Source organism: Streptomyces corchorusii (assembly GCF_001514055.1).
Taxonomy (GTDB): domain Bacteria; phylum Actinomycetota; class Actinomycetes; order Streptomycetales; family Streptomycetaceae; genus Streptomyces; species Streptomyces olivaceoviridis.
The window spans coordinates 38,207-93,023 of sequence record NZ_KQ948365.1 but is presented as its reverse complement, the minus strand read 5'-3'; the positions used below and the strand labels follow the sequence as shown (position 1 = coordinate 93,023).

At 69.8% G+C, this 54,817-nt stretch carries 55 protein-coding genes and 9 pseudogenes; 36 read left to right on the top strand and 28 right to left on the bottom strand.

All coding sequences use genetic code 11. The annotated features are described in order from the left end of the window. Positions 1–213 precede the first annotated feature (213 nt). The gene (locus AQJ11_RS33140) at positions 214–555 is read left to right on the top strand and encodes a cyclic-phosphate processing receiver domain-containing protein (protein WP_059265642.1); all 342 of its coding nucleotides are present in this window, start codon (positions 214–216) and stop codon (positions 553–555) included. On the opposite strand, the pseudogene AQJ11_RS52820 reads toward AQJ11_RS33140, so the two are convergent. Next, a pseudogene (locus AQJ11_RS52820) lies at positions 516–781 on the bottom strand (hypothetical protein); the annotation flags it as partial. The gene AQJ11_RS33140 and the pseudogene AQJ11_RS52820 overlap by 40 nt on opposite strands. A gap of 184 nt (positions 782–965) precedes the next feature. Here AQJ11_RS52820 and AQJ11_RS48570 point away from each other — a divergent pair. Further along, positions 966–1,091 (top strand): annotated as a pseudogene (locus AQJ11_RS48570) (IS5/IS1182 family transposase); the annotation flags it as partial. 63 nt (positions 1,092–1,154) lie between these two features. Here the strand turns inward: AQJ11_RS48570 and AQJ11_RS33135 are convergent. Continuing rightward, complete coding sequence (locus AQJ11_RS33135; protein WP_059265641.1) at positions 1,155–1,664, bottom strand: SUKH-4 family immunity protein; 510 nt, start codon at positions 1,662–1,664, stop codon at positions 1,155–1,157. A gap of 94 nt (positions 1,665–1,758) precedes the next feature. Beyond that, on the bottom strand, positions 1,759–2,043 hold the full coding sequence (locus tag AQJ11_RS51515) for a helicase associated domain-containing protein (protein WP_244218455.1): 285 nt from the start codon (positions 2,041–2,043) through the stop codon (positions 1,759–1,761). A 495-nt stretch (positions 2,044–2,538) separates the two neighbouring features. On the opposite strand from AQJ11_RS51515, the gene AQJ11_RS33125 reads away from it, so the two are divergent. Both AQJ11_RS33125 and AQJ11_RS33115 read left to right on the top strand, forming a co-directional pair. Next, on the top strand, positions 2,539–3,177 hold the full coding sequence (locus AQJ11_RS33125) for a hypothetical protein (protein WP_059265640.1): 639 nt from the start codon (positions 2,539–2,541) through the stop codon (positions 3,175–3,177). Between the two features lie 473 nt (positions 3,178–3,650). Next, entirely contained in the window at positions 3,651–4,070 is a 420-nt protein-coding gene (locus AQJ11_RS33115) for a hypothetical protein (protein ID WP_059265638.1), read from the top strand. 276 nt (positions 4,071–4,346) lie between these two features. On the opposite strand, the gene AQJ11_RS33110 is transcribed toward AQJ11_RS33115, so the two are convergent. Both AQJ11_RS33110 and AQJ11_RS33105 read right to left on the bottom strand, forming a co-directional pair. Next, entirely contained in the window at positions 4,347–5,414 is a 1,068-nt protein-coding gene (locus AQJ11_RS33110) for an NAD-dependent epimerase/dehydratase family protein (RefSeq protein ID WP_059265637.1), read from the bottom strand. 13 nt (positions 5,415–5,427) lie between these two features. Then, positions 5,428–5,880, bottom strand: a complete 453-nt coding sequence (locus AQJ11_RS33105) for a MerR family transcriptional regulator (protein ID WP_059265636.1) — start codon at positions 5,878–5,880, stop codon at positions 5,428–5,430. Between the two features lie 188 nt (positions 5,881–6,068). On the opposite strand from AQJ11_RS33105, the pseudogene AQJ11_RS33100 reads away from it, so the two are divergent. Together AQJ11_RS33100 and AQJ11_RS51510 are read left to right on the top strand one after the other, a co-directional pair. Next, a pseudogene (locus AQJ11_RS33100) lies at positions 6,069–6,344 on the top strand (LytR/AlgR family response regulator transcription factor); the annotation flags it as partial. Between the two features lie 52 nt (positions 6,345–6,396). Further along, positions 6,397–6,558: pseudogene (locus AQJ11_RS51510) on the top strand (arsenite S-adenosylmethyltransferase); the annotation flags it as partial. A gap of 173 nt (positions 6,559–6,731) precedes the next feature. On the opposite strand, the gene AQJ11_RS49405 reads toward AQJ11_RS51510, so the two are convergent. Continuing rightward, positions 6,732–6,947 (bottom strand): hypothetical protein, encoded by a 216-nt coding sequence (locus tag AQJ11_RS49405; protein ID WP_159061721.1) that lies wholly within the window; start codon positions 6,945–6,947, stop codon positions 6,732–6,734. 372 nt (positions 6,948–7,319) lie between these two features. Between AQJ11_RS49405 and AQJ11_RS33090 the strand changes: the two genes are divergently transcribed. Both AQJ11_RS33090 and AQJ11_RS33085 read left to right on the top strand, forming a co-directional pair. Continuing rightward, positions 7,320–7,883 carry a GNAT family N-acetyltransferase gene (locus tag AQJ11_RS33090; protein WP_059265634.1) on the top strand — a complete coding sequence of 188 codons (564 nt, stop codon included), beginning with the start codon at positions 7,320–7,322 and terminating at the stop codon, positions 7,881–7,883. 373 nt (positions 7,884–8,256) lie between these two features. Then, positions 8,257–8,772 carry a GNAT family N-acetyltransferase gene (locus AQJ11_RS33085; RefSeq protein WP_059265724.1) on the top strand — a complete coding sequence of 172 codons (516 nt, stop codon included), beginning with the start codon at positions 8,257–8,259 and terminating at the stop codon, positions 8,770–8,772. On the opposite strand, the gene AQJ11_RS33080 is transcribed toward AQJ11_RS33085, so the two are convergent. Both AQJ11_RS33080 and AQJ11_RS33075 read right to left on the bottom strand, forming a co-directional pair. Then, positions 8,741–8,992 carry a hypothetical protein gene (locus AQJ11_RS33080; protein WP_059265633.1) on the bottom strand — a complete coding sequence of 84 codons (252 nt, stop codon included), beginning with the start codon at positions 8,990–8,992 and terminating at the stop codon, positions 8,741–8,743. The two genes, AQJ11_RS33085 and AQJ11_RS33080, sit on opposite strands and share 32 nt — an antisense overlap. A gap of 279 nt (positions 8,993–9,271) precedes the next feature. Then, a pseudogene (locus AQJ11_RS33075) lies at positions 9,272–10,295 on the bottom strand (IS110 family RNA-guided transposase); the annotation flags it as partial. A 292-nt stretch (positions 10,296–10,587) separates the two neighbouring features. Here AQJ11_RS33075 and AQJ11_RS52175 point away from each other — a divergent pair. Together AQJ11_RS52175 and AQJ11_RS49400 are read left to right on the top strand one after the other, a co-directional pair. Further along, positions 10,588–10,719, top strand: a complete 132-nt coding sequence (locus tag AQJ11_RS52175; RefSeq protein WP_279616959.1) for a hypothetical protein — start codon at positions 10,588–10,590, stop codon at positions 10,717–10,719. A 56-nt stretch (positions 10,720–10,775) separates the two neighbouring features. Beyond that, complete coding sequence (locus AQJ11_RS49400; RefSeq protein WP_159061720.1) at positions 10,776–11,075, top strand: hypothetical protein; 300 nt, start codon at positions 10,776–10,778, stop codon at positions 11,073–11,075. Between the two features lie 426 nt (positions 11,076–11,501). Here AQJ11_RS49400 and AQJ11_RS33065 read toward each other — a convergent pair whose 3' ends face one another. Both AQJ11_RS33065 and AQJ11_RS33060 read right to left on the bottom strand, forming a co-directional pair. Beyond that, positions 11,502–11,948: an ATP-binding protein gene (locus tag AQJ11_RS33065; protein WP_159061719.1), complete on the bottom strand. Its 447-nt coding sequence runs from the start codon at positions 11,946–11,948 to the stop codon at positions 11,502–11,504. After that, positions 11,945–12,868 (bottom strand): EamA family transporter, encoded by a 924-nt coding sequence (locus tag AQJ11_RS33060; protein ID WP_059265631.1) that lies wholly within the window; start codon positions 12,866–12,868, stop codon positions 11,945–11,947. The genes AQJ11_RS33065 and AQJ11_RS33060 overlap by 4 nt, the downstream gene beginning before the upstream one ends. Positions 12,869–12,937: 69 nt before the next feature. Here AQJ11_RS33060 and AQJ11_RS33055 point away from each other — a divergent pair, with 69 nt between their 5' ends. The 6 genes from AQJ11_RS33055 (at position 12,938) to AQJ11_RS46750 (ending at position 19,710) form a co-directional block, all read left to right on the top strand. Next, complete coding sequence (locus tag AQJ11_RS33055; RefSeq protein ID WP_059265630.1) at positions 12,938–13,819, top strand: LysR family transcriptional regulator; 882 nt, start codon at positions 12,938–12,940, stop codon at positions 13,817–13,819. A 472-nt stretch (positions 13,820–14,291) separates the two neighbouring features. Continuing rightward, positions 14,292–14,678 carry a hypothetical protein gene (locus AQJ11_RS49395; protein WP_059265629.1) on the top strand — a complete coding sequence of 129 codons (387 nt, stop codon included), beginning with the start codon at positions 14,292–14,294 and terminating at the stop codon, positions 14,676–14,678. A 115-nt stretch (positions 14,679–14,793) separates the two neighbouring features. Beyond that, positions 14,794–15,279, top strand: coding sequence for a site-specific integrase (locus tag AQJ11_RS49390; RefSeq protein ID WP_059265628.1), 486 nt, complete (start codon positions 14,794–14,796; stop codon positions 15,277–15,279). Between the two features lie 363 nt (positions 15,280–15,642). Beyond that, complete coding sequence (locus tag AQJ11_RS33040; protein ID WP_059265627.1) at positions 15,643–16,065, top strand: effector-associated constant component EACC1; 423 nt, start codon at positions 15,643–15,645, stop codon at positions 16,063–16,065. A 2-nt stretch (positions 16,066–16,067) separates the two neighbouring features. Continuing rightward, positions 16,068–18,911 carry a caspase, EACC1-associated type gene (locus AQJ11_RS33035; protein ID WP_059265626.1) on the top strand — a complete coding sequence of 948 codons (2,844 nt, stop codon included), beginning with the start codon at positions 16,068–16,070 and terminating at the stop codon, positions 18,909–18,911. Positions 18,912–19,167: 256 nt separating this feature from the next. Next, the gene (locus AQJ11_RS46750) at positions 19,168–19,710 is read left to right on the top strand and encodes an SUKH-4 family immunity protein (RefSeq protein WP_079082504.1); all 543 of its coding nucleotides are present in this window, start codon (positions 19,168–19,170) and stop codon (positions 19,708–19,710) included. 403 nt (positions 19,711–20,113) lie between these two features. Here the strand turns inward: AQJ11_RS46750 and AQJ11_RS33025 are convergent, their stop codons facing one another. The 3 genes from AQJ11_RS33025 to AQJ11_RS33015 form a co-directional block, all read right to left on the bottom strand. Continuing rightward, the gene (locus AQJ11_RS33025) at positions 20,114–21,025 is read right to left on the bottom strand and encodes a phosphatase PAP2 family protein (RefSeq protein ID WP_059265625.1); all 912 of its coding nucleotides are present in this window, start codon (positions 21,023–21,025) and stop codon (positions 20,114–20,116) included. Positions 21,026–21,119: 94 nt separating this feature from the next. Then, the gene (locus AQJ11_RS33020) at positions 21,120–22,076 is read right to left on the bottom strand and encodes a hypothetical protein (protein ID WP_059265624.1); all 957 of its coding nucleotides are present in this window, start codon (positions 22,074–22,076) and stop codon (positions 21,120–21,122) included. Further along, the gene (locus AQJ11_RS33015; protein ID WP_058084342.1) at positions 22,073–22,414 is read right to left on the bottom strand and encodes a PadR family transcriptional regulator; all 342 of its coding nucleotides are present in this window, start codon (positions 22,412–22,414) and stop codon (positions 22,073–22,075) included. Before AQJ11_RS33015 ends, AQJ11_RS33020 begins: the two co-directional genes overlap by 4 nt. 438 nt (positions 22,415–22,852) lie before the next feature. Here AQJ11_RS33015 and AQJ11_RS33010 point away from each other — a divergent pair, with 438 nt between their 5' ends. After that, the gene (locus tag AQJ11_RS33010; protein WP_014670069.1) at positions 22,853–23,056 is read left to right on the top strand and encodes a cold-shock protein; all 204 of its coding nucleotides are present in this window, start codon (positions 22,853–22,855) and stop codon (positions 23,054–23,056) included. A 182-nt stretch (positions 23,057–23,238) separates the two neighbouring features. On the opposite strand, the pseudogene AQJ11_RS52815 reads toward AQJ11_RS33010, so the two are convergent. After that, a pseudogene (locus AQJ11_RS52815) lies at positions 23,239–24,123 on the bottom strand (transposase); the annotation flags it as partial. A gap of 80 nt (positions 24,124–24,203) precedes the next feature. Further along, positions 24,204–24,746 (bottom strand): MOSC domain-containing protein, encoded by a 543-nt coding sequence (locus AQJ11_RS33000; protein ID WP_079082503.1) that lies wholly within the window; start codon positions 24,744–24,746, stop codon positions 24,204–24,206. Between the two features lie 130 nt (positions 24,747–24,876). Here AQJ11_RS33000 and tap point away from each other — a divergent pair. The 3 genes and pseudogenes from tap (at position 24,877) to tpg (ending at position 27,796) form a co-directional block, all read left to right on the top strand. Beyond that, positions 24,877–27,004: pseudogene (gene tap / locus AQJ11_RS32995) on the top strand (telomere-associated protein Tap). A gap of 4 nt (positions 27,005–27,008) precedes the next feature. Next, on the top strand, positions 27,009–27,233 hold the full coding sequence (locus AQJ11_RS32990; protein WP_059265622.1) for a hypothetical protein: 225 nt from the start codon (positions 27,009–27,011) through the stop codon (positions 27,231–27,233). Between the two features lie 14 nt (positions 27,234–27,247). Beyond that, positions 27,248–27,796 carry a telomere-protecting terminal protein Tpg gene (gene tpg, locus AQJ11_RS32985; RefSeq protein WP_059265621.1) on the top strand — a complete coding sequence of 183 codons (549 nt, stop codon included), beginning with the start codon at positions 27,248–27,250 and terminating at the stop codon, positions 27,794–27,796. A gap of 153 nt (positions 27,797–27,949) precedes the next feature. Here the strand turns inward: tpg and AQJ11_RS32980 are convergent, their stop codons facing one another. Then, complete coding sequence (locus tag AQJ11_RS32980) at positions 27,950–28,603, bottom strand: AP2 domain-containing protein (protein ID WP_159061718.1); 654 nt, start codon at positions 28,601–28,603, stop codon at positions 27,950–27,952. A gap of 213 nt (positions 28,604–28,816) precedes the next feature. On the opposite strand from AQJ11_RS32980, the gene AQJ11_RS32975 reads away from it, so the two are divergent. From AQJ11_RS32975 to AQJ11_RS51505, 3 genes are all read left to right on the top strand, one after another. Then, entirely contained in the window at positions 28,817–29,164 is a 348-nt protein-coding gene (locus AQJ11_RS32975) for a hypothetical protein (protein ID WP_059265619.1), read from the top strand. Between the two features lie 111 nt (positions 29,165–29,275). Further along, positions 29,276–29,581 (top strand): DUF6247 family protein, encoded by a 306-nt coding sequence (locus AQJ11_RS32970; RefSeq protein ID WP_059265618.1) that lies wholly within the window; start codon positions 29,276–29,278, stop codon positions 29,579–29,581. Beyond that, positions 29,578–29,736, top strand: a complete 159-nt coding sequence (locus AQJ11_RS51505) for a type II toxin-antitoxin system RelE family toxin (RefSeq protein WP_244218454.1) — start codon at positions 29,578–29,580, stop codon at positions 29,734–29,736. The genes AQJ11_RS32970 and AQJ11_RS51505 overlap by 4 nt, the downstream gene beginning before the upstream one ends. Before the next feature lie 44 nt (positions 29,737–29,780). Here the strand turns inward: AQJ11_RS51505 and AQJ11_RS51500 are convergent, their stop codons facing one another. Together AQJ11_RS51500 and AQJ11_RS32955 are read right to left on the bottom strand one after the other, a co-directional pair. After that, the gene (locus AQJ11_RS51500; RefSeq protein ID WP_059265617.1) at positions 29,781–30,440 is read right to left on the bottom strand and encodes a hypothetical protein; all 660 of its coding nucleotides are present in this window, start codon (positions 30,438–30,440) and stop codon (positions 29,781–29,783) included. Between the two features lie 82 nt (positions 30,441–30,522). Further along, a complete protein-coding gene (locus tag AQJ11_RS32955) occupies positions 30,523–31,023 on the bottom strand; it encodes a hypothetical protein (RefSeq protein ID WP_159061717.1) in 501 nt (166 codons plus the stop codon). A 67-nt stretch (positions 31,024–31,090) separates the two neighbouring features. Between AQJ11_RS32955 and AQJ11_RS51495 the strand changes: the two genes are divergently transcribed. Beyond that, positions 31,091–31,576, top strand: coding sequence for a site-specific integrase (locus AQJ11_RS51495; protein WP_244218453.1), 486 nt, complete (start codon positions 31,091–31,093; stop codon positions 31,574–31,576). A 231-nt stretch (positions 31,577–31,807) separates the two neighbouring features. Further along, positions 31,808–31,975, top strand: coding sequence for a PP2C family serine/threonine-protein phosphatase (locus tag AQJ11_RS49385; protein ID WP_159061716.1), 168 nt, complete (start codon positions 31,808–31,810; stop codon positions 31,973–31,975). A 39-nt stretch (positions 31,976–32,014) separates the two neighbouring features. Here the strand turns inward: AQJ11_RS49385 and AQJ11_RS32945 are convergent, their stop codons facing one another. The 4 genes and pseudogenes from AQJ11_RS32945 to AQJ11_RS48555 form a co-directional block, all read right to left on the bottom strand. Beyond that, the gene (locus tag AQJ11_RS32945) at positions 32,015–32,926 is read right to left on the bottom strand and encodes a DUF6879 family protein (RefSeq protein WP_159061715.1); all 912 of its coding nucleotides are present in this window, start codon (positions 32,924–32,926) and stop codon (positions 32,015–32,017) included. A gap of 814 nt (positions 32,927–33,740) precedes the next feature. Then, on the bottom strand, positions 33,741–34,688 hold the full coding sequence (locus AQJ11_RS32940; protein ID WP_079082502.1) for a DNA methyltransferase: 948 nt from the start codon (positions 34,686–34,688) through the stop codon (positions 33,741–33,743). After that, a complete protein-coding gene (locus AQJ11_RS32935; protein WP_059265613.1) occupies positions 34,619–35,359 on the bottom strand; it encodes a hypothetical protein in 741 nt (246 codons plus the stop codon). Before AQJ11_RS32935 ends, AQJ11_RS32940 begins: the two co-directional genes overlap by 70 nt. Positions 35,360–35,622: 263 nt before the next feature. Continuing rightward, positions 35,623–36,099: pseudogene (locus AQJ11_RS48555) on the bottom strand (transposase); the annotation flags it as partial. A 144-nt stretch (positions 36,100–36,243) separates the two neighbouring features. Here AQJ11_RS48555 and AQJ11_RS32925 point away from each other — a divergent pair. The 3 genes from AQJ11_RS32925 (at position 36,244) to AQJ11_RS32915 (ending at position 40,961) form a co-directional block, all read left to right on the top strand. Then, complete coding sequence (locus AQJ11_RS32925) at positions 36,244–37,188, top strand: UTP--glucose-1-phosphate uridylyltransferase (RefSeq protein WP_059265612.1); 945 nt, start codon at positions 36,244–36,246, stop codon at positions 37,186–37,188. 666 nt (positions 37,189–37,854) lie between these two features. Then, positions 37,855–39,273, top strand: a complete 1,419-nt coding sequence (locus tag AQJ11_RS32920; RefSeq protein ID WP_079082500.1) for an APC family permease — start codon at positions 37,855–37,857, stop codon at positions 39,271–39,273. Positions 39,274–39,323: 50 nt separating this feature from the next. Next, positions 39,324–40,961, top strand: coding sequence for an amidohydrolase (locus tag AQJ11_RS32915; RefSeq protein WP_059265610.1), 1,638 nt, complete (start codon positions 39,324–39,326; stop codon positions 40,959–40,961). Positions 40,962–41,000: 39 nt separating this feature from the next. Here the strand turns inward: AQJ11_RS32915 and AQJ11_RS32910 are convergent, their stop codons facing one another. The 3 genes and pseudogenes from AQJ11_RS32910 to AQJ11_RS32900 form a co-directional block, all read right to left on the bottom strand. Then, positions 41,001–41,705 carry a TetR/AcrR family transcriptional regulator gene (locus AQJ11_RS32910; RefSeq protein ID WP_059265609.1) on the bottom strand — a complete coding sequence of 235 codons (705 nt, stop codon included), beginning with the start codon at positions 41,703–41,705 and terminating at the stop codon, positions 41,001–41,003. A 491-nt stretch (positions 41,706–42,196) separates the two neighbouring features. Continuing rightward, a pseudogene (locus AQJ11_RS32905) lies at positions 42,197–42,517 on the bottom strand (beta barrel domain-containing protein); the annotation flags it as partial. 75 nt (positions 42,518–42,592) lie between these two features. Further along, entirely contained in the window at positions 42,593–42,964 is a 372-nt protein-coding gene (locus AQJ11_RS32900; RefSeq protein ID WP_059265607.1) for a hypothetical protein, read from the bottom strand. On the opposite strand from AQJ11_RS32900, the gene AQJ11_RS32895 reads away from it, so the two are divergent. Together AQJ11_RS32895 and AQJ11_RS46725 are read left to right on the top strand one after the other, a co-directional pair. Further along, a complete protein-coding gene (locus AQJ11_RS32895) occupies positions 42,963–43,223 on the top strand; it encodes a hypothetical protein (protein ID WP_059265606.1) in 261 nt (86 codons plus the stop codon). The genes AQJ11_RS32900 and AQJ11_RS32895 overlap by 2 nt on opposite strands. A gap of 53 nt (positions 43,224–43,276) precedes the next feature. Further along, positions 43,277–44,208 (top strand): IS5 family transposase gene (locus AQJ11_RS46725; protein ID WP_398781196.1). Its coding sequence is split into 2 segments (ribosomal slippage): positions 43,277–43,613 and positions 43,613–44,208, totalling 933 coding nucleotides; the frame shifts between segments, so codons are not numbered across the junction. A gap of 15 nt (positions 44,209–44,223) precedes the next feature. On the opposite strand, the gene AQJ11_RS32885 is transcribed toward AQJ11_RS46725, so the two are convergent. Continuing rightward, complete coding sequence (locus AQJ11_RS32885; RefSeq protein ID WP_059265604.1) at positions 44,224–45,597, bottom strand: erythromycin esterase family protein; 1,374 nt, start codon at positions 45,595–45,597, stop codon at positions 44,224–44,226. Between the two features lie 1,058 nt (positions 45,598–46,655). Between AQJ11_RS32885 and AQJ11_RS32880 the strand changes: the two genes are divergently transcribed. The 5 genes from AQJ11_RS32880 (at position 46,656) to AQJ11_RS32865 (ending at position 52,434) form a co-directional block, all read left to right on the top strand. Beyond that, positions 46,656–47,513: an ABC transporter ATP-binding protein gene (locus AQJ11_RS32880; protein WP_079082499.1), complete on the top strand. Its 858-nt coding sequence runs from the start codon at positions 46,656–46,658 to the stop codon at positions 47,511–47,513. After that, on the top strand, positions 47,510–50,035 hold the full coding sequence (locus tag AQJ11_RS32875) for an ABC transporter permease (RefSeq protein ID WP_059265603.1): 2,526 nt from the start codon (positions 47,510–47,512) through the stop codon (positions 50,033–50,035). The genes AQJ11_RS32880 and AQJ11_RS32875 overlap by 4 nt, the downstream gene beginning before the upstream one ends. 364 nt (positions 50,036–50,399) lie before the next feature. Continuing rightward, positions 50,400–51,254, top strand: coding sequence for an ISL3 family transposase (locus AQJ11_RS50490; protein ID WP_341846303.1), 855 nt, complete (start codon positions 50,400–50,402; stop codon positions 51,252–51,254). Between the two features lie 23 nt (positions 51,255–51,277). Then, positions 51,278–51,859 (top strand): transposase, encoded by a 582-nt coding sequence (locus AQJ11_RS50485; RefSeq protein WP_208616672.1) that lies wholly within the window; start codon positions 51,278–51,280, stop codon positions 51,857–51,859. Positions 51,860–51,921: 62 nt separating this feature from the next. Further along, positions 51,922–52,434: a hypothetical protein gene (locus AQJ11_RS32865; RefSeq protein WP_059265602.1), complete on the top strand. Its 513-nt coding sequence runs from the start codon at positions 51,922–51,924 to the stop codon at positions 52,432–52,434. Positions 52,435–52,851: 417 nt separating this feature from the next. Here the strand turns inward: AQJ11_RS32865 and AQJ11_RS50480 are convergent, their stop codons facing one another. Then, positions 52,852–53,403 (bottom strand): hypothetical protein, encoded by a 552-nt coding sequence (locus AQJ11_RS50480; protein ID WP_244218452.1) that lies wholly within the window; start codon positions 53,401–53,403, stop codon positions 52,852–52,854. A gap of 580 nt (positions 53,404–53,983) precedes the next feature. Here AQJ11_RS50480 and AQJ11_RS32850 point away from each other — a divergent pair. Further along, complete coding sequence (locus AQJ11_RS32850; protein ID WP_159061714.1) at positions 53,984–54,403, top strand: hypothetical protein; 420 nt, start codon at positions 53,984–53,986, stop codon at positions 54,401–54,403. 181 nt (positions 54,404–54,584) lie between these two features. On the opposite strand, the gene AQJ11_RS32845 is transcribed toward AQJ11_RS32850, so the two are convergent. Beyond that, the coding region (locus AQJ11_RS32845) for a phosphotransferase-like protein (protein WP_244218451.1) at positions 54,585–54,817 on the bottom strand (233 nt) is incomplete at its 5' end.

Below are 54,817 nucleotides of genomic sequence, written 5' to 3'. Positions count from 1 at the left end.
CCGTCTGGCGAGAGGGGGACGGCCCAGGTCATGGGCCCGGGAAGGCGCACACGGCAATCGCAAGAGCGGCTGTTTCGCCAGATGACCGCCCCGCCCTGCGCCCGCCCCCTGCTCGCCGCTGCGCTCACCTTCCGCCGCCGCACCCCGCACAGGACTGGCACACCGCCGCCCGCTGCCGACACCTGCCCGCCGCCCTGCGGGCATGATGGTCGAGTGCAGCAGCCCTCTCCCGAACCAACACCGATCATCCTCGCCATTGACGACCTCAGAGCGCTGCCCCAAGCGACACGGCTCGCCCGCACGAGCCGTGAAGGAGTCCAACTCCTCCAAGAGCACCGGGAAATCTTCATCGACGAGCTCTGGCTCGACCACGACCTCGGCGGGGGTGACAGCATCATGCCGGTGGTGACCCTCCTGGAGGAGGCCGCCTTTCATGGAAACCCGTTCCAGATCGGCACTGTCTACGTGCACAGCGCCAACCCCATCGGGGCCGAGACTGTTGTGCGCTGTCTTTCTCATTGGAAGTACCGCGTTAAAAGAGCCGTCGCCCAATGAGTAGCTAGCCAGTTGAGCGCCTGAGATGTTCCACAGCCGGGCGCGGTCGGGTCGAAGCCGTGCTCGGCCAGCCAGCGAATCGCCAGCAGACTTCGCAACGACCACCACGCGCGGATCAGCCGAGGTCGACTCGGCGTCGTGGTCGGCAACGACGTCGCCAGTGCTCCTCGTGTCCGAGCGTCAAGGCGGCGAGGTTGAGCAGGGCGTCACCCTGGCACGCATCGGCCCCCAGCCCTGCCAGCCGTCTGCCCTGTGCTGCGGTCTCCGGCAGCCCGTCACCGGCGCCCCTCAGCGCGCGGCCGTGCCGACTTGTCAGCCGATTTGGCCCGGCCGGTGCCTCAGGATGCCGGTGCGCTCGCCGGTCGCGGCACCCGCCACCCGGCGCGGGCCCGGGTGCCCGCCGCACCGGGATCCGCCGCTCAGTGATCACGGCGTCGGAGCCGCCTTGGATAGCCCCGTTCACCGAGTTGAGCCCGCGCGCCTTAGGGAAGCTGGTGACCGTGCTGCAGCGCGAGGGCGCGGACGCGGTTCGCAGACGGCTGCACCACTGACCAGAGCCTGAGCCTGGACGGCTGATCGGCGCCGGGGCTGGTCCGGGATCACGCTTCCCAGTCCGCATAGTCTCCGATCGCCACGTCGTCGCAGAAGGTCTCCCAGAACCCATCGCCTGCGTGGGCAGTGGCGTCGATGCCGGAGATGAGCTCGCGCAGCTCTGCCGCCACCTCCTCGAACCCCTCCTCGTCGTCCTCCGCGTAGAACGGGAAGCGTGCGATCACAGCCGCAACGCATCGGTTGAAGGAGTCGAGGTCAATGTTGACGTGATTCACCCTCGATGAATCGATATGGGGTATATGCACTATGTGGCCACTGGCCACATCGATGGCGATGCGTCCGAACGGGCCACTCGTCGCGATAGCGACCACCCCCCGTTCACCGATCCCTCCGAAGTACGCCGGCTCGCTCAGCGGCCGGTACTCGTACCCAATCAACCCGCACGGGATGCCGGTCGTCCTGAGGTCGACAGCGATTTCGGTGGGCACCTCGGATGGCAGCTCGATGGCGATCAAGACGAACTCGGGCTTCGGCAACGGCGGCAGGGGATGGCTCACGGGAGGATCCTCTCTCGATGGACTGCCTGGGAGCACCAAACGGTGCAGCTGCCGCCGACGAGGGAATCGCAGAACGCGGCCGCGTCCGGTCCGGCTACCAGCGCATGCCGAGCTGGTCCAGGTCGGCGCGTCGTTCGGGGGTGAGTTTGTCGGCGCGGCGGCGGGTGTTGTCCAGGAACGTCCCGAGTTTGATGTCGACCGCTTCGCCGTCGACGTCCAGGCGCTCGATGTGCTTGCGGCCCGGTCGTAGGTGTCCTTCGCGGGCGTGGTACTGCCGGGCCGCGCGCAGGTTCAGCGCCCACTTGCCGTCTGCGGTGAACCTGACCGGGCGCTCCGCGACGCCGACGGGCTCCGGTCCGAGTGTGCTGCCGAGGGCCACTGCTGGGCGGGGGTGAGCTTGTCCCACCCGTGCCGCTGCGCGGCGACCCATGCCCCGAGGTCTTCGCCCTGGACGACGAGTTCACCGGCCACCTCGGGCAGGGTGCCCCCGACGTGGGTGTGGGTGTGAGTGAGGGTGAAGCGGCGCTGCCAGGCCACGTCCCACCTCAGGATGCACCCATCCCGGGTCGATGGCCTCCAATGCCGCCAGCCGGCTCTCCAGCAGCTCGTCGGCACCTCCGGGAACGGGTTCGCCGGCGGCGCGTCGCTCGGCGTTCTCCAGTGGCCTGCGGGTCTCCGCACGCCTGTTCTTGGCCCACACTCGATCGGGTAGCTGTCTTCCCCCACCGCGTTCACGGGGGGGAAGGCGGGAAGTGCGCGTGTGCGGCGGCCCACGACCGGGCGACCGTGAGGCTATGTGACTTCGTGCATTGCCTGGCAGGTGTCCCGGTGACGGGACGGCCTGTCAGATGGTTTCAGCGGTAAGGAGTAAGTAGTGAGAGTCGAGATGGACCTGCGGGCATCGGACGCGGGTGTCTCCGGACTTGCGGTCGAGTGGTTCGAAACGGCCGCTGAGGGGCTTTTCTCTCCCCTCCTTCGTAGCCTGCGGAACGGTCCCGAATTGTGCATTCCGAAGAAGGGTGAGGGTGTTCTGGGGTCCCCTGGGGGTATCTGGGCCTCGCTGACCGAGCAGGACCCGCTACAGGGTAGGGTCCGGGTCCGGAAGGCCTGGTCCGAAGGGAATTGGAGCGACTTCCTCGCGAGAGTGGCCGAGCAGCCTGCGGACAGTGAATTCTGGATTCTGGAACTGAGTGAACAGGGGCGCCGATACGGGGCCAGTCAGGCCAAGGTTTCTGTTCAGTCTGTCAGCGCGGACGGTGAATGGCATCGGCTGCGGGTGGAATATGGGACTGGAGAGCCTGGCGCGCACTCGCGTCATAGGATCATTTCGTCACTGGATGTGAATTCCGCAGTCGAGCATCTCAGGCGTTTTGCGCTAAGGGTTCCGATCACTTTCGGCTGTGTCACTGATGACGACGGTCACGGTGGGGAAACGATGCTGGAGGACCGGCTGGGGCTGAGCCCGCTGAAGGGGATCCAGGAGAGCCAGGATGTGCTTCGCGGATATCCCTGAGTGACCGTGTGCTCCGCCCGCATCGCCGATCGCCTCGGCGGCGTCGCTCGACTGCGCGAGTCCGGTGCCTTCAAGGAGGTAGAGGAACTACCCACGGGAAGCGTGTGGTGGAGAGCTACGGATCGCCTTGACGACTACACGGGGGAGGCGCTGCGCAGCGTCTTCAGGGTCGTCGCGCCAGCGCTTCCTCCGGGGCGGCCACGCCCGTATGTCGGCCGCGAGATCGGCCGTCTCGTCTACGAGGACCCGGTGGTTGACACAGGCTGAGGGACAATGAGGCTGTGTTTCCGGGTCGGTGTGACAACGACGGTGCACGGCGCCCCCCTTGTCCGGGAGGTCGCCGTCGTGCCGTGGCGTCCACAAGTTCCGCCCGCGGATCTTGGCGGACGCTGAGAACCTCATCGTCGCCGGACTCACCCGCACCCGGCGCCTGGTGGTGGTGCGCCCACGAGTAGCGCACTGTTTCCCTGGACATGTTCTACAGGATGTGGGCGCAGCTGGTGCCCGGCCACTTCGGCCTGGTGCTGGCAGGCCAGAGCGGCAAGATGGAGAGGGTCCTGGACCGCCCGGCACTGGCGAGCCTGAAGTCTGGCCATGACCGACGCTCCGGCGAGTCCGAAGACCGTGCGCAGAACCGGGACGTCCAGGAGCTTGCCGACTCCCGCGAGGCCCAAGCCGGCGTAGAGCACCTCGATGGAGGCGGCGCGAGGCCGATGGCAAAACCGGACAGGAACCCGTTCGCGCAGCAGCTCGCCATTCCGTTTCCCGCCGATGTTGACGAGCGAGTCGACGCTGGCCAGCTCGCGACGGCGCCGTCGTCCAGCTCGGCCTCCAGCTGCGCCGTCGCGGCCGGCCGGGGCGCCGGGGCGATCGCCCCTCTGCCGGAATGGTGAGAGGCACCGAGAACTGCCTGTGACGTGCACACATGCCGCTGGTGGCAATCCGCTGCGATCAGTAGCCGGAAAGCCCTTCGGTGCTCGTCGAGAGGGGCGAGGCTGGCGATCTTCCCCAGTTGCTGGTCGACCCTGCCGCGAAATGTGATCAGCAGCGCTGACGTGTGCGTCGGGCCCAGTCCGAGGTGTTCACGAGAAGGGCTGACGTGCTGCGTTTCGAGGGTTCGAAATGATCGCTGTCCGTCGAGGAGATGGGACGGCCCGGATTACGGCAGCTCAGCCGGCGTCGGCCGGGGTAAGGCCCAGCCGGATCTGGCTGTCCGCGGTCGCCACGATCGTCTCCACGATGTCCCTGGGCTCCCAGCCCAGCACCGAACGGGCCTTCTCGTTGCTGATGACGGGGATCCGGCCGCCCAGGGCCGCGGCGTCGCGCAGGGCCGGTTCCGTCTTCGCAGCCTCGCGCACCTGCTCGATGGTGAGCTCCGCGGAGGGCAGCAGACCGGCCGCCGCGGGGAAGTGCTCACGCAGCACCCGCGCCATGCCGAAGAGACTGATCGACGGTCCGCCGACGGCGATGAAACGCTCCCCCGCCGCCTTCGGGTGCAGCATGGCGCGCAGGTGCAGGTCCACGACGTCCCGTACGTCGACGACACCGAAGTACATGATCGGCACGACGGGCATCCGTCCGGTCAGCATGTTCCTGACCAGACCGACGGAGCCGGAGGGCCGGTCGCCCAGTTGGGGGCCGAAGATGCCGGTGGGGTTGACGACCGTCAGCTCGATGTCTCCGTGGGCGTTTGCGTAGTCCCAGGCCGCGCGCTCGGCGAGCACCTTCGACTTGTGGTAGGCGGGCAGGCCCTCGGTGTCCGGGTCGGTCCAGTCCGCCTCCGAGTAGTGGTTGTCGGGCTTCACCGTGTATCCGACCGCGGCGTAGGACGACGTCATCACCACGCGGGGGATGCCGGCCTGCCGGGCTGCGGCGAGGACCCGCAGCGCACCGTCACGGGCCGGGAGGACGACGTCGTCCTCCGTCTTCGGCGGAGTGACGGGGAAGGGCGACGCGTGGTGCAGCACGTGACCGACACCGTCCATGGCCTCCGCCCAGCCGCCGTCGGCGCCGAGGTCGGCGACGGCGAACTCCAGCCGGTCCGCCGGATCAACCCCGGCCCGCCGGAGCGCGACCAGCACCTGTGCCTCCTGTCCGGGCTCCCGGATCGTCACCCGGGTCTGATACCCGTCGCCCACCAGTCGGGCGATCGAGTGACTGCCGACGAGACCGGTACCACCGGTCACGAGTACCCTCTCGCGTTGCGAGGCGGAGGTGACGGCCTTCTGTGTGTTCATCCTGCTCGGTCCTTCAGTCGTTGAATTGGTCCATCACGCGCGTGACGTCTTCGATCGCCCGCTTCTCGGCGGCGGCGTCCCCACGGACCCGGGCGTCCCAGAGGTCCGCCTTGCCGCGCAGGTACGCCAGGCGGAGCTGGAGCCGCTCGATGTCCGCGGCCAGCTTCTCCGCCTGTGCGGCGAACAGGTCCCGCTGCTCGGCCGCCGCGGAGTCGCCCCGGGCGAGCAGATCCAGATAGCGGCGCATTCCACTGACCGTCATCCCCGCCGACCGCAGGCAGGCCAGCGCCTCGACACGGTCCGCGGTCGCCGGGTCGTAGCGGCGATGACCGCTGGACTCGTCGCGCGCGACCCTGCCCAGCAGGCCGATCTTCTCGTAGTAGCGGAGTGTGGGCTCGGTGAAACCCGATCGCCGGGCCATCTCCTGGATGGTCAGGCCCGCGGCTCGGTCTGTGCTTCCTGCCATGCGGTCAAGCCTCCGGCACTTCAAGCGCTTGAAGTCAAACCGGAGCGTGGCGATGCGGCGCGCGTCACCCGGAAAGGAGGCAGGACGGTGGTGCGTCCCGTTGAACCCGTCGGTCTGCCTCCCCGTGCTCCTGCACGGGGACACCGCACGCTCACGGCCCCCGTCCGTCCGCTTCCTGGGGAGTCGCCATGCTCGGGGTCCTGGCCGTCGACGACGAGGAACCGGCGCTCGCCGAACTGCTGTTCCTGGTGCGGGCCGATCCCCGGGTGCGGTCGGCGGAGGGGGTCCTCGAAGCGGCCGAGGCGCTGCGGCGGCTGGGCCGTCGAGGGGCGGACGGCGCGGCCGGCGTCGACGCGGTGTTCCTGGACGTCCGCATGGCGGGGCTCAGCGGTCTGGACCTCGCCCGGCTGCTCGCCGGTCGCGCCGAGCCGCCCCGCGTCGTCTTCGTCTCCGCGCACGCGGAGCACGGGGAGTACGCCCTCCGGGCGCCCGGCACCGCCCACTGCCTCACCGCCAGACGACACGCTCACCGCCGAACAGCGGGCGGAGCGCGGTGACTACGTCGGCTGCATCGCCGGCGCGCTCTCCTTCGCCGAATACCGCACGGGCCTCGAAAGGACAGAATTCACCGACATCGCGATCACCGCGACCCATCCGGTCGCCGACGGCATGCACTCCGATGAACGGGGCGACGGAGGCGGGCGCGATCCCGGCGAAGGTGCCGGTGAAGACACGGCCGATGGTCACCGGACGGCGGATGCGGCCGCCTTCGGCGAGGGCACCACGCACGTCCCCGCACTCGTCGGTGAGGCGCGATCCGGGGACCGTTGTGTGGGCAGAAGGAGGGAGGGTCAGCCCGGGCCGGTGCGCTGGGCGATGACAACCGTGACACGGCATCGAGGAGGACGAGAGAGGCCGGAACCGTTGCCGCGTGGCTCAACAAACCCCACGGCGGCGCCGCGCTCCTGCGTGACCTGGCCGCCGACAGCACGTGGAATCTGCTGGATCGCTGCCTGCAGGACGACAGCCTCCCCCTCGACGTCCGCGCGGCCGGCTGCCTCGGCCATCGCCCGCGGCAGCACCCTTCCCGGGCCGTCCTGGCTGTTTCCTGGCCAACTCGCCGACCACGGGTAGTCGAACTCGATCAGGTGAGTGATGTACGGGCGGCTTGTGTCCGCAGAGGCCGTGTGCGGGTGACGCCGTGTAGTGATTGAGCAGGCGCGTCGGCGCGAGCGGTTTCGTGACGCAGTCCGGTGCGCGTGGTGCATTCCAAGACCAATGACGTGGTGCAGATCACCTCTTCGTTCGCCCTCGGGCGCCCGGTGGCACGTCTTCTGCGGTTCGGTTCCTCTTGTCGGCGTTCCGCTGACCGCGCGACCGCACGGATTACAGCTCATGGGATGAGAGATGATCAGGTAAACCGTTCGGGGAGGACCTTGATGAACGTCACCTTGCAGGTGGACGCGACGCCGTCTGCCTCCGCGCTCTTCCTGCGCCCTTGGGATGATGGCGACGTTGAGCCGCTGGTCGAGGCATATCGCGATCCCACGTTGCGTCGTTGGACGAGGCTTCCGGTAGAGAGCATCGAGGATGCAGCGGAGTGGCTGGAGATGCAGAGACGCGGCTGGGAGACCGGAGAGCGGTTGAGTTTCGCCGTGTATGAAGATCACTCCGGCACTGGCAAGGGCCGACTGGTTGGGAACGTGGTTATGAAGCGGACCGGTCCCAGCCAGGAATCCGCAGAGGTCGGCTATTGGACAGCAGCCCACGCCCGAGGCCGGGGGGTGGCCCCTCGTGCTCTCGAAGCGCTCACCAGTTGGGCCTTCGATGTCTTTATGGTCGAAGGTCTGGAGCGTCTCAATCTGCTCCATCAGATGGACAATCTCGCGTCGTGCCGGGTTGCGGAGAAGGCCGGATACGGGTTTCACCAGGTCCTTCCGGCTCGGCCGCCTTTCCCCAGGGACGGCCACTTGCATATACGGAGGGCCGACACTCCGGCCTGATGCCGGGGAGCCGATGCCTGCCCGCGTCGTCGGCTGCATGATCCGATCACGGTGGTGCGGGCGCCAGGGAGTCGAGTCACGGATGCCGTCTCAGCGGCTGTGGCCCGAAGGTGGACGATCTCTTCGTGTTGGGCGGTGAGCCGGGCCAGGGCCTGGCTGCGAAAGTCCGTGAGCTCCTCGGTCGTCTGCTCCGTCTCGGAGCGGCGGCCGCGTCGTCTTCACCGGCTACTGATGCGGGCGGTCACCGAGCAGACGACGGCGAGGCTGGTACTGCTGGCGGTCGTGCTCACGATCGATCAGGCCGGTTGGGCGGGCGGCCGGGCGTACGCAGAAATCATTTGCGGTGCCGCGGCTCGGGGCCCAGACTATGCCGGTGCTGATCCGACGCGAAAGGCCTGCCGATGTCCCCGCCGTACGAACCGTCACCGCGGCGGCCTTCGCCAAGCCGGAGACTCCGGTTCCGGTGGAGGTAACCCTCCTCGACGAGCTGCGCACCTGCGACGGCTGGCTGCCGGAACTGTCGCTCGTGGCACTCAACGACAAGGACGAGGTAGTAGGCCACGTGGTTTGCACCCAGGGTCATGTCGGCACTGCCCCCGCCCTGGGCCTCGGCCCGCTCAGCGTGCACCCCGACCACCAGCGCCGCGGCGTCGGCCTCGCCCTTGTCCACACCGTGCTCGGCGCAGCGGATGCCCTGGGCCAGCCCCTCGTCGCCCTCCTCGGCAGCCCCGAGTACTACGGCCGCTACGGTTTCCGCACCAGCATGGACTACGGCATCACCGCACCGGACCCTTCATGGGGCGAGTACTTCCAGGTCCGCACCCTGACCGCCCACGACCCCGCGCTGCGGGGCGTCTTCAAATACGCGGAGCCGTTCGAGCGGGTCTGACATCGGTGCAGGGGTCAGCTTTCGAGTTCCGTCGGACGATCTCGGCTGCGTAGGCGCCCCAGTCTCCGGCGGCGGCTCTCTGCCATTTGACGGCGACGGTGATGTCGATGCCGAGGGTGCGGGCGAGGACCGCGGCGGGCAGCTCGATGGCGAGCTGGAACAGCGCGGTCGAGCGGGGCTCGGCGAGCCGGATGCCGAGTTTGCGGAGCTGTTCGCCCATGGCCCAGGCACCGAAGCCGCCAGCGTCGTCGGCCCGAGGCCGTCCTGGACGACCTGCTGTGGGGCCGCGGCCGGATCGTGGCCGCCCTGCGCGAGGACCTGCCTGGGGGCGCGGGGAACACCATCCGCCACACCATGAGACGCACCGCGTACGGGGACCATCCCCGCACGCGCGGGGAGCACGGGGAGGCCGTGGATGGTGATGGTGAGGCGGGGGGCGCCTCTATGTCTTTCGTCAAGGTGCCCCTGGCGGGTTTGGGGTGGTTGGGGCTTGCTGGGGTTATGCGGCGAGTTCGACGTCGTCGGGTGTGCGGGGTTCGTAGAGGGTGCCGTCGCGGAGCATGGCGAACAGGACGCTGGTGCGGTGGCGGGCGAGGCGCAGAAGGGCCTGGGTGTGGGTCTTGCCGCGGGCTCGGCACTTGTCGTAGTAGGTGCGGGAGGTGGCATCGTGCAGGGCGGCGAACGCGGAGAGGAACATCGCGCGTTTGAGCTGCCAATTTCCGCTTCGGGGTGCGTGTTCGCCGTGGATCGAGGTCCCGGACGACTTGGTCGCCGGTGCGAGGCCGGCGTAGGAGGCGAGGTGGGCGGCGCTCGGGAACGAACTGCCGTCGCCGACGGTGACCAGGAGGACTGCGGCGGTCCTGACGCCGAGCCGGGCAGCGACGTCAGGACCGGGGAAAGAGGGTGGGCCTCCAGCAGTTCGTTGATCTGTGTTTCCAGGGCCCGGCGTTGTTCGTGTACGGCCGCGAGCGAGCGGGCCAGGGAGGGGACCACGATGTCGAGGGTGCCGGTGCCAGGGACGACGATGGTCTGTTCGTCGAGCGCCTCGAAGACGTCGTCGATGAGCCGGGCGGCCATGCGCGGGGCCTTCGGCCGGATCAGTTCGACGAGTCTGCGGCGGCCTGCCTTGCGTAGGGCGGCCGGAGAGCCGTGGCGTTCGAGCAGCCAGGTGACGGCCTGGTGGTCGAGGCGGGGCCCGAGGACGCGTTCCAGGCTGGGGTGGAACTGGGTGAGCAGGCCGCGTATCCGGTTGGAGGTGCGGGTGGCCTCGGCTGCGAGGTCCTGGTCGAAGCCGACGAGCACGGTGAGTTCGGCGGTGATTTCGTCGGTCAGCTCCAGCGAGCGCAGGGTGTGCGGCATGGTGCGGGCTGCGTCCGCGATCACCGCGGCGTCCTTCGCGTCGGTCTTGGCCTCGCCCGGGTAGAGGTCGGCGATCCGCCGCATGGCGAGTCCGGGCAGGTAGCGACCTGGCAGCCCGCGTCGCGGGCGACTGCGAGCGGGAGGGCGCCGATCGAGGCAGGCCTGCTGCTTGAAGTGAACGAAGCCACTCGTGGTCACCGACAGCGCCGCCACCCAGTAGCACCTCTGGAGCGCCGAGCCCTGCCCTTCCCGGCCGGGCGCGGCGCTCCGCCGTTCCAGCCCTTCGCTCCGGGCAGGAGGCTCCCTTGCATCCGATCCGTCTGATCTCGTTCGGTTACCTGCATCTGCCCACCTGCCCGGACGGCTCCCCGGTCCCGCCCGCCGCCGACCGGATCGAGGACGTCCACGACCGGCTCCGCGACCCGGCCGCCGCCCGCGACATCCTCGACCTCGACGGTGTCAACCCCCGCGCAGGACGTCGTCCTGAACACCTCCGGCACCCGCGAGCTGCTCGCCAACCTCGCCGACTGTGCCGACCTGCCCGCCGGCCCCCGCCGCATCGCCATCGGCTGTGCCGACGGTCTCTAGCCACAAGCAACTGTTGCTGAGATTTCAGTGACTGTGAGTAGCTGTATGTTCACTCGTTGGTGATCGATGACCTTGAGGTGGAAGCCGGTCCGTTGGCGCGGTGGCAGGTGCATTGGTGCGACCCGCGGCGGGAGGTGTCGTGGTACGCGGCCGATCCGGTGCTGGCGGGCCTGCCGACGCTGGCAGAGTGGGCGCACGCGCACGGCACGAAGACGGGGCAGCCGGTGCTGCTGCGGGCCGATGGTTGGTCTTCCGGAGGTCAACGGATTCTTCGCCTCGGCGCGGATGCGCAACGCGAGCACGGGCACGCGGAGGAAGTACGCCTTCGCGGTAGCCGTCTGGCTGGGATTCCTTGATGCGGCGGGCCGGGCCTGGCACGACGCGAACACAGAGGACGTCGCCGGGTTCAAGTTCTGGCGGATGACCGACGAGGCCGACGTCCGGCGCGTGGTCGGCGGGACGGTGCTGGACGACCTGATCGCGATCAGCGCGTTCTACCTCTGGGCCGGTTTCCGGTTCGGAGTGAGCGATCCGGTGGCCCGACGGCAGATTCCCGGCCCTGACCCGGGCACGAGCACGGAGTCGTTCGAGGCCAGCCCGCACCTCGTACGCAGCAAGGACGTGAAGTGGCTGGACCCGGCCGGCTACGCCCGCTGGGTCGACGTCGGGCTGCGCGGACTGGACGCTACTCGTTGCGGGCCGCCATCGAGAGAATCCCAGCCTGGGTCCTGGTCAGGCCGGAGGCTGCGGCCCGATCCCCCTGGGGCACCGGACGGTCGCGGTCACGTCTTGCCCGCCGCATGCATCTTCACCTGCACCTCAGCCGACGGCTCCCGCACCAGATTCCACCCGAACCCGCCCGGTGTCCGGGGATCCAGCGGGCGAGGCCGCGGAGGCAGCGTGCTGGCGTCGCCCACCGCCACCGCCCCCGGCCTGGCCTCCAGCCGGAATCCGGTCACTGCGCTGGCATGCTGCCCCGCGTTGGCGAACAGCTCGGAGACCATCAGCAGCACCGCCTCCGCCCCGCTGCCGCCCTCTGGCAGGGCCGCCAACAAGAACCCTCGGGCGATGTCTCTGGCCTGCTCTGCCGTCTGCACCCGGCCCTCGTTCAGGGCGGCGTGGTGGGGTTCCTCCTGAGGCGAGTACACCATCACGGTTCCGGCGATCGTTTGCCGATAGGCGGAGCGTCTCGTGGGTGAACCGCTGGGGCGGAGCCGGTCGTCGGTCACCGGCTGGAGGCGCGCACGGCTCCGGCGCTCGCGGTCACCACCAGGGTGATGGCGACAAGGTCGATGCCGGTCAGGCTCTGGTTCAGGACGAGGTAGCCGGCCAGGGCGGCGACGGCCGGGGCCAGGCTCATCAGGACGGCGAAGGTGGCGGGCGCCAGTCGGCGCAGCGCCAGCATCTCCAAGGTGTAGGGCAGGGCGGAGGAGAGTACCGCGACCGCCGCGCCCAGGCCGAGGGTGAGTGGATGGAGCAGTCGGCCCCCGGCGTCGGCGAGACCCGCCGGGAGGCTGAGGACTGCTCCGACCGCCATTGCCAGGGCGAGGCCGTCAGCCTTGGGGAAGCGGGCGCCGGTGCGGGCGGACAGCAGGATGTAGGCCGCCCACAGGGCTGCGGCGCCCAGGGCGAAGCCGACGCCGGCGCCGTCCAGGCTGTCCAGACCGCCGCGGCCGAGCAGTGCTACGCCGCCCAGAGCCAGCGCGGCCCACAGCCAGCTGGTGGCGCGGCGGGCGGTGACCACGGACAGCACCAGCGGGCCGAGCACTTCCAATGTGACCGCCGTGCCCAGCGGGATGCGGGCGATGGCTTGGTAGAAGAGGGTGTTCATGCCGGCCAGGGCGACGCCGAAGGCGACGATCACCGTCCAGTCGGCGCGGCGGTGGCCGCGTACCCTGGGCCGGCACACCGCCAGCAGCAGCACCGCGGAGACGGTCAGGCGCAGCGCGACGATGCCCAGGGCGCCGGCCCGGGGGAACAGGGAAGCGGCCGTCGCGGCGCCGAATTCCTGGGCCAGCAGGCCGCCCAGGACCAGGCCGGTTCCCAGCGCCGGGCCGCCGGCCGGCCGGCCTTGGGCCTCCGGTGCAGGCGGCGCGGGCCTGGCGGCTGTGTCGGTGGCCGAGGGGGCGGAGGGGGGCGTGGCGGTCATGGATTCGACGCTACGGACGGGTGAGTGTCCTGGGAAATGCCGATCCACCCGCGGTTATGCTTGCCGGGTATGACCATGGAGCTGCGGCATCTGCGGGCCTTCCTCGCCATCGCCGAGGAGGGCGCTATCACGCGCGCCGCCGCTCGCCTGCACATCAGCCAGCCCGCTCTGTCCCGCACCCTGAGGGCGCTGGAAGAGCACCTCGGGGTGCGGCTCGTCGACCGCTCCACCCACCACCTGCGGCTGACCGACCCGGGACAGGCATTCCGCGTCCGGGCCGCGGCCGCCGTCGCCGCCGTCGACGCCGCCCTCGACCCTGGTCACACCGAGGTCTGGCCGCTACGCGTGGGGCACACCTGGTCGGCCCTGGGCCGCCACACCTCCACCGTGCTGCGCCGCTGGCAGGAGACCCACCCCCGAACGCCGCTGGAGTTGCTGCGCATCGACGACAAAACCGCGGGCCTGGCCCACGGGCGTGTGCACGCCGCGCTGCTGCGCGGCCCCCTGACCACCCCCGGTGTCTCCAGCGCCCTGCTGGCGTACGAGCCGCGCGTCGCCGCCGTCGCGGCGGACAGCGACCTGACCGCACGCGCCGACCTGGTCCTGGCCGACCTGACAGGGCACACGATCGTGCTGAACACCCTCTCCGGCACCACCACACCCCAACTGTGGGCCGAGGCTGCCCGCCCCGACTCCACCTGGGAAGTGGCCAACACCGACGACTGGCTGGCTGCCATCGCCGCCGGGCGAGGCGTCGGTGTGAGCAGCGTGGCCACCGCCGAGATGCACCCCTACCCCGGCGTCGCCTACCGCCCGCTCGCCGACGCCCCCGCCCTTCCGCTCCACCTGGTCTGGAGCGAGCCCCCCACTCACGCGGCGATCACCGAACTGGCGTCCTTCCTCAGCGAGTTCTTCCGCCAGTCGTCTCCAGCGCGCCGTACCCCGGAGTAGGGGTCGCTCCCGCTTTTGGACACGAAGTCGGCGTGGCGTGTCCGGCTGCGGTCAGCCGGGCGCGCGGACCCGTCCTCGTCATCGTCCAGTTCCGGCGTGTCCGGGTCGCGCAGCGGTCGCAGAGCGCCAGCGACCGGGGTCGCCCAGGGATCTTCCATCGAACCTCGTGGCCGGCCCTATCACCTGTGCTAGGCGCCGTGATCACCGCCGGTTAGCGTTAAAAGCTGTACCGATGTCCCAAGCGCCGCCAATTGCATCGGATGCGAATAGGCGACACCCGTCCTGGAAGCGGGCCCAGGACCGCGCAGAAGCGGCCTCACCAGGGCTCTTGGCCTCGGCAGAACGGTAGCGGTCTTGTGGACAGACATCTGCGGGCCTCACTCCATCGAGCGATTGAACTGCGAAGACGCCCCCGGGTCGCATCTGATGCGAAATTCTCGCGTCAGATGCGATACACGGAGAGTGATGGCGGATGGGTGGGGACGGCCTCGTTCCAGGGTCTGCTCGGCTGCACCTGGTCGACGGTCTGCCGCTGCTGCGGCCGGACGAGCAGGTCTTCGAGGCGATGATCAAAGGCTGGCGCAACCAGCAGCTCGCCCGGAACCTCTCGTCGGGATACGTCGATGACCGGGAACGCACGGTCCGCGCCTTCACCCGGCACGCCGACGCGATGCCGTGGCAGTGGACGCCGCAGCACGTCGATGAGTGGTCGGCCGATCTGCGGGCCGTGCACGGATGCGTCCGCTCCACCCTGCGCAACTACCAGGGCTCCGTACGGCAGTTCTGCGACTTCCTGACCAACCCAGCCTATGGCTGGGTAGACGAGTGCCTGCGGCACTTCGGTACCCACCCAGTTTAGGTGGTCTACGACTGGTACGCTGCCACGCACGCCGACGAAGCCGAGGGCGAGCCGGAACGACGGGCCTTCACCCGGCCCGAGCTGGGAGCGTTTCTTCGACCAGGCCGACGAGGAAGTGCTGCGTGTTCGCGGCAAGGGGCGCAAGGGCTGGCTGCCGGCCTTCCGGGACGCCACCTTGTTCAAGGTCGCGTACGCCTACGGCCTGCGACGCAACGAAACCCGGATGCTCGACCTCACCGACTTCGGCCGCAACCCAGAAGGCCGGGAGTGCGGTGAATATGGCACCCTGCTGGTCCGCTACCGCAAGGCCAAGAAGGGGTCGCCGCCCAAGCGCCGCAGCGTGCTAACCGTCTGGCGCTGGACACCCGGCACGATCGAGGAATGGATCAGCGAAGTCCGGCCTGGGATGCGGCATTCGTCAAGCCGGTCCCTCTGGCCGTCCGAGCGAGGCCCGCGAATCGGGCTCCAGCGGCTGGATTCCCGCTTCGCCGCCTACCGGGACGCCGTCGGCTTGGACCCCGCGCTGGAGTTCCACTCGCTGCGCAGGTCCTACATGGAGGCCAACCGGAATACGCCGAGAACGTGCCGTAGGCCGCTGTGACCAACCCCGACGACGAGCGGCCGGGTCGCGTTCGGCGACGTGCCGGGCGACCGCGTCGACGCCGGGCCGGGCGTACCGACCCAGGGACCGCACGGAGTGTGCGACATCCCGGACTCCTACCCTCCGCCCTCCAGGGTTGCCGTGGCGGGTCTTGCCGATGGCCGTTTGCCGACCGACGCGTCCACCATGCGGCTGGGCACTTCGACTCGCAGGTTGTCGCACAACAGCCGTGTCACATCCGTCGCTTGGCCTCTGCGCAACTGATGAGTAGTGGGACTTCTTCCGGGGTAAGGGGCTAATATCGGTGACCCTAGAGATCGTTAGCGCGGTGAGACGGGTAACCAGGGGGAGGGGAACGGCGGCGTGCAGGTGAAGATCGTCGTCGAGAGCGAAGACGGCGACGTGTCGCTGACTTCCCTCTACCGCTGGCTCGCGGAGGATCCCGAGGTGACGCGCGACGCGTCGGTCCTCCCGGTGGCCACACCGCCCGGGGCCGGGGAGATGGGTGGGGCGTTCGAGGTAATCAACGCGGTTCTCACCCACGCGATCGCTCTTGGCGGACTTGCGGTGTCCTGCGCAGCCTGGCGCGCCTCGCGCACCCATGCCCCTGTGATACGCATCGAACGGGACGGGGTAACAGTCACCGTCGAGGACGACTCGCCGGACACCGTACGCCGTGTCATCGACGCCCTCGGAGACCCCGCTCCGCAGGCGGGCCAGGAAGATGATCCGGTGGCCGACGAGGCGCAAAGCTCCGTCGACGGGCACGAGCCAGGGCCGGGGTAGCCATGGCGTTACTGCCGGATCCCGGCTCCTCGCAGGCACTGCTCATCGGGGTGCACACCTACGACGGGATGGAGAACCTGCCCGCCGTCGAGCGCAATCTGACCGGACTTCAGCAGACGTTGACCGACCGGGACGTGTGGGGCCTGCCGCCCTCACACTGCACGGTGTTGTCCCAACCATCCAGCACTCAGGCTGTACTGGACAACCTCGGCCGCGTCGCCGCAAACGCCACCGACACCCTGGTCGTCTACTACGCCGGCCACGGGCTCACCGATCCTGTCAGCGATGAGCTGTACCTGGGGTTACCCGGATCGGACCCGGAACGGACCTACAGCGCCCTGCCGTACGACTGGGTGCGCCGCGCAATGCTGGACCCCCGGGTACGGGCCCGGCGCAAGGTGATGATCCTGGACTGCTGCTACAGCGGCCGGGCCCTGCTGGGCGGCATGAACGCCGCCACCGAAGTTACCTCGCAGGTCGCCGACCACGCGCTCATCGAGGGCACCTGTCTGCTCGTGGCCTCCTCGGCGACCCGCAAGGCCCTGTCTCCGCCGGGCGAGCAGTACACCGCCTTCACCGGCGAGCTGATCACCCTCCTGACCGAAGGCGTGAGCGGCGGTCCACCCCTGCTCGACATGGACACCGTTTACCGCCAGCTGTACATCGCACTGGCGGCCAGAGGCAGACCGCTGCCGCAGCAGCGCAATCGCAACACCGGCGGCCTGGTCGCCCTTGCCCGCAACCGCGCCCACGCCTCCGCTCCGCTCGCATCACCGGCCGCCCTGTGGCCGCAGCCTGCCGAAGAGCCGTCGTCCGCCCGGCCGGAACCCGCCCAGCCGCGTCCAGCGCAGCCGCAGGCTCCTCGGCCGCAGCCCGCCCCACAGCAAGCGGCCCCGGACGCGGGGCAGGCGGCTCGCGCTACCGCGTCCCCGCCGAAGGCGTCGGCGGAGGCTCCCGGAGGGACTTCTCCTGAGACTGTCCGGGAGGCGGCCCGGGGTTCCGCCGCCGGATCCACCCGACTCGTTGGCCCGGCCGCCGCTCTGGTCCCCCGCCGCCAGGGCGGACGCTCCGTCCGAGTCAAGGCCACGGCCATCGCTGCCGTGATCGGCCTGCTGGCCGTCGGTATCCCCGTCACCGTCGCCTGGCTCTGGCCCACGACATCCGACAGCAGCGAGGATGGCACCGACGGGTACAACGCCGCGAGCAACGGCATCGTGAACGCCTCGAAAACCCGGGGCGGCACCCTGAAGTTCGTCAGCCGCCAGGATGCCGCCTCCTGGGACCCGCAGCGCGGCTACTACGGCTACGAATGGAACTTCGCCCGCTACTACACGCGCCAACTGGTCACCTACGCGCCCGAGCCCGGAGCGAAGAGCACCCGCCTCATGGGGGACCTGGCCACCTCCACAGCCAAAATCTCCGAGGACCGGCGGACCTACACGTATCGTCTGCGTGACGGGGTGACCTGGGAGGACGGCTCGGAGGTCACCTCCGCGGACGTCAAGTACGGGATCGAGCGGTTGTGGGCGAAGGACGTCATCACCGGCGGCCCCCTCTACCTGCAGGCGGTACTCGATCCTGACAACACCTACAAGGGTCCGTACAAGGACACCTCGACGACCGGCCTGAAGGCGATCGACACCCCTGACGCCAGCACCATCGTCTTCCATCTCCCCCGCCCCAACGGCGACTTCGAGCAGATGCTGGCCATGGCGGCTGCCTCGCCGGTCAAGAAGGAGAAGGACACCAAAGCGCAGTACGGCCTTCGCCCGTTCTCCAACGGGCCGTACAGATTCAAGGGCTACAAGCCCAACAAGTCCATGGAACTCGTTCGCAACTCCCACTGGAACAGGGCGTCCGACCCCGTCCGGGCCGCCCTACCCGAAAGGATCACGGTCGACTTCCTGAGCCCCGGTACCGACACCGACGTCATGAGCAAGAGTCTGATGGACGGCGAGTACGACCTGGAACTCGGCGGCGACGGTCTGAGCGGCGCCGCCCGTGCTCAGGCACTGCAAGAACCAAAGCTGAAGAAGAACCTGGACGACCTGTCGAATGGCTTCATCCGCTACGCCGCCTTCCCACAGAGCGTCAAACCCATGGACAACATCCACTGCCGCAGGGCGGTCATCTACGCAGCCGACCACAAGACGCTGCAGACAGCGTTTGGCGGCCCCGTCGCGGGCGGTGACATCGCCCCCAGCCTGCTCCCACCGGGCGTCGTAGGCGCCGAGCCCACCTACGACCCATACAAGGTGCTCAAGAACGGCGGCAAGCCGGACATCACAAAGGCCGAGAAGGAACTCGACCTCTGCGGCAAGCCGACCGGGTTCTCCACTACGATCGCGGTACGCAGCGACAGACCGCACGATGTGTCCGCCGCCAGCGCCCTGCAAGAGTCACTGCACAGGGTCGGCATCACCGCCAAAATCGACCAGATCAACCCAGCACAGAGCGACACACTCCTCGGTGCTCCGGCGCAGGTGAAAGCCAAGGGCTACGGCATCATCATCTACGCGTGGGGCAGCGACTTCCCATCTCTGCAGGGCTTCTGGCCGCTGCTGGTCGATGGTCGGCTCATCCCAGCGTCCGGCAACGCCAACCTCTCGCAGATCAACACTAAGGCCATCAACAAGCTCCTGGACAGCGCCCTCACCACGTCCGACTCCGACCGGATCGCCGAGATCTCCCGCGAGATCAACCACCAGGTCTCCGAGGGCGCCTACCACCTGCCCTTCGTCTACGGCAGGCAGCTCACGTGGCGCGGCCCTCGCTTGACCAACGTCTACCGCTCCCAGGCATACTCCGGCTACGACTACGCCTCTCTCGGCGTCACCAGCTCGTGAGAGGGCAGCCAGGTAGGCAGATGCTGAGCGAGCCTCCCGTCTACTTTGACCCGGCTCGCGCGGCGCGCACCCGGTCGCGGTAGCAGCACATCCCAGACCTGCGGGTGGCGCTCCAGGCGCCACCGAGGCCGGCGGAACCTGGAGCCGATACGCCCCCGGCGACCACTGAGGAGTGTGTCGTCCCCGATGGGGCCACGTGGTTGTCAGTCCTGCTCGATAGGGTCCGCACCGCAGCCAGCCGCGGAAGGACTCTCACATGACAACGTTTGACGAGCTCACTGCCTGGGCCGGCACAGGGAACGTCACAAGGGCAGACTCGGCAGTCGTGTCGGGCTGGCAGATCCCCGAGGATCAGAAGGCACTACTGGTTGATGTCGGGATCCCCATCGTCGATCAGTTGATCGAGCACGTATCGTTCCAGGTGGAGGCGGCTCCAGCACTCCAGACGTCAGATGGTAGGTCGCTCTACCGCCTCACCCGGAATCACCATGGCGACCTCGTGCCCGGTATGGAATGGTCGTTCGGCGTCGAACCCAGGACGGGCACGGTCCACTACGTCCTTCCCCAAGGCGAGGCATGGTTCGCCAACTCCTCCATCGACCTGTGGCTGCGGACCCTGCACCACTACGGCCTGCACGTCAGCGAGTCCGAGATCCTTAGCGATCCGGATGACCGCGAGGATGAAGCCCTGGTCGAGCTCAGCATGCTCGCTGACGAACTCAAGAAGATCGATCCGCCTGCCTTCGGCGGCTACAACGGGTTCATCTGGACCGAGTTCCTCGACCGCTGGCTCTGGTAGTTGCCCGCGGCCGCCCCGATCCCCAAGCGATCACTCACCGTGTCCGGCGCGTCGAGCGGCTCGCGAATACGCGACACCGCAACATGCGAGCCCACCAGTCGAGGCCGGCATACGCCCGGACCACGACATTGCCGCCTCTCGCCTACGAAGCGAACCCCACGATCTTTCCGCAAGACGGGGTTTTCAAGATCCCCGGCACTCAGGCACTGACATGGCAAGCAACACCTGGCAATAGGCGAGAGAACGGGCGGCAGGCACAGACCTGTTGACCGGCACTTGGGAGGAGACGCCGGGCGGGGAGTGCATCCCCGCTCGGGCGTCGACGGCTTCTACGACTGGCCGGTGGCATCGGATGGCCGCTTTGCCAGGATGCGCCGGTTCCCGCCCGGCGCCGACCGCGTGGTCAGCGCAGTGCGGGGCGTGTGCGGCGTGCGGTGTGTGCGGGCCGCCCGACTGCGGCGTACCAGACCAGGGCCGCACATATGAAGGCCGTCGCCGCGGAGACCAGTGACCTGGTGAGGGTGTCGTTTCGTGCGCCGGAAACGAGGGCGATGACCAATGCCACCGTCAAGGTGATGACGGGCAGCGCACGGGTGCTCCGCGTGGCGCCTGGCGCGGCGGCCGGCGGCAGCAGCCAGGTTGCGAGGCCGTACCAGGCACAGGCCAACAGTGTGGCCCCCAGCACTTCGCTGGGCCGGTGACCGCCCATGGTCGCGCTGGCGGCGGCGATGCAGGCGAGCCAAAGCACACCGGCCGTGGCGATGTAGGGGCGGATGCGGGGGGAAACCACGAGGACGGCGGCGAGAGTCAGCGCGGCGGGGATGGCGGTGTGTCCACTGGGGAAACCCTGATCAAGGAGGTTCTCGGGCGCGCCCACCAGATCGGGGCGGGGCAGAGTCGATTTGAGCACCTCCTTGCCTCCGGTCGTGAGAATGACGACGCCGAGCGCCGCGCACCCCTGCCACCAGCACCGCCGCACCAGGGTGAGGACCACGATGACGGCCAGGCCCACCATCAGGGTGGGCTTGGCGCTCAATTCCAGCGGCGGCAGGGGCGTCGAGCCGTAGGCCGCTCCTGACAGGGGGTAGATCCATGCTTCTTCGCCGCCCTGTTTACCGAGACCAAACAGGGCGTTCTCAGCTCGTTGCCCCCACGGGGTGCAGATGGCGAGCAGGTAGACCGTCAGGAACCCCAGGGTGTACAGCAGAGCCGGCATCCACGGCCGTGTCGTACGCGACAGGCTGGGGGCGTCGGGGGACTGCCCGGAGGCCCCCGGACGGTGCGCGGGCAGGGCCGGAGAATCGTGCTGAGTCATCGCTCTGCTTCTTCCGTTGAGGGGAGTTGGGTCACGCACGTCTTGTGGCACGACGTGGGCCGCCGGGCTCGGCCGACCCACCAGGGGTCCGCTCCTATTCGGGGAGTGCCTGCCCCTGTCGGCGCTGGGCCGTGATTGCCAGGGCGGGTAGGGGCGCGATCAGCAGGAGGAAAACGACCAGGTCCGGAAGGGACTGCATGAACGCGTCCGGCTGGACGACGATCGCCTGCGTGCGGACGATCGCGACAGCCGCGACGGGGATCAGCCACCGGTGGTCGCCGGTGGCGGCCGTCGCCACCCACGCGCCGAGCAGCGCGGTGACCTCAAGGACGAACAAGCCGCGCTGGAAGGCCGGACTGACGGAGATGATGTGCAGGCCCCCGGCCACGAACATGGCGAGCACGACAGGGGCCAGCCAGCGGTAGGAGTGGCGTCGCAGGCGGCTGGGACGGCAGAGCGCCAGCACGGCGCACGCGGCGCACAGTGTCCCCGAGAGCACCAGGTCACGGGCTGTCAGCGGGGCGCCCAACCCGTAGTAGCTCAAGCCCGCCTTGCCCTCGCTGCCGAACAGGGTGCGGCCGTGGGCCGTGGCGCCGGCCCAGATCATGGCTGCTGCGGCCGGCAGCGCGATCCACGCTCTGCCACGCAGCAGAGCGATCAGGCAACCCAGCGGGAGCAGTCCGTAGGGCAGCAGCCGTATCCGCGTGGGACCTCCGGCCCACGGATACCAGCCGGAGAAGTGGAAAGCGATGGCGTGCTGTCCGGGGTCGATGTGCAGTGCCCAGTGCCACACGTCCTGTAAGTACGGAACCAGCGCCAGCGCGGCGAGGGCCAGGGCGGCCAGGTGGATGCCGTCCAGCCACCACGGACGAGCCGCGTCGTCGACGACGGCACGGGCGCGGGCCTGCACCCCGGCACACGCCAAGGCGGCAACTTCCCGCGGCGGGGGCCAGGAACGGCCGGGATACGCCTCGGCCAGACAGGCCAGCAACTCCTCTCCCTGCCGGGAACGGTAGGACTTGGGATAGGCCGCAAGCAGCAGACGGTTCATGCCGGGGCCGCTCCGGCATCCCGCGAGCGTCCGATGACGACAGCCGCCGCCTGCTGCATCCGCAGCGCCTCCCGGCCGAGCGCCTCGGTGCCGTCCTCGGTGAGCCGGTAGTAGCGCCGCGCCCGCCCGTCCACGATCTCCTCATGGTCGGCGGCCAAGAGCCCGGCCCGCTCCAACCGCTCCAGCGCGCCGTAGAGAGTGCCGACAGCGATCCGGAGCCGCCCGTCGCTGGCCCGCTCGGCAGCCTTGATGATGCCGTAACCGTGCAACGGTCCATCCATGAGCGAAGCCAGGATGAAGTACTGCGGTTCCGTCAAGGACGGGTTCTGACGTGTCATGCGTCGAGTATATATCGAGCTGCGAAGTATCCTGCCGACCCTGGGTGATCATCGGCGGCACCTCCAGGCGACCTGATCCGCGTTCGTGTGGGAGGGGCCGGTCACGCATGATCGGTGAGACCCACCGGAAAACAGTCGGCGGCGGGGAGGCCATGCCTCGCCGCCTTGTGCAGAAGAAGGGCGCGGAACTGCTTGATCACCATCGGCCGAGCCTCACGGGCGATCCAGCCCTTCGTTCCGGGCCGGATGCTGGCGCGTTTCCGCTAGCGGCTTCCATCATGCCGTTATAGCGTTGTGATCAGCAGTCGTGGTTCCGAAGTTCCGTTCGCCCGTGATCGCCATCACGGGCGTTCTTGCTGTTCAGCGCCTCTCCGGACCAGGGCGATCACCTCCCGGTCGCGCAGGGTGCGTGCCCGGTTTCCCTCAAAGGAGACAGTCATGGCCAAGGGCACAGTGAAGTGGTTCAACAGCGAGAAGGGCTTCGGCTTCATCGAGCAGGAGGGCGGCGGCCCCGACGTCTTCGCCCACTACTCCAACATCGCCAGCCAGGGCTACCGCGAGCTGCAGGAGGGCCAGAAGGTCGAGTTCGACGTCACACAGGGCCAGAAGGGCCCGCAGGCGGAGAACATCCGCCCCGCCTGATCGCGCGCCTCGGTAAGGGCCCGGCATCCCGGCTTCGGGACGCCGGGCCCTTATGGGCTGCCTCGCGATTGATGGCAGGCCGTGCCGGCCTGGAGGTTCGGCTGGTGGGTGATTCGGCAGGCCGTCGTGCGGACGAGCACGAGTTCGGTGCTCGGCTTGTGCCGGGTGGCCCGCTTGGCGGCGCGGTCGGAGACCAGAGCGGCGATGGCGCGGTGTGTGTCGCCGTAGTCCTCGCGCCGTCCGGTGTACCGCTGCAGCGTGCGCCATTGCCGGTGTTCGGCGGTGGCGTGCTCGACGCAGATCCGTCGGGAGGACTGACGACGCCGCTGCTCGCGCCACCCGTACCGTTCGGTGAGCGGCGCCTCGTCGAAGTCTTTCGGTTTTCTCGGCGGGGCGCTGACCTGGTCGGGGAACTCGTTGGCCAGTCCCCGGTAACCCTCGTCGACCTCGGCTTTCACGCTGGGCCGCAGGCGGAACTGCTAGGCAATGCCCTCGGTGCGCACACAGGTCTGGTCGTGCATCCGGCCGGGACGCATCGCGCCGGATCACAGGGTGCGGCCCTGGTGATCGCTGATCGTGGTGGTCTTGATGGTGCTCTGCCTGCGCTTGCCGGAGACGAAGGCCCGCCTGCCGGGCCTGTTGGCCCTGGGGCGCCGGACCTGGGTCTCGGTGCCGTCGATGCGCAGGGTGATGTTTTCGGCGGCGTAGGCGAACACGTCCTCCAGGGTGTGCAGCCGCAGGCCGGGCCGGTCGGGGATGGCGAATCCGCGCTCCGCCAGGAGCGGGCGGATCTCGCTGATGGCGCGACCGATGGTGGAGGAGCCCACCTCGTAGATCACGCCGAGGGCCTCGTGGGTGAGGCCGGTGCGCAGGTGAACCAGGGTGGCCAGCAGCCGGTCGGTGAAGACCAGTTCGTACTTCGGCCCGGCCCCGGCCTGCCCTCGGCGGGCGCCCCGGCGTCGCTTGTGCCGCGCGGACTCGCAGCGCGCTTCCCAGCGTGGCGCGAGTTCTTCGATCAACTCGCCGAGATGTTGGCGCGCGACGCCACAGAAGGCAGGATGGGCCATGACCGAGCGGGCCTGCTTGATCTTCACACCTCAAGAACCCGCGCGGCCATCGTCATGTCACGGCCTGCCCGGGAGGCTGGTCAGACCCGGTCCAGGGGTCGGTGCGGACCGCTGGGAAGTTCCATTTCGATCGTGTCGCCAGGGCGCACCACGCCGCCTTCCCTCACGATGCTCATGATTCCGGCTTTGCGCACGATGTTCCCCGCCTCGTCGCGGCCGACGACCTGCTTCAGCAGCCCGTCCTGGAAATTGTCGATCTGCAGGCAGGGATTGCGCAGGCCGGTGACTTCCAGGACCGCGGAGTCGCCGACGCGCAGCAATGTGCCGACCGGCAGACCGAGCAGATCGATGCCGCGCGTGGTGATGTTCTCGCCGAGTTCGCCGGGCGCCACCTTGAACCCTTCTTCGCCGACCTCGGCGAAGAGCTCTTCATGAATGAGGTGGACCTGGCGCAGATTCGGCTGAGTGGGATCCTGCGCGACGCGCGAGCGGTGCTTGACCGTCACACCGGCGTGCACGTCCCCCTCCACACCAAGCCCAGTGAGCAGTCTGACGCTGTCTCGGTTCGGCTTGGCGAACGAGTACTCCCCGTTGCTGCTGACCGCCGTCACTCTCCCGCTCATACCTCGGAACCCCCTCATCGGTAACCGTGATCAGCCACGAGCCTAGCCCTCGCCCCCCAAGGCACAGCATCCACGATCAATCACGGGTGGGGTCGTAAGTGCTGCCACTGTTCAGGGTGGAGGTAGACAGATGGCATCCGAGGAAGAGCTGTTCGCGAACATCGATGCACTGCTGGAGGAAGAGCCGCAGCTCCCGCCTCCGGCAGAGCGAGCCCGACTCCGTGAAGCCGCCGGCATCACCCAGGCCCGCCTCGCTGTCGCACTGAAGACGTCGACACAGAGCATCAAAAACTGGGAGAAGGGTCGCTCCGAGCCGAAGTCGCCGCGCCTGGAGGCGTACCAGCGGCTGTTGAAGGGGTGGGCGGCGAAGTACCCCGCCCACGGCACCCCCGCCGCGCCTGCGCCTGCCGCCCCCGTGGCTCCGGCCGCCGCACCGCAGCCGGTGACGCCGGAGACGTTCACAAGTCCGGCAGCGCCCGAGGCGAAGGCCGCCGCGCCGGTGGAGGCTCCCGCCGCCCCGGAGCGCCCCGCCCGTCCGGCCGCCCGTCCGGCGACGTCCCGGCGCCCGGCGGCGAAGAAGGCGACGAAGCGTGCCGTCGACCCGCGTTTCCCGCACGGCCCGCTCGCCGTGCTGGACGGCGACGGCTCCGCGTACGGCGTCGACGGGATCGTGCTGGACTGCCCGGCGACCACGATCCCGGAACTGGTGGAGTGGACGCTGCGCGAGTCCGGCCTCGGTGCGCCGAAGCTCAACCGCTACGGCAAGGACTCCGACCCGCTGATCGTCCTCACCGCCGCGGCCGCCGTGAAGCTCGGGCTGCCCGAGCGCCTGGAGGGCCACGAGCAGCGCCGCTCCCTGCGCCTGCCGGAGGACCACCCGGTCGTCAAGCAGGTGGCGAAGGCCAAGTGGCAACTCACGCAGCGCGGGTTCGGCCCATGGGCGCGGATCTACCGCAAGGCACCGCGACCGGCAGTGCGTGCAGCTGGCGATCCTGTCGTGGGACGCCCTCGATGAGCGGTCCTGGCCCGGCGTTGCCGAGATGGAGCCGGCCGACATCGCCCGCGTCCTCGGGGCGTACGCCCAGCGGGTCATCACCCCGCACGGCTCCACCGCCGTCTCCGGGCTGGAACTGATGACGGCGCTACGCCCGCCGACGAAGCCGGAACGCGATGCGGAGACCGGCAACTGGATCTCCGTCTACAACCCCGGCTCCCTGGGGACGGAGCCGATGGACCCGGCGCCGCCGGAGGCCACCCCGGAGCACCCGGTCGTCGTTCAGTCCGGCTGGACGGGCGGATTCCTCAATGAGGAGGCGTACCAGTGGGTGCGGTCGGTGGACTCGCTCAGCGATGAGGAGTGCATGATGCCCTTCGCGGTCGGCCTGGACCTCAACACCGCATTCCTCGCCGCCGCGGCCCGCCTGGTCGTCGGCCTCAGCGCTCCGGACCACTTCCACGCCCCGAAGTTCAACCCGAAGATCCCCGGCTCGTGGCTGGTCGACCTGTCCCACATCGAGCTGGACCCGCGCCTGCCCTCGCCGTTCACGCCGGACGGCTCCCGTCCGACGGGCCCGGCCTGGTACCAGACGCACACCGTCGCCTACGCCAAGGAGCTCGGCTACGACGTCCACCCGATCGAGGCGTACCTGCGCCGCGAGACCGGCGCGTACCTGGACCCGTGGCACGACCGGCTCAAGAACGCCTACGTCGACACCCTCGCCGACCTCGGCGTCACCAAGGACCTGGACGACCGCGCCTTCCTCGCCGCGATGGAGCAGCACAAGCAGGTCGCCCCGGCCCTGGCCGCCGTCCTCGCGGCCATCAAGGCCACGGTGAAGGGCGGCGTCGGCAAGCTCCGCGAGCGTCCGCAGGGCCGCCACTACAAGGAGGGCGAGCGGTAACCGGCCCTTCAGCGCCCGACCTGGCGCCCCGACACCCGGGCCGCGGTCATCAGCAAGGCCCGGATCAACATGCACCGCAAGCTCAACAACATGGCGAAGATGACCGGGCTGTTCCCGCTCGCCGTACTGTCCGACTGCGTCGTCTACCCCTCGCCGGGCGCGAGCCCGCTGGACTTCCTCCCCTACGCGGCGTCCGGCAAGCCGCAGCCGGGCGGCTTCCGCCTCGGGCCGACGCCGGGCCTGGCGAAGCTGGAGGGCGTCCAGCCGATGCTGTGGGCGGCGGAGCTGATGGAGAAGGGCCTCAACCCGGCCCGCCACATCACGGGCGGCGACGCCGTCCTGGACGAGGGCGAGTAGGGACGTGGCCACCGACACCAGCCGCACGCGGTCCCTGAAGGCCGACGCGGAGCGGGAACGGACGCTGGACCGCCTGGAGGCGCGCATGGAGGCTCTGCAGTTCTCTCTGCGCACCCGCCGGGCCTCGCCGCGGTTCGAACTGTGGCGGCATGACCTGCGCGAGACGCGCGAGACCTGGTTCCACCTGGTCGACCCTGACGGCCAGGACCCCACCCCCGAAGGGAGCTGAGCACCACCGTCGAGATGCATGACGCGATCGAGCGCGCCGACCGGGAGGGCTTCACCCGGGAGCCACCGAAGACGCTCAAGGGCCAGATCGGCTTCCTGATCAAGCAGTTGGGCAGCGCGAAGGCCGTCGCGCAGGAGATCGGTGTCACCGCCGACTCCGTCAACCGCTACCGGCGCGGCGCCCGCAAGCATGCACGCGCCGATGTCGCCTCGAAAATCGACGACGCGGTGCGCGCCCGCTGGCAGCCGCAGGTACGCAAGCGCCGGCAGCGCCAGGCCGCCACCACCGGTGGGATCACCGTGGAGACCCGGGCCCGGTTCGGCTACACCGCACCCGTCGGCACGACCGACGACGGCCGGTTCCGGCGGCTCACCGTGCACCTCCCCCCGGACTACGCCCGCCGCCTGTTCGACGCCCGTGACGCCGGGGCCAGCGACCAGCAGATGCGCAAAATCATCGCCGAAGGATTCAAGGAAATCTATTTACAGGACGGCGGCGCCCGCGCCATGGGGCTGTCGGACATGGAAATCAACGACATCGACTACCTCGATCTTGAATACTGATTTCGGAGCCCTTTATGGCGAGCATCAATCACTGTGACTGAGCGCTTCAGTTGGCGAGTGAGCGCTCCATCTGGCGGTTGAGCGGCGCTGGCCGGGAGAAGAGGCGACGGGAGATGTAACGGTCGGGTTGGGCTGCCTCGAAGGAGTGGACGGTCAGGTCTCCTCTGTCTCGGCGGGGTACCCGGCATGCTCCGCCAGGTACTGCACCACAGCTTCCTTGATGACCTCGTACGGGTTCACGTCCACGGTCTTTGCGTAGGCGACCAAGGCGGCGTCCAGATTGTCGCTCCAAACGCGGTCCCGGTTGCGGATGTTCTGGCGCTTGGTCACCCAGCGGCAGTTCTTGGGCGTGTAGTTCTTGTCAGGATCGATACGGTCGAGCTCCAGGCCGTCGGCGTAACCGTTGGCCATCGCCCACTCCATGAAGGGTGTGAAGGTGTCCCATTCGTCGCAGTGGGTGATGCCTTTGCCCCCGTAGTGCTTGTAGTTGGCGGCCTCGGGGTTATTGCAGCGGGTGCGCATGCCGCGCCAGATCCGCAGGAGCCGGGTGCGCTGGTAGCCGGTGGCGTGGCCGTGGACCGTGTTGGCTTCGGAAGCACGTTCGCGGTGGAGGCAACCGCAGGAGGCTGTGATACCGCTGAGCAGGTTGCCGGCTACGACGTCCTTGGGCTTGCTGCCGCAGTCGCACTTCACACGAACCCAGGCACGGTTGCGACCATCGCTGCGGGGGCGTAGGTGCGGCACGGCGATGGTGACAAGGCGACCGTAGCGTGTTCCGACTGGGATCTCAGTGACGTGGTAAGGCATCCGGACATCGTCGCGCACGGATCTGACAAATGGCCGTCACGTCAGATACCTGCCCTGCTGGCTCAACTCGCCAAGTGGAGCGCTCAGTCACAATCACCCGTTACCTGGCTCGAAGAACGACGCGGAACCGACGGTGACCCGTCAGGCCGCCGACGACTACCAGCGCCAGGAGAAGGAACGCACCGGCTTCCTCGACTCGGAGAAGGAGCTGGGATGGCTGTGGCAGAACTGGAAGCCCTCGCGGCCCGGGTGCGCTTCGACCTGGAGAGCGCCGGCTTCACGCCGGTGCCACCCGGCCATGAGGACGACCCTGACGGCGGCCTGCTCGTTACGGTCTTCCATGGCCATGTACACGTCAGCTGGCGCATGCACGACCGGCTCGGTGATGCCGCACTCGACATAAAGGAGGCCGGCCGCCAAGGCGAGGACGTGGTCGTCCGGTACGAGACCACCCGCGCGACGATGCACCTCGCGCTCGGCAGCATCCTCAACGCCTTCGGCTACCGCGCCAGGCCGCATGCCCTCGGATTCGGGCACATCATCGCCCCGGACCAGTCCTGACCCGCCCGCCCACGCGCCGGCCGGCGCCCGCACGGGAAGGAAAACAGCCATGGCCGCTCCTGCTGCCCCGCACCGCGCGTACGGTGGCGATACGACCGCCGGGAGGACCAGATGAACGCGCAGCCCGACCACGCACCCGCCACCGCCTACGCCCCCGAGCCCGGGGCGCCGGCCGAACTCCTCGCCCGGCTGCGCGCCGACGCGCGCGCCGCGCGCTGGGTGCCGGCCTTCGAGCGGGAGTGGGCGGCCGCCCTCGATGAATCGCGGCGCACGTTCTCCCTCGCCGGGCTGTACGAGGTCCTCCAAGAGTGGCAGGGCCGCCTCGCCTCCGCCCCGGCCGTCGACGCGTTCGTCGCCTCCGGCTATGACGACAGCGAGTTCATCGACATGGCGGAGCTCCGCGGGCGGCGCCGGTGACCGCACAGCCGCCGTACGCGGTCCGCTTCTCCGCCCCGGCCGCGAAGGCCCTCGCCACCCTGCCCGAGCACGTCGAAGACATGGTGTGGGACGTCCTGGACGCCGTCGCCAGCGACCCGTGGGGCTTCTGGCAGTGGAACGCCGACGACCCCTAGGGCGAGGACATCCGCCACGCCTCCGTCGGCCAGCTCTCCCTCACCTACTGGGTGAACCGCCTCCTGCGCCGCCTGTCCGTCCTCACCATCACCTGGCTCGGATAGCCACCCGTGCAGGCGCCCTGACCCCGGCATCGCAACTGCCGGATCCAGGGCGTTTCCGATCGTAGCCACGGCCGTATCCACCGGTTGCCACCCGGGCGGCAACCGGGAGTCACCAGCTGCCGCTGGGCCGTTCGGCACCGGGCCTCGCGCCGGCACTCCGGGCAGTCCGGCAAGCCGCTCACGGGGCGGCCTTCCTCCTTCGACCATCGGAACCCGCACAGCGAGGTGGGCAGGTCGTCGTCATCAGCGGTGGCGCGGGAGCCGTAGCCCGGAACGTTCCACGTGACCGGCGTGCCGCCGTCGTAGGGGACGCCGTCCGGCCAGTCGTAGACGGCGTCGGTGGTGGTGCAGCGCAGCCGGAGGTCAGGGCCTTCCCAGCGGGCACCCTGCCGGGCCTGAGCGGCGGCGTCGGCGGCGTCTGCAAGCCGTTCGAAGGACCGGTCGTAGTCCCTCATGTGGTCCCAGCTGCCAGGCTCCTGCTCGCGGACCAGCGAACGGAACATCAGCAGCAGCCGCTCCAGGTCGTGCCGCCCGACCCGGACGGTGTCGGTCTCCGGGTCGTAGCCGCGACGGTTGTCGGTGCCAGTCTTCTTGGGCATCGCACTTCTCCTGGAAGCTGTCGTGGGTGTCGGCTCCTATGGCCGGCAGAGCGAGGTCGGCAAGGCGCTCCACCTGGTCCTGTCAACCGGAGTCGACAGCCATCGAGTTGAAGGTCTCGCGCATGAGCAGGTCGGTGGCGCCGGGCTGTTCGACCAGGCTGTCGAAGAGGTCGGCGAGCAGCCAGAGCACGAAGTTGTGGACCAGCGCCTCCTTCGCCGGGATCGTCCCGAACTGGTCGCGCCAGGTCACGGTGTCCATACCCATGGCCGCGGCCATGAGGACGCCGGTCACCATCGGCACCTGGGCGGGGTCGGCCAGTTCGAAGCCGGGCAGCTTGCGGATCACGGCCGGGATCAGATCACTGAGTGGATCGAGGCGGTCCTCCTCCTCGCCGTCCTGCTCGCCGATGATGTGCATGGTCAGCACGCCCACCAGGAAGACCGCGCCCCGGGACACTTCCTCCCGGCCGTAGGTGTCCATCGCGGCCTGGACACGCTGCTGCGCCTGCTGGCGCTCCGCCTCTGGCGTGCGCTTCTCTAAGATCCGGTACGCGTCCCATGCCGCGTGGACTGCTTCGTCCACAACTACACCGTCACTGGTCATACGGTGAACGCCGGGGCGGTGGCGGGCTTCGCAAGCGGACACCACGGTGTCGCAGTGCTGCCACTGCCGGAGACCGCGGCGGCCGGCACCGCCGGACCGCGCCAAGGCCCTTTCCGAGAACCAGATCGCCGCCCTGTGGCGCCTGGACGTCGGGCTCACGGAGAAGACGTTCTGGAAGCTCCTCTACGAAAGTGCCGCACGGGCCGACGAGGTGCTGTGCCTGAACGTGGACGACCTGTACCCGCAGGACAAGCGCGGCAGGATCACCGCCAAGGGCGGCGCCACGGAGTGGATTCACTGGCAGTCCGGCACCGCCCAGCTCCTGCCCCGGCTGATCGCCCGCCGCACCTGCGGCCCGCTGTTCCTCACCGACCGCAAGGCTCCGGCCGGGACGCCAACGCTGGACGTATGCGAGGAGACAGGCCGGGCCCGCCTTTCCTACCGCCGGGCGGAGGAGATCTTCGAGGAGACCACCCGGCTGCTGGCCAACCCCCTCGCTGTGGTCCTTGATCTTGTTACTAAGGGCGCCTGATGCACCGGCGACCGGATGCCCGGCGGCCGTTCCACCGGAAGCCGGATTTTCAGGCCCCGGTGACCGGCGCCTGATTTTCAGGCCCCGGTCTGACCTGCGGCGCAAGGGAAAGGCCGGCCCCGAGGATGCTCGGGACCGGCCTGTGGGACCAGCGATATCGGTCAGCGTTCGCGCGCCAGGCGGGGGCTCGGGTCTCCCAGTCCAGGTACAAGTTCAGGCGGGGAAACGCCAATGCGATGCCTCCCCAAACCTTCGGCTGGGCTGCGCACGGCTCTCACCGGCCCCGTTTCCAGTCTGGACGAGCTGTGCGCATCGGTCATCGACACCCTGGTCCCTGACGGACCGGTGGACGACGACATCACCCTCCTGCTGGCACGCACCCGCCCTGCCGCCGACTGACAACGGCTGAACGGACGGCGCTGTTCGACGCAGCTCACATCACGCACCGGCCGCCCCTGACCCACCTGTCGGGGTTCCCACCGTCTGCGTCGGCACGCCCGCGTCCCAGAGCTCGGCGAACCGCTGGGTCCTCAGTCCGACGTGGTTCTCGTGCGACCTGACCCGTGTCGAGGTGTTGACGTGCCGCTGATCCTGTTCGATCTCGTAGCAGGTCGCCCTGTCGAAGACGACGAACTCGTCCACCAGGCCCCGTCTGAGTGCCTGGGGCAGCCGGTTCCGGACGACCACACGTGTCTGGATGCCCAACTCCTCCTGTTCCCGGCTTATGTGGCGCAGCTCGTCGTCGACGTCCGTCGAGTCGGCCACCAGGAACAGCCGTCGTACCGTCACCCCCCTCGCTATCGCTTCGCGCTGCGCCTGCAGATAGCGGCCGGCGGGCTCGCTGCTCCAGAAGTCCCGGTCCACCAGCGAGAGCGTGCTGGTGGAGTCGATGGAATCCGTGGCGCAGTTGGTGAGGGCCAGCAGCCAGTCGTGGTTCTCGCCGGCGCAATCGACACCCCCGCTCCTGAGTGCCTCCATGTCAACGGCGAGGCGTCGCATCAGCTCCTCGGCGAAGCGCCTCATGATGTCCGGCCCCCTGGAAACGACCTCCACCGCGCTGGTGGCCAGCGCGGCCACTCCGTCGGGAGGCAGCCTCTCCATCTCGCTGTAGAACCTGGTCGCCTCGCTGATCCGGGCGAAGCTCCGCACGACCGTTTCCTGTGTCTGCGCCTGGTGCTGAGGCAGCACGGCCTTGAAGTCCCTCACCTGATTGATGAGGTCGCCGAGGAGTTGAAGGATCAGCAGGCAGCCACCGACGAAGATGCCGACGCCGACCTGCCACTTGGCCTCCGGGTCGGCGACCTTGGTGACGACGGACGCCAGGCCGCCCGCCGCGAGTGAGACGAGCACTTTCCACCACATCCGCCATGCGCCGGATGCCCCTCTCCACGGTGCGCCGTTCGGTTCCGGACTCGGCCCCGTCGCCATCGTGTGTCCCCCCCACCCGTACCCGTGCCGGTTTCTGCCTCAGGGCGCTGCGGTCTCCTGCAGTGTGCCCAGCGAGTTCCCGGATCACTCGGCACAGTGGTCTGCACAGTGATCCTGTGCCCTCTCGTCCTCGTGGTCGGGATCGCTCGGGCCCAGTCGGACACGGCACTCCCCGGGCTCTCCGGAGCCAGGACGGCCTGGACACCGTTGACCTCCAGGCCGCGGAGGTAGCCGGAGAGGAAGGCCTGGTTCATGCCGCACACCAGCTCCGGCGCCTTCGCGGCCAGCGGGTGGAAGGGGCAGTTGCGCAGCCGGAGCCGGGTCGGGATGTCCCGGACGGGTTCGTAACCGTACTGGTCCAGCAGCCGTTCGCGGGCGGTCAGCCCGCGTTCGGGGCCCAGGCGGCCGGGACGGGTCTCGTCCCGCGCGGTCTCGCCCAGTTGCCTGCCGCGTGTTCGGCGGTCCTCATGGCCGCCCGTGCCGCGTTCTCGTCGGCGCCCTCGGTGAGGACGGCGTCCAGGAGCAGATCGGCCAGGAGTTCATGGCGCCGGTCGGGGATGCACGCCCGGCCGCGGCCGGAACGGCACCCGCCAGGCCGGGTGAGCCCCCCTCGGCCGCGTGCGCCCCTCGTTGCGGTGTCTCTGGAACCAGAGGACCACGCCCGCTGGCAGGCGCCAGAAGCTGAGGTTCTTCATCATGGGCGCGCACCGTAGGCAGGAGCCTGCTTACCGTCGCATCACCTCACGTCGCGGCGCAGCCGGAGGCAGCACAGCTCGGCGTACTCGGCCTTGGCCTCCACGCCCATGGAGTCGAAGCCCTCCAGGCGTGCGGCCTCCAGGGTGGTGCCGGTGCCGGCGAACGGGTCCAGGACGAGCCCGTCGGGTGGGGTAAGCAGTCGGACCAGCCACCGCATCAGGGCGACCGGCTTCACCGTGGGGTGCACGGTGCCGTCTGGCAGTCGCGGCCGCTCGCTGGTGGGGGCCTTGGCCTGGTAGCGGAACACCGGGTAGAAGCGGGAGGCGCCGCCGGAGTTCGCGCCACGGATCGGCTTGCATGCGGTCTGGCCCTTGAAGTTGCCGTAGACGTCGCGGAACTTGTCGGCGCCGCGGCGCCGCGGGTTCGCGCCGGAGGTGAGCAGGCCCGACTGACGATCCAGCTCTGCGGCCGGGCAGCCCTCCACGCAGCCGTCGACGATCCAGCCGTCCGCGTCGACGGCCCAGGCGTGCGACAGCAGGACGTTCGCCGGCCACCGTCCCTCGGGGTCGCCGGGCGGGGTCCGGCACGCCGCGGTGTTCATCGCTCCGGTGCCGTGCGCCAGGACGTTGGAGGCGACCGTGCCCTCGATCGGCTTGCGGGCCAGGACGATCGGCTCATGGCTGGGCTTGAGGGCGGTGTTCCAGCCGTCCCAGTGCGCGGCTACGGCGGTCGCCGGGGCGGTCACGTTGAACGTGTCGGACTGGAGTTGCGGGAACACCCCGGCCCCGGCGCGCGCCCGGTGACCCTTGCCGATGACCTCGCGGTTCTGCCAGGCCTCACCCGGGGTGTTCTTCTGTCCGTTCAGCTCGTGCACCAGGTCATCGAGCGCGGCCGGGGCCTCGAAGCCCATCTCTGCCTTCAACCGCTGCCACTGCTCGACGGTCGGCACGGAGGCGGACCGGCGCTGTGTCGTCCAGTGCTGCGCCATGCCGTTGAAGCCGAACAGGCGTCGATCTGCGGGTTCGTCCAGCCGACGGAGTCACGGAGCGCGGCGAACTCAGCGGTGAAGCGGTGCCGGGCCGGGTGGTCGTCACGGCGCCGGTCGATGAGCTTGCCAACGTCCTGCCCCTTCGGGAACCCGGTGCCGTAGAGCCAGTGCAGGGAGTCGCGGATCTCGAAACCGGCGTCCTCCACGGCCACGGCCATGCGGTGGTAGGTGCGGGTCGCGTCGACATGCAGCCGCTCCGCCCAGGCAGCGTGGTCGTGGTAGACGAGGAACCCGTGCGCGCGTCCGCGTGCCCGCATGGCTTCCGCCTGGACCCGGGAGTTGCTCAAGTCAATGACACGGGAGGGCACATGGTAGTGCTCGGGGTAGATCGAGAACCGGGTCATGGCGACGTGCTCGCCCGGCCGCACCGGCGCGGTCTCCTGGCTGTACCGCCACGCCGCCGCCACGACCGGATCAGCGACGATGTCCGCCTCGTCCGGCGGTGTCGGCAGGACCAGGCGCGTGGTGAACGCGACGATCCGCCCACTGGAGATCAGCCGGAAGACGCTGAAACCCTCTGGCTGCCGAGCCAGCCAGTAACGCACCAGCGCGGCCGATTCGGGGCCCTCGGCCTGCTCGGCCATGGACAGCACCAGGCTGTGGTCCTCCACCCGGAGCGCGTCCTCGTACAGGTCGTCCTACGGCACTGACCCACACCCGTGTTCGCTGCAGCTTTTGGGCGTCCCGGAAGAGGCAGAACAGGTCGTCGGTGACCGCACGCACCCGCTCCGGCCGGACCTCGCGCAACAGACGCAAGTACTCCTCCGCCAGACGCTGCCGCATCGCCTGGAACGCGGTGGGCGCCCGCCAGCGCAGGTCGGCCATCAGCGTCTCCCGCGCCTCATGCGGATACAGGCCCAAGGACGACGACTACGAGCGCCTGGACGAACCTCCGGAAGCGGAACTGCGATCCGCGATCGCTGTGCAGAATGCACCCGTCGACGTCTGGACGCCGGACCACGGTGTTGTCCAGGGCGGCCACGGTCAAGCGGGACTTCATCCGCTCGTCGATGGAGTAGCCCACGATCCTGTTGCTGAAGGCGTCCTTGATCGCGCAGAGATAGAGCTTGCCTTCGCCGGTGGCGTGCTCCGTGATGTCGGCGGGCCACAGCCGGTTTGCCCAGGTCGCGGTGAAGTCACGGCGGACCAGGTCGTCGTGCACCGGCGGGCCGGCCTTCCTGCCCTTGCCGCGCTTCTTGCCGAACACGCTCCACCAACGGTTGTCCCGGCAGATCCGCCATGCAGTCCGGTCCGCCATCACGGCCCCGGCGCCGCGTGCTTCGTCGGCCAGGAAGCGGAAGCCGAACTCCGGGTCCTCACCATCGAGTCCAACGGGTACTTTCCAGTCACGAAGTTCACCGGCACCTTCCTGTGCAGGTGATCATCCGGGCGGGCGGTAGCCACCAAGCACTGCCCCCGCCTGGGTCGGGCGTTGGTAGCGTCGGCGGTCGTCGTGCCGTCCGGCACGACGCCCCGATCGACCGAGAGAGACCTGATGTCCCCGACGATCCGCAGGGCCGTGATCCCCGCCGCAGGACTCGGCTCCCGTCTGCTGCCCCTGACCAAGGCAATCCCGAAGGAGATGCTCCCCGTCGGCGACAAGCCGGTCATCGAGCACACCGTCAGGGAACTGGTGGACTCAGGGATCACGGACATCACCATCGTCGTCAGCGGCGGGAAGTCCCTCATCCAGGACCACTTCCGGCCCAACCCGGCACTCGTCGCCCAGCTGCGCGCGGACGGCAAGACGGCCTACGCGGACGCGGTGGAAGAGGTCGCCGAGCTGGCCCGGCGCGGCCACATCACCTACCTCGACCAGTACGGCCCCTACGGCAACGGCACGCCGGTCCTTAACGCCGCCCGCTCCTTCGGCGACGAGCCCGTCCTGGTCCTGTGGCCTGATGACGTGTTCGTCGCCGAGGTCCCGCGGGCACAGCAGCTGATCCGCGCCTACGAGCAGACCGGCTGCCCGGTGCTGGCCCTGCTGCCGATGGATCCCGCCCACTCACGCCGCTACGGCGTGCCGATCGTCAAGGAGGACCTGGGAGACGGACAACTGCGGATCACCGGCCTGCTCGAGAAGCCGGACCCCAATGACGCCCCCTCGTCCTACGCGGCTATCGGCGGCTACGTCATCACACCGGGCATCGTCGACGAACTCCGTGAACAGACCCGCCTGTGGCACGAGGCCGCCCGCAAGGGCAAGCCGGTCGGTGAGGTCTACCTGACCGACGCGATCAACGCCTACGCCGCCAACCGCGCGGTCTACGGGCAGGTCATTCAAGGCACCTGGTACGACACCGGAAACCCGGCCGACTACCTCGTGGCGCAGGTCGCCCACGCCCTGGCCCATCCCGACTACGGACCTGTCCTGCGCGACCTGGTCCACCGGCTCGACGGCCCGGGAGGGACCGCGCTGGCACCCGAAACCGCTACCTGAGCCGCTCCTGTTCTTGGGCCGCCCCCAGGGCAGGAGCGGCCCAAGAACAGGAGCCCCCTCTTGTCACCCGCCCCCCTCTTCGAACGGTCATCGATCAGCACGACACCTGGCTGGCGGTGAACCCAGTCCAGGGCTGCAACCGCGACTGCGGCTACTGCTGTGCAGGCAGATGCCGATGCGGCGGCCGGCGAACGCGGACGCGTGCGTCCGCATCGTGGCCGCCAGCATCGGCATGTGGCGGGCGGCCCACTGGGTGCCGTCGTGCGGGACCGTACAGCGGGCAGGGGTGAGCCGCGGCATGGCGAAGTTCCTTGGCTGAGAAGGAGGGAGACAGTTATACGCATAACCCCTGCCGGGCAAGAGGTACCCCGTGCCATCCATAACCGACAGCGCGGTGCTGATCCCGGTGACGTGCACGCCAGCCGCGGAGGGGGCCGGGGGTGGCATGGGACACCGAAGGTGCCAGGCGCAAGATCCTGGACGCCGCTGCGGCCGAGTTCGCAGCAGCTGGCCCCTTATGACAACAGCATTGACCTGTTTCGGCCCGCCCGGTTTCATGGCTCGCACTTCCCCACCCCACACCCCTAAGGCGGTGATCCCTTGGCATCGACGGAGAAGGCCACGGGCAGCGGTCCGAGAACCGGCGCGAGCGACCCCCAGCACTCCATGCACCGGTCCCTCGGCCTGCTCGACGGCGTGGCGATCGCCGCCTCCAGTACCGCCGCGACCAGCAGCATCGGCATCGGCCTGGGCCTGATGGCCGGTGTCGTCGGGCTGCACCTGCCCGCGATCATGCTGCTGGCGTTCCTCCCCGTGCTCGCCATTGCCGGCGGCTACGGCCAGCTGAACACCGCCGAGCCGGACGCCGGCAGCAGCTACCGCTGGGTGGGCCGCACGCTCAACCCCTGGCTCGGTTTCCTCACCGGCTGGGTCAACACCGTCGGCACGGTGGTGTTCATGGCGTACACCACGACCGTCACGGGCTCGTCGATCGTCCAACTCCTCGACCTGGTGCACCTGCACAGCGTCGCCGGCCTGCGACTGGATGCCGACTCGACCGTCCAGTGCACGCTGATCGGCCTGACCGTCCTGGTCGGCGCCGCGCTGGTCGCGGTACGCGGGCTCGACCTGGCCGCACGGCTGCAGAAGGCGCTGCTGGTCTTCGAGTACGCGGTGCTGCTGGCCTTCTGCGGGTACGGGCTGTTCGCCGGCGACCAGCCGTTCTCGCTCCAGTGGTACGATCCCTTCGCGATCCCGTCCCTGGAGGCGCTGGCTCAGGGCATGGTGCTCGCGGTGTTCTGCTACTGGGGCTTCGAGTCGGTGTTCAGCGTCGGCGAGGAGGTCCGCGACCCGCGCGACGCCTCCCGGGCCGGGACGGTCGCCCTGGTGGTGATGCTGCTGTTGTTCCTGCTCGCCGGCACCGCCTTCCAACGGGTGCTGCCGCTGGACGAGTTGGCGGACAACGGCGCGCACGGGTTGACCTACTTCGGGGCCCGGCTGGCCGCGCAGCCGCTGGCCGCGCTGCCGCTGATCGCGCTGATGTTCTCCGCGGTGGCCTCGCTCCAGTCCTCGGTGATCCCGACCGCCCGCGGCCTGTACGCGATGGGTCACGACGGCGTGCTCGGCCCCGTCTGGACCCGGCTGCATCCCCGCCACCGGACGCCCTCCGCGGCCACCCTGCTGATCACCGGCGTCGCGGTCGCCCTGGCCCTGTGCGCGGTCGCCATTCCGACCGTCAACGACCTCATCTCCGCCGCTGTCAACGCGATCGGCATCATCGTCGCGCTGTACTACGCGCTCACCGCCGTAGCGGCCGCCGTCCGCTTCCGTCACCTGCTGCGCACCAGCCTGCTGGAGGGCCTGCGAGCGGTGGTCGGTCCGCTGCTCGGCGCCGCGGCGCTGCTCGCCGTCGGCGCCTACCTCGCCTGGACCTTCTACGACTCCGCCGACCATTTCGGACTCGCCGCCGACAACGGCTGGTTCGAACTCTCCGTGGTGGTCCTGGTGATCGTCAGCGGTCTGCCGGCGGCGGCCTGGGCGCGCTGGCGGCGCCGCTCACCGTACTTCCTCGGCGACATCCGCTAGTCGCGGGCGCCTCGCACCATCCCGTACTACCCGAGAACGGAGCACCATCCATGACCAAGGCCGATCTGGTCTTCACCCGAGGGCCCGTGCACACCGGCGACGCAGCTCGAACCCGCGCGAGCGCCCTGGCCGTGAGCGGCGGGCGGATCACCGCCGTCGGCCACGACGAGGTCCGCGAACTGATCGGTCCGGGCACCGAGGTCGTCGACCTCGCCGGAAAGCTGCTGCTCCCCGGTTTCCAGGACGCGCACATCCACGCCGTGGGCGGCGGCACCGAGCTGGCAGCCTGTGACCTCACCGGCACCGTCGGCGCCGCCGACTGCCTGGCACGGATCCGCGCCTACGCCGAGGCCCACACCGACCAGGAGTGGATCACCGGCAGCGGCTGGTCGATGGAGAGCTTCGACGGCGGACTGCCGACCCGGCACCTGCTCGACACCGCTGTCCCCGACCGCCCGGTCTACCTCACCAACCGCGACCACCACGGCGCCTGGGCCAACACCCGGGCCCTGGAGCTCGCGGGCCTCGACCGCGACAGCCCCGACCCGGCCGACGGGCGGATCGAACGGGAGCCGGACGGTGCTCCCAGCGGCATGCTCCAGGAAGGCGCCACCGCCCTGGTCGCCCGGCTGATCCCGCCCGTCACCGCCGCCGACCGCCTCGCCGGGCTGCTGCGCGCACAGCAGCTGCTGCACTCGCTCGGCATCACCGGTTGGCAGGACGCCCTGCTTGGCGAGTTCAACGGCATGCCCGACCCTTCCGACGCGTACCTGGCCGCTGCCCGCTCCGGCGTGCTGACCGCCCGGGTGACCGGTGCTCTCTGGTGGGAGCGCGACCGGGGCGCCGAACAGATCCCCGAACTCGTCGAGCGACGCGCGGAGTTGACGCACCGCAGATTCCGGGCCGGCTCGGTGAAGATCATGCTGGACGGCATCGCGGAGAACTTCACCGCCGCCATGACCAGCCCCTACCTGGACGGCTGCGGGTGCGCCACCGCCAATTCCGGCCTCAGCTTCGTCGATCCGCTCGCCCTGCGCGGCCACGTCAGCGAACTCGACGCGCTGGGTTTCCAGGTGCACTTCCACGCGCTCGGCGACCGGGCGGTTCGCGAGGCGCTGGACGCGGTCGAGGCAGCCCGCGCCGCCAACGGGTGGCGCGACACCCGCCACCACCTCGCGCACCTCCAGGTGGTCCACCCGGACGACGTGCCGCGCTTCGCCAGGCTCGGCGCCATCGCCAACATCCAGCCGCTGTGGGCAGCCCACGAGCCGCAGATGGACGAGCTGACCATCCCGTTCCTCGGCCCGGAGCGGGCCGCCTGGCAGTACCCGTTCGGCGCGCTCCAGCGGGCGGGCGCCACGCTGGCGGCGGGCAGCGACTGGCCGGTGAGCAGCCCGGACCCGCTGGCCGGCCTGCACGTGGCCGTCAACCGGCGCCGGCCCGACGCCGACGACGACCGGGTCCTGCTGCCCGAGCAGCGGCTCGACCTCGCCTCCGCGATCGCCGCCTACACGGCCGGGTCGGCGTTCGTGAACGGCCACGACGACGCCGGCGTGCTCGCCCCTGGGCAGGTGGCCGACCTGGTCGTCCTCGACCGCGACATCCTCACCGGCCCGCCCGAGGAGATCGCCGCGGCGCGGGTGCTGCGGACGTACGTCGGCGGCGAACTGGTCCACGCCGCCGACTGATCCCACCCGCGGCCCCGAGCTGGCGATGGCGCGCACCACTCAGCGCGCCGCCGCCAGCCGGGCCTCGGCAGCGTCCAGCAGCAGGTCCAGCGCGAACTGGTAGGCGCTGCGTCCCATGTCGGCGGCGAGCAGGTGCGCGGTGGCGGCGATGTGCGGGTGGGTCCCGGCGTCAAGCCTGGCGTAGGAGGCGTGCCAGACCCGCTGGTCCGCCGACTGCGCCGCGGCCGGCAGGGCGAGCGCGGCGGCGTCCAGCACCGCGAATCCGAGGCTCTGGTCGACGAATGCGTGGTAGATCCGCACCGCCTCCAGGTCGGGGAACCCCGCGGTGCGCAGGATGCCGAGGATCGCCTCGACGGCGGCGATCTCGTGGGTGCGCCCGGTGGTGCGGTGGGCGGCGAGCAGCGCGGCCTGCGGGTGAGCCCGGTAGCCGGCGTGGATCCGCAGGCCGATCTCCCGCAGGTCGGCCCGCCAGTTGCCGGTGGCCTGCCAGCCGTCCTGGGCGCGGGCGATCAGCTCCTCGGCGATGGCGAGCAGCAGATCGTCGGTGCTGTGGAAGTAGCGATAGACCGCGCTGGGATCGGCACCCAGCGCGGTGCCGAGCCGGCGGACGGTGAGCGCCTCCGCACCCTGCTGCCCGACCAGCCGCAGCGCCGTGTCGACGATCAGTTCGCGGGAGAGCACCACTCCCTGCTTGGTCGGCCGCCGACGGCGCCGCTGGGGCTCGGGCACTACGCGTTCGTTCATCCCCGCAGCGTAGGACAACGCAATTGACGTAGTGCAGATTCCCGATAGTTGAGGAGCCTTCCCTTGAGGTCGCTTTCCATCGAACACCGCGACGGCGTGGCCTGGTCCAGCATCGACGGCTCCTCGGTGCCCGAACCAGGGCTTCGGCGATCCCACGTACGGCTCTGACCTTACGCTGAACAGGTCAGCCGCTCTCATGAAGCCGGCTGCGGTTCGTCGTGCGGACGGCGCCGCTGTCGGCGACGGCCCAGCGGGAGGTCGGCGGCCTGCTGCATCCGGGCGGCGCGGACCATCCCTGGCAGCGATTGCTCCTCATCGTCCTGGCTCGCTCTGGCAGGACTCGGTCCACAGGTCCGGTGCCCCCAGTCCTCGATCACCTGGGATCATCGTGCCGCAGTCAGCGCACCGGATCCGGCCGCTGCGGCACCAGTTTCGCTCCTCGTTCTCAGCCAAGGCCTCCTCGTGCAGCCGGTCCCGCAGCTGCTCCACGGTCACGGTGTCCTCACCTCCTCGTCGGTGCTGTCGTCCTGCATGACGGCGAGCAGGGCCCTCAGCTTGTCCGTGGGCATGTCCGCCCGCTTGCCGTGCCGGACCTCGATCCCGGCGGCGAGAAGGCGCGCGAACAGCGACGCCCGCTGTGTCCTCTCCTCGTACTGCTCCGGTGTCAGCAGCCGTGCCGGACGGGCATGCTGGCCTTCCTCGATTCCCGTTGTGCGGTGGTAGCGCTCTCGTCGCTCATGACCGTGGAGGGTCACGTACAGGTCCTTGGTGCCGACGCGGGAGACGGTCACGGGCTCATCCCCTTGAAGCGGTTCCCGGTAACGAGGATCAGGTTGTCGCCGGCGTTCACGCCGTTCAGTCCCTCGGTGCTCATGTCGGTTGTCCTCTCACTTTTCGTCGTCGCGGCCGGCGGTGCGGGCTTTGCGGCCGCGCGGGCGGCCGTGCTTGTCCAGCACCCGGTACAGGCGGGAGGGCGGCATACCGGCGGCGGCCGCGATGCTCTTGCGGTCGGCGTACGGGCCGGTCTCATCCGCCGCCACCATGGCCAGCTCCCGGAACGCCTCCAGGTGCTGGATGACGCGGGAGGTCTGCGCAATGGTGGCGATCAGGTCGGTGAACCTCTGGGCTTGCCGGGGCGGTTCGACGCCGGCCGTGTTGCGGACTGCGTCGATGAACGCGTTGGCGAGGTCAGGTGTGATGCCGCGGATGACGTCCTTGTTGCCGTCGGCGTCACCGATCTCGGCGTACAGCTCCTTCATGATGCGCCTGATGCGTGTCCATGGCGCCGACCTACTCGACGGATTCGAGACCGCAGTGGAAGCTCGCGTCAACTGGGTGTCAGAACACCGCGACAAGATCGACCTCGCCATCAAGCAGGGGATCGGTGCCTCCGCGTTGGACCTCATGATCCAGGAGACGGCTGCCACCGCCTCTCAGTTGGACACCGTACGGGAGAACCTGAAGCGTTTGATTCAAGAGCGCTACCCGATGGGCAGCCCTGATGGGCAAACCGGCTAGGACTTGTCCGCCCGATCATGTGACTATCGCCCTACTCGCTCGTTGGTTCGAGCATGGGGCGGGGTGCTCTGACAGGCGCCGAGTGGGAACGGTTGAGGCCGTTCCTGCCGGTCAGCAACAGGCGTTGTGGCCGGTGGCGGGACCATCGGCAGGTGATCGACGGGATACTGCACCGGGTGCGGACCGGCGTGCAGTGGCGCGACCTTCCCGAGCGGTTCGGACCATGGAAGACGGTCTACGAACGCCACCGGCTGTGGTCCGCCGACGGGACCTGGGAGTGCCTGCTTCGGCAAGTCCAGGCTGAAGCGGACGCGGCCGGTGAGGTCGACTGGGACATCTCGGTCGACTCCACCATCGTGCGCGCCCACCAGCACGCGGCCGGCGCTCGCACCAATCCGCCACCAGCCCTTTCCTCAAAGGGGGATGGGCCAGGGGAACACCAGGACGAGACGCCGTGGCAGAGCCTTGTCGCCCGGCTGGTGGAGGTGGTGCTGGAGGTGAGGGCCTGGGCCGCTCGCGGGGCGGGTTCACCAGCAAGATCCACCTGAGCGCGGACGGCTGCTGCCGCCCGTTGTCCCTGATCGCCACACCGGGGAAGAGGGCGGACTGCACCCAGTTCATAGCCGTACTGGAGAAGATCCGAGTCCCGCGGATCGGCCGAGGCAGGCCCCGCAAGAAACCCGACAGCCTGGCCGCCGATAGGGCATACAGCAACGGCCCATGCCGCGACTTTCTGCGCAGACGTGGCATCCGGCACACGATTCCGGAGAAGACTGACAGCCAGGCCGCCCGCCTGCGCAAGGGATCACGCGGCGGTCGGCCACCAGGCTTCGACGAGGACCGGTACAAGAAGCGCAACGCCGTCGAGAGGGCTATCAACAAGCTGAAGAACTCCCGTGCGGTCGCGACTCGTTACGACAAGCGCGGGTACGTCTACCTCGGCACCGTCACTGCGGCAGCCCTCGTCACCTGGCTTCGCACGTGATCGCCCGGACAAGTCCTAGTTGAGCATGTGGGCGGCCTGGACCTGATGGAGGTGGATGAGGACGTCGTGGGTCTGGGTGAGGCGGATCTGGGGGGCGTCGGCGATGCCGGGGTAGGTGGCGCCGATGTTCTTGATGGTGTGGGGTTCGGCGAGCCAGGCGCGGGCCGCGGTGGGGGCGGTGCGCAGGTCGACGACGTAGTCGCGGTGGCGGACCTTGTCGAGGGTGTGTTCGGCGGTGCCGGGTGCGGCGGGTGCGGCGGTGAAGCGCTGCGGGGTGCCGTCGTGGTTGAAGGCGTTGAACGTGCCCTGGTTGAAGGTGAGGCCCACGCTCAGGTAGCCGGTGCCCAGTTGCTCGCGCAGGAACTCGCCCTGGACGCGGGGGTGGCTGGCGGGGGCGTAGGTCTTGAGGGCGGTGTGGCTGTTGTGGGCGGAGACCATGATCTTGCTGCCGGTGCGCTGCTGCCACCAGGCGATGTTGTCCGCCATGACGCGGTCGCGGTAGAGCATGGCGCCGGGGATGTTCCGGGGGTCGTCCCAGTCGAAGGCGTAGAGGGTGGTCATCTGGTGAATCGCGCTGGCGTGCTGCACGGCCCAGGCATGGGCGTCGGGGTCGGCACCGGGGTGCTGCTTGAGCAGGTCCACCGCACGGCCGGTCCGCTCGGCGATCGCCTCGCGCTCGGCGAGCGGCTTCGCGAGGTAGTCGTTGACGTAGGTCTCGGCGCTGATGGTGGGCCGCAGTCCTTGGTACAGCTCGGTGATCCGCGCGGCGAGTTCGGGGCTGGACGCGGCCGCGAACGTGTTCACCTTGTCGTACAGCTGCGGGCCGGCGAAGCCGTTGTCGTCGCCGACGAAGCGGACGGGGTCACCGGGGTGCTGGATGTTGTAGGAGCGCGCCCACTGGAACAGGTCGCGGTACTCGGCGTTGTTCCACCAGCGGTAGGTGCCCTGGAACTCCTCGTCCATGATCTGCTTCAGGTCGCCCTCGCCCCGGGTGAGGTAGGCGTCGATCCGCAGTCCGCTGCTCCAGGCGGCTTCGAGGGCGAAGGTGCGGAAGCCCTTCTCCTCGACCAGGTACCGCAGCATCCGGTGCTTGAGGGTGACGAACTCGTGCGAGCTGTGGGTGGCCTCGCCCACGCCCACCACGGTGGCGTCGCCGACCATCGTGCCGAACGGGCGCAGGTCGGCGACGTTGCCGCGGGGTTCGGTGGTGCGCAGCGGGTGCGCCACCCGGTCGAGGGCGGCCTCGGGAGAGCGGAACGCGACGGCGTCGGGGGAGGCCGACGCCGCGGACGCGGCGGGCGGAGCGGCGGCGGAGGCGGCCGGAGCGACAGCCAGGGTGGCACCGAGCGGGACAAGCAGGGCGGCGAGCAGGAACTTGCGTGTGATCATGGCCCCAACCCTCGCCGCCAGGGAGCTCCTCGCACCATCCGCTGCACCCCCCGATCGGCCCGGGGGTTTGCCTCACCCGCCGACGGGCGGGGTGGTAGGACCCCGCTCCTGGTCGTGAACGGGCGTCAAGCAGGTCGCCCGGCTGGAGTCGAGCGGCTATCGGCGACTGGTGGTCGGCCCCCGTCGGCCGCCGTATCCGGCTGGCTTCTCTCTGAAGTCACCCGGAGCTCCGCAATCGCCTGTCTCTGAGAGGTACCGCGGTTCGGGGAACGGCGGCAGAGTCGGCCCTGGCGCACAGCCCGGAGGCCGGGTGTTACTGCGCTCGCGCTGCGGCGCTGGCCTCACGGCGGCCTTCCCCGGGATCGAGCAGGCGGTTCGGGACCAGTGCCAGCGGGAACGGGGCTGGACTGCGAGCCGGTGGTGGGAGAAGAGGGATGGGCGGTGTTCGAGCGGCTCCGGGACCGCGCGGCCGTACGCGGCGCAGAAGGGCCCTTGGCGCAGCGGCCCGAAAGGGCGGCCCGGCCGGTAGGCCTTCATCCGCCGGTGGTTCGTCGAGACGCCGATGCAGCGTGCCTGGTCGGTCGTCAGCTTTTCGCTGCGGTGGCCGCCTCATGGACCGGCTGGGCCGTCCTCGGCCGCCATGGTCGGACGGTGGGCGAGACCGGTGTTCGGGCCGGGCGCGTTCAAGAGGACCGGGTTCTCAGCTGTCGCCGCCGGCGCACTGGGCCCGGCTGCCGACCTGCTGCTTCTCCTTCTTTGCCCTGCACCAGCCTGCGGCAGAAGGCTCTTTGCGGGTCGTACAGCGGTCGGCAGCCGCTTCGCCACCACGTTCGCGGCGAAGCGGACGCCGACCGCGACCGTCGGCAGCCGTGGACGGTCCGGCTTCGCGTACCCGTCCTCGCCAAGCGCCGGACCTCCCACCTGCGGTTTCCCGCCGGGGAGTGGGGGGATAACCCCACCTCCGTTCCGCCGGTGGCCTGCATGGTCCGCGCGGCCCGTGCTTCCTAGGTTTGAGGACGTTGACAACGAGCGCCGCAGAAGCGAAGGAAGACCCCTCCATGGCACGCCACCGAGACCACAGGACCGACGGGCCTGGAGCGGCCCCGTACACCGCAGCCCCGTTCACCGCGCACCCGTACGGCTCGGCCCCGCGCCTCGGGGCCTCGTCCGCGGAGCCCGCGATCGAACTGCGGGGTGTGCGCCGGATTTACGGAAGCGGCGCGGCGACGGTGCACGCGCTGCGCGGGATCGACCTGGCGCTCGCCCGCGGCAGCTTCACCGCCGTCATGGGCCCCTCCGGCTCCGGCAAGTCCACCTTCCTGCAGTGCGCGGCGGGCCTGGACCGCCCGGACGAGGGACAGGTCCGGCTCGGCGGCGAGGACATCACCACACTGAGCGAGGACCGGCTCACCAAGCTGCGCCGCTCCCGCATCGGCTTCGTCTTCCAGTCCTTCAACCTGCTGCCCGCGCTGAGCGTCGAGCAGAACGTGCTGCTCCCGCAGCGCCTCGCCGGGAAGCGCCAGGACCGGGCCAGGGCGCGGGAACTGCTCACGCGGGTGGGCCTGGGCGAGCACGCGTCGCGCCGTCCGGGACAGCTGTCCGGCGGCCAGCAGCAGCGGGTGGCGATCGCCCGCGCGCTGATCACTCACCCGGACGTGGTGTTCGCCGACGAGCCGACCGGCGCGCTGGACACCACCACCGCGCACGAGGTATTGGGCCTGCTGCGGCAGGCCGTGGACTCGCTCGGCGCGACCGTGGTCATGGTGACCCACGACCCGGTGGCCGCCTCCTTCGCCGACCGGGTGCTGTTCCTGGCCGGCGGCGCGATCGCGGACGACCTGCCGTACCCGACCCCGCAGACCGTCGCGGACCGGATGATCGCGCTGACCGCCCACCCGGTGGGAGCGGCGGCATGACGAACGGACTCGCCCGCGCCTCGGTGCGCTTCCGGCCCGGGTCCTTCGTGGGAACCCTGGTCGCCCTGCTGCTGGGCGCCGCCGTGGTGGTGGCCTGCGGCACGCTGCTGCAGACCGGCCTGACCGCGAGCCTGAAGCCCGAACGGTACGCCGCCGCCCCCGTGGTGGTCACAGCCGACCAGGCGGTCAAGATTGAGCGCAAGACCGGTGGGGAGACCGAAACCCAGGAGCAGGCCACCCCGGAACGGGCCCGCATGGACGCCGCGCTGGTCGGCCGGCTGACCGCCCTGCCCGCGGTCGCGGCGGCCCGCCCCGACACGGCCTTCCCGCTGCCTGCCGGGGAGAGGACACCGGCCATGACCGGCCGGGGCTTCGCCGCACTCGGGATCGCCGGACCCGGCGACAAGCTGGTCGAGGGCCGCGCACCCGGCGCGAACGAGATAGTGCTGGACACCGACACGGCGCGTGCCGCCCATCTCGCACCCGGCGCGAGCCTCGCGCTCACCGCGCCCGGCGGCACCGCGCACTACCGGATCTCCGGTCTGGCCGCCGCCCAGCAGAGCGGCCCCACCGCCTGGTTCGCCGACACCACCGCCGACCGCCTCTCCGGCCACCCCGGCCGCATCGACGCCATCGCGGTGCAACCCCGCGAAGGCGTTCCCACCACCGAACTGGCGGCCCAGGTCCGCCGGGCCCTCGGCGGCGACGCCAGGACCTTCACCGGGGATGACCGGGGCACCGTCGAACACCCCGCCCTCAGCAGTGCCCGCAGCATGCTGACGGCCCTCGGCGGCACCTTCGGCGGCTACGCCACCATGACCGCCGTGTTCGTGGTGATGAGCACCATCGCCCTCGCCACGGGCCAGCGCGCCCGCGAATTCGCGCTGCTGCGCGCCATCGGCGCCACCCCACGCCAGATCCGCCGCACCATCGCCACCGAGGCGATGCTGGTAGCGCCCCTCGCCGCCGCGCTCGGCATCCTGCCCGGACTGGCCCTCGCCCGCTGGTGGTTCGGCCAGCTGGTCGACCGCGGCGCCGTACCCGCAGACGTCCGTCTCGACATCGGCCCGCTGCCGATGCTCGCCGCCGTGCTCCTGTGCACCCTCGCCGCGCTGACCGCAGGCTTCCTGGCCGCCCGCCGCCCCTCCCGGATGCGGGCCGCCCAGGCACTCGGCGACGCCGCCGTCGAAGCACCCCGCCCCGGCAAGGTGCGCACCGTCCTCGGCGTGCTCTTCGCCGCCGGCGGCTGCACGGCCGCCGTCGTTGCCAACGCCCTGGACGGCGAGAAAGCCGCCCAGACCGCACTCGGCGTGGTTATGTGCTTCATGGTGACCGTCGCCCTGCTCGGTCCCCGGCTCGCCGCAGCAGCCGCCGCGCTGCTCGGCGCCCCGCTGCGGGCCGGCGGCGCGCCCGGCTCGCTCGCCGCCGACAACGCCCGCGCCAACGCCCGCAGACTGGCCTCCGCGATCACCCCCATCGTTTTGGTCACCGCCTTCTGCGGCACCCTGCTGATCCTCCAGAGCACCGTGCGCCACACCACCGGCGAGAACGTCAAGGCCGGCGTCACCGCCGACCACGTGATCGCCACCACCGGCCCCGGCCTGCCCGCCACAACCGCGGAGACGGCCGCCCGGGTGCCCGGTGTGGACACCGCCATCGGCCTGCTGCGCACCGGCGTGGTCTACGAGAGCGGCGACATGCTGAGCTCCGCCCCCGCCCTCGGCGTGGGCGGCGACCCGGCCCGGCTGCCGAAGGTGCTCGACCTCGACGTGCGCACAGGTGCCCTCGCCGACCTCGGCCGCGCCCCTGACACGATCGCGCTGAGCACAACCCTGTCCGGCGCACTCGGCGCGAAGGTCGGCGACCGGGTGCCGCTGTGGCTCGGCGACGGCACCGCGGTCCGGCCCGCGGTGGTCGCGGTGTACGAGCGAGGGCTCGGCGTCGGCCAGGCGCTGCTGCCCCGGGCCGCGGTCGCATCGCACGTCACCGCCGCCTACGACAGCCAGGTGCTGGTCGCCGCCGCGCCGGGCACCGACCGCGCGGCCCTGGCCGCCGGCCTGGGCGCGCTGCCCGGGACGGCCGTGACCGACCGGGCCGGGTTCGTCGCCCAGGCGGACAAGGACCTGGAACTCAGCGGCTGGGCCAACACCGTGATGGCGGCCGTGCTCGGCGGGTTCGCCGCCGTCAGCGCCGCCAACACCCTGGTCATGACGGTGATCGACCGGCGCCGCGAGGTTGCGCTGCTGCGGCTGGCCGGCACCACCCGGCGCCAGGTGCGCCACATGATGCGCTGGGAGGCGCTGCTGGTGGCCGTGACCGGGCTCGCGGTCGGCGCGTCGATCGCCGGGCTCACGCTGGTACCCGTCGCCCGGGGCGTGACCGGCTCCGCCCCCCACGTGCCGCCGATGCTCGTCCTGCCACTGGCCGTCGGTACCGTGCTGCTCTGCCTCGGCTCGACGGGCCTGCCGGTGCGCGCACTGCTGCGGACCCGGCCGGCAACGCTGGGAACGGCACGCCAGTAGCAGAGTGCGGAAGTCGTCGGAGGGGCCTACCCGGGGGACACCCCGGGTAGGCCCCTCCGGCGTCCGCGTTCACCTGCCGGACCCGCCGCATGATCACCTCCTGCCGGCCATCCGAGAGGCGCACCCCGGCGTTCCGCCACCGCCATCTCAGCGGGCGCCTCCGGCTCCCCGCCCCATGCCCGGACCAACGAGCACGGCGGGTGACAGTCACATGATCGACCGGACAAGTCCTAAATGTTGATGAGAACTGGTTCTGGCTCGCTTTCCGTGATGCGCGCACGCTGAGTGACGGCTGTCGCTCCGATCAGGCTCCGGGAAGTTGCCTGAAAATGAGCAGGGCCTGCTGTTACCGTCCGTCGCGGACGTGTCGGTGCTGTCGCTGGACGTGAGCCATGAGGCGATACGCATCGACGTCTGCAGTACGGCGGACGGGGCGGCATGCCCGGACTGTGGGAGCCAGTCGACCCGGGTGCACAGCTCTTACCTGCGGTTTCCAGCGGACGTGCCGAGTGGGGGACGTCTGGTGGTCCTGCAACTGCGAGTCAGGCGGTTCTTCTGTCCGGAGCCTTCGTGTGCTCGGCAGACGTTCGCTGAGCAGATGCCGGGACTGACCCGGCGGCACAGCAGGTGGACGGAGCGGTTGCGGTCGGCTCTCGCCGCGGTGGGTCTCGCCCTCGCCGGCCGGGCCGGCGCCCGAATGGCCCGGGCGTTCGGGGTGTCCATGAGTCGCAGTGCGGTGTTGCGGCTGCTCGATGCATTGCCCGAACCTGCAGTCCCGGCCCCGCGGGTAATCGGTGTGGATGAGTACGCCACACGCAAAGGACGGGTCTACGGCACGGTGCTCGTCGACGTCGAGACCCGCCGGCCGGTGGATTTGCTGCCTGACCGGGAGGCGGCCAGCCTGGCCGCATGGCTGGCGAAGCGCCCCGGCGTCGAGATCGTTTGCCGGGACCGCGCGCCGTTCTTCGCGGAAGGCGCCGCAGCCGGGGCACCCCAGGCGAGGCATGTCGCCGACCGCTGGCATTTGTGGCACAACCTCGGCCAGGCCGCTGAGCGGGCTGTCGCCCGCCACCGCCAGTGCCTTCGCGTCCTGGTCCCCGATCGCGAGGCGAAGGCCGACGAGCCGGCGCCGCCCGAGGAGAAGGCGGACTCTCCATGGCGGAGCGAGCGGTTCGCCAACCGCGTCCGAGCCAGGCAAAGCCTCGCCGACGCTGCGTAGCCGGAGGATCTCTTTCGCGGCCAGTGGCAGCGCAACAGACCTCCGTCCTCGATGAGTACAAGTCTTACCTGGACGAACGCTGGGACGAGGGCTGCACCAACGCCTGGAAGCTCTGGGAGGAGATCGTTCCCTTGGGCTATCGAGGCAGCTACGGCCGGGTCAGCGCCTACCTGCGAGAGAAGCGCACCTCGCCACGGCCCGTCACTGCGCAACCGCCGGCACCCCGCGTGGTGACGAGATGGATCCTCAGCCGACCCGAGACACTGACAGAGATCGAACAGCTCCGGCTCAAGGCCGTCCTGGCCAACTGCCCTGAACTCGACGCCCTGACCGGTCACGTCCGGTCCTTCGCCCAAATGCTCACCGAGCGGCAGGGGGAACGACTCCCGCAGTGGCTCGACGCCGTCCGCCAGGACGACCTTCCCAGCCTCCACACTCTCGCGGCCGGCATCGATCGAGACCGCGACGCCGTCATCGCCGGCCTGACCCTGCCCTGGAACTCCGGCGTCGAAGGACACGTCAACCGGATCAAGATGCTCAAGCGCCAGATGTTCGGCCGAGCCGGTTTCAGCCTGCTACGGAAGCGCGTATTGCTGGCCACCTGATCAACCACCCGGCTCTCGGTGATAGGACTTCCCTCTACCGAAAGAGATGAGAAGGCGACAGCGTGGACGCAGTAGTAGCGATCAGCCTGATCCGCATGGCCGCTGCAGACCTGGCCATGGAACCCTGGCAGCGTCCCTCGGACGCTTACCTGGTCCAGTTGGGCCTGGACGCCCTGATGGCCGACATCGAGGCTCCCTCGCTTCCCCTGCTGGCTGGCCTCGCGCGTGGTGAGTATCCCCAGGCCCGCGAGCTGTTCGACCTTGTGCTGGAAGAGTTGGGCCTGCTGCCGCTGGTCTCGGAAGATCTTGCCAAGGCACGATGGACCGCGGCCCAGTGGTGGGCCGGCCAGATCGTGGCGTGCCAACTCGATCCCGTGCACGGAGCGAAGCTGATCTATGAGGAAGCTGCAGCCGAACTCGACTACCCCGACGCGCTGCAACCCATCGTTGATCTGGCGAGAGCACTCGACCTGCCGAACGATCAACCTCCGGACCAGCAGCACATTCGCGACCGGGTCACCTCCGCGGCGCGAGACTTTCTCGCCACAGAAGCGCACCAGAACCACAGCCTTTGAGCTACGTCGCATGACCCACCGTGACCGGTTCACGGAAAGCGAGCCAGAAGCGTTCTCAGGCTCTGGCACAACTTCTGTGACGCGGCCACTCTGAGCGACAGCCGGACACCCTTCGAGCTGTACGCGAAGTCGGGCGCAAGAGAGTGCTCCTGGCGTGACGAATGTGACCATGCGAAAGCCGGATCCAGCGGGGCCTACTCAGGACGCCGTTCGCGCGTCACGCGTGCGGCCACCCCGTGAGCTGCCTCTTACTCCCACTGGTTCGGCCACGTGGGCCTCGGGTGGTCCAGCGGCACCTGTTGTCGGGACCGTCCGACTCTGTCACAAGCAGGTCGTGCCATGCCAACCCAAAACCACATCGCTGGGTGCCGCAGCCGGCCACCTCCACCCAGGAGGCCACCACCTGGTCGGCCGCGCTCACCGGGCGCCGGCCTCGCCTGCTTCCGCCAGTTTGGTGGGCGCGAGGCTGTGCTCCAGCCAGGCGGCGAGCGCATCGGTGGCCTCCGGGTCGGCCTGGGCGAGGCGGCCGGCGAACTCCAGCTCGCCGTCGGCGGCCGGTGCGCCGGTGCGGGCGAGCGCGGTGAGCAGGGCGGCGTGGGCTCGTACCGCCGCGGGCAGCGAGCCGAGGGCGTCCGCGCGCGCGGCCGGGTCGGCGTAGTGGCCCGAGCAGTCGGCGAGGGCCTGCGCCAGCCAGCCGTCGACCACCGGGTGGTAGTTGCCGCGGTGGAGCAGGAAGTCGCGGGCGGTCTCGTCTCCCGGCCGGGTCTCCACGCTCTGGTCGAGTCGGCCGGCTCGGGCGAGCGCGGCGAGTTCGTCGGCGCGGGCGGCGAGCTGCTGCTGCTCCTGGAGGCGGTGCTGCTCGGCTTGGGCGGCGCGCCGGTCGGTGGCGAGCTCGTCCTGGACGACGCGTCGGTTGCCGGGTCGTAGACGCCGCCGGTTGCGGCGAGCAGCTGCGTGATGCGCTCCCACTCAGCGACTTCGGCCGGACCGCGTTCGTCGTCGGCCAGGTCCTCGCGGTCACGGTCCATGTGCTGTTGCAGCCGGGCGTTCTCGCGCGCGGCCGCGGCCTCGGTGACGGTCATCCCGCCGCGCGGCGGCGCACCGCGCGGCGGCCGACCTTGGCCTGGTCGGACGGGCTGGCGGGGCGCGGCCGCGCCGGGGGCCGGAACGCGGGGACGGCGGCGGGAGCGGGGAGCGGGGGTGCTCACACGGGCCTCTCAATCGTCATGTGAAAGAGGACGGGATATCGGGTCGCTGCGCATCGGTCGCGGCGGTCACAGACATGAGCCGAAGCTCGGTAGTTGTCACCATAGGCTCCAGCTGGCCTGCGGCTTCGAGCGTGCAAAGCACAGTGGTTGTCACCGAGTCGGCGCGTTACCTGTCACCAACAGCACGCGAAGCAGGGTGGATGTCACCGGCTCCGGCTCCGGCGCTAGACCGGTCACCGGAGCTGTACACCGGCCTCGACAACTAGAGATCTTCAAGGGCGGGGGCGTTGGGGGCCAGCGGTGGGCCCTTCGCGGGCGCGGGGTTCGCGGAGAATAGGCACATGCATGAGCAGTCAGAAGTCTTCAGTGGTCGCCCCATGGACCACCCCGCACGGTGCTCTCCCGCGCACTGCACCGCGCCAGCCCGCTACGCCGTCGATGAGTGGGCGTACGAGGAGTTCGTGGGATCGGATGCGTATCGCGGCAGTGGATACGAGCATGTTTCCGAGCCGTGGGAGATCCCTCCCTATGCCGGCTTCCATCCGCTCCTCGAGCAGCTCGTTCACGAGACCACACTGACTGCGCAGCTCACCCAGTTCGCAGCGACGCCCTGGCTCAACGATGCCTACGTCAGCGTGTATGCGGGCGAAGAGCGGCTCTTGTCCATCAGCGAAGTCTGGGTACAGAGAATTCTGGGAGGGGTCACGTCACGGCTGCAGGGCCTTGAAGGGAACAGCGCCATCAACAACAAGAGCGTCTAGCTCGGCGTGCTCCGGTCCGCCTGCCCTGGTGACAACACGCCTGCCTTGGTGACAGCTATCGTGCATCGGCTCAAGACAGGTCTATCGCAGTCGTGGAATCTCGTGCGGCTCTTACCTGTAAGGATCAGCTCCGGGGCTCAGGTGCCGGCCACGAGCGAACCAACGGCCAAGTAGGCATGCCTCAGGCCGTCAGCGGTTCCAGGCCGTCAGTCAGGTGGCGTCGGCGGAGGCGGGTGAAGGCGGTGGGGCTGGGGCGGTGCGGGAGGAACTCCTTGATCCGCTGCGCGCATTCACGTGGGCTTGCCGCGCTGGTGTCGCACTCCAGGTCGTAGTCACCGTGGCCGTGGACCAGGTCGTACTGGTGCGCCGCGAGGCCCGGCGGGCGGTCGCCCCTGGCCAGCTCGCGGCGGGCAA

What these genes read in the sequence shown, in the direction of transcription:
- AQJ11_RS33105 (WP_059265636.1), bottom strand. Translation starts at nt 5,880, where the DNA reads ATGGCAGGAAGCACAGACCGAGCCGCGGGCCTGACCATCCAGGAGATG.
- AQJ11_RS33000 (WP_079082503.1), bottom strand. Translation starts at nt 24,746, where the DNA reads ATGAGCGGGAGAGTGACGGCGGTCAGCAGCAACGGGGAGTACTCGTTC.
- AQJ11_RS33080 (WP_059265633.1), bottom strand. Translation starts at nt 8,992, where the DNA reads ATGGGCGAACAGCTCCGCAAACTCGGCATCCGGCTCGCCGAGCCCCGC.
- AQJ11_RS49405 (WP_159061721.1), bottom strand. Translation starts at nt 6,947, where the DNA reads ATGGCCGAGGCAGCCGGCCGCGCGGACGTCGAGGGGGAGGCTGTCGTC.
- tpg (WP_059265621.1), top strand. Translation starts at nt 27,248, where the DNA reads ATGCATGACGCGATCGAGCGCGCCGACCGGGAGGGCTTCACCCGGGAG.
- AQJ11_RS32970 (WP_059265618.1), top strand. Translation starts at nt 29,276, where the DNA reads ATGAACGCGCAGCCCGACCACGCACCCGCCACCGCCTACGCCCCCGAG.
- AQJ11_RS33020 (WP_059265624.1), bottom strand. Translation starts at nt 22,076, where the DNA reads ATGAACCGTCTGCTGCTTGCGGCCTATCCCAAGTCCTACCGTTCCCGG.
- AQJ11_RS33015 (WP_058084342.1), bottom strand. Translation starts at nt 22,414, where the DNA reads ATGACACGTCAGAACCCGTCCTTGACGGAACCGCAGTACTTCATCCTG.
- AQJ11_RS32975 (WP_059265619.1), top strand. Translation starts at nt 28,817, where the DNA reads ATGGCTGTGGCAGAACTGGAAGCCCTCGCGGCCCGGGTGCGCTTCGAC.
- AQJ11_RS32880 (WP_079082499.1), top strand. Translation starts at nt 46,656, where the DNA reads ATGGCACGCCACCGAGACCACAGGACCGACGGGCCTGGAGCGGCCCCG.
- AQJ11_RS33055 (WP_059265630.1), top strand. Translation starts at nt 12,938, where the DNA reads ATGACCATGGAGCTGCGGCATCTGCGGGCCTTCCTCGCCATCGCCGAG.
- AQJ11_RS49395 (WP_059265629.1), top strand. Translation starts at nt 14,292, where the DNA reads ATGGGTGGGGACGGCCTCGTTCCAGGGTCTGCTCGGCTGCACCTGGTC.
- AQJ11_RS33035 (WP_059265626.1), top strand. Translation starts at nt 16,068, where the DNA reads ATGGCGTTACTGCCGGATCCCGGCTCCTCGCAGGCACTGCTCATCGGG.
- AQJ11_RS33090 (WP_059265634.1), top strand. Translation starts at nt 7,320, where the DNA reads ATGAACGTCACCTTGCAGGTGGACGCGACGCCGTCTGCCTCCGCGCTC.
- AQJ11_RS32875 (WP_059265603.1), top strand. Translation starts at nt 47,510, where the DNA reads ATGACGAACGGACTCGCCCGCGCCTCGGTGCGCTTCCGGCCCGGGTCC.
- AQJ11_RS32885 (WP_059265604.1), bottom strand. Translation starts at nt 45,597, where the DNA reads ATGATCACACGCAAGTTCCTGCTCGCCGCCCTGCTTGTCCCGCTCGGT.
- AQJ11_RS32980 (WP_159061718.1), bottom strand. Translation starts at nt 28,603, where the DNA reads ATGCCTTACCACGTCACTGAGATCCCAGTCGGAACACGCTACGGTCGC.
- AQJ11_RS33010 (WP_014670069.1), top strand. Translation starts at nt 22,853, where the DNA reads ATGGCCAAGGGCACAGTGAAGTGGTTCAACAGCGAGAAGGGCTTCGGC.
- AQJ11_RS32900 (WP_059265607.1), bottom strand. Translation starts at nt 42,964, where the DNA reads ATGAAGGAGCTGTACGCCGAGATCGGTGACGCCGACGGCAACAAGGAC.
- AQJ11_RS32925 (WP_059265612.1), top strand. Translation starts at nt 36,244, where the DNA reads ATGTCCCCGACGATCCGCAGGGCCGTGATCCCCGCCGCAGGACTCGGC.
- AQJ11_RS33060 (WP_059265631.1), bottom strand. Translation starts at nt 12,868, where the DNA reads ATGACCGCCACGCCCCCCTCCGCCCCCTCGGCCACCGACACAGCCGCC.
- AQJ11_RS33025 (WP_059265625.1), bottom strand. Translation starts at nt 21,025, where the DNA reads ATGACTCAGCACGATTCTCCGGCCCTGCCCGCGCACCGTCCGGGGGCC.
- AQJ11_RS32940 (WP_079082502.1), bottom strand. Translation starts at nt 34,688, where the DNA reads ATGGCGCAGCACTGGACGACACAGCGCCGGTCCGCCTCCGTGCCGACC.
- AQJ11_RS32910 (WP_059265609.1), bottom strand. Translation starts at nt 41,705, where the DNA reads ATGAACGAACGCGTAGTGCCCGAGCCCCAGCGGCGCCGTCGGCGGCCG.
- AQJ11_RS32920 (WP_079082500.1), top strand. Translation starts at nt 37,855, where the DNA reads ATGCACCGGTCCCTCGGCCTGCTCGACGGCGTGGCGATCGCCGCCTCC.
- AQJ11_RS51500 (WP_059265617.1), bottom strand. Translation starts at nt 30,440, where the DNA reads ATGCCCAAGAAGACTGGCACCGACAACCGTCGCGGCTACGACCCGGAG.
- AQJ11_RS32915 (WP_059265610.1), top strand. Translation starts at nt 39,324, where the DNA reads ATGACCAAGGCCGATCTGGTCTTCACCCGAGGGCCCGTGCACACCGGC.
- AQJ11_RS46750 (WP_079082504.1), top strand. Translation starts at nt 19,168, where the DNA reads ATGACAACGTTTGACGAGCTCACTGCCTGGGCCGGCACAGGGAACGTC.
- AQJ11_RS49385 (WP_159061716.1), top strand. Translation starts at nt 31,808, where the DNA reads ATGCGATGCCTCCCCAAACCTTCGGCTGGGCTGCGCACGGCTCTCACC.
- AQJ11_RS33110 (WP_059265637.1), bottom strand. Translation starts at nt 5,414, where the DNA reads ATGAACACACAGAAGGCCGTCACCTCCGCCTCGCAACGCGAGAGGGTA.
- AQJ11_RS32850 (WP_159061714.1), top strand. Translation starts at nt 53,984, where the DNA reads ATGCATGAGCAGTCAGAAGTCTTCAGTGGTCGCCCCATGGACCACCCC.
- AQJ11_RS33115 (WP_059265638.1), top strand. Translation starts at nt 3,651, where the DNA reads ATGTTCTACAGGATGTGGGCGCAGCTGGTGCCCGGCCACTTCGGCCTG.
- AQJ11_RS32895 (WP_059265606.1), top strand. Translation starts at nt 42,963, where the DNA reads ATGATGCGCCTGATGCGTGTCCATGGCGCCGACCTACTCGACGGATTC.